This is a genomic window from Rickettsia endosymbiont of Hedychridium roseum (assembly GCF_964028255.1).
Classification (GTDB): domain Bacteria; phylum Pseudomonadota; class Alphaproteobacteria; order Rickettsiales; family Rickettsiaceae; genus Rickettsia; species Rickettsia asembonensis.
The window spans coordinates 863,997-921,667 of the sequence record NZ_OZ034753.1 but is presented as its reverse complement, the minus strand read 5'-3'; the positions used below and the strand labels follow the sequence as shown (position 1 = coordinate 921,667).

Genomic DNA, 57,671 nt, shown 5'->3' with positions numbered 1-57,671 from the left:
ACGGTAAATCTCGTGCTTTTATTCAGGTACAAAACGGTTGTGATCATTTTTGTACTTTCTGTATTATCCCTTACGGTAGAGGTAAAAGTAGATCAGTACCGATAGGAGCTATAGCAGAGCAGGTAAAGCATTTAGTACTAAACGGCTTTAAAGAAGTAGTTTTTACCGGTGTTGACGTTACGGCTTACGGTTCAGATTTACCCGGAAGTCCAACATTTGCACAAATGATTAAACGAGTTTTAAATTTAGTGCCTGAACTAAAAAGGCTTCGTTTATCTTCAATAGATGTTGCAGAAATAGATGATGAACTTTTTGAGCTTATAGCTTATAGTGAGAGAATAATGCCGCATTTTCATATTAGCTTGCAAGCAGGCGATGATATGATATTAAAACGTATGAAAAGACGGCATAATAGGGTAAACGTAATAGAGTTTTGTCGAAAGTTGCGGGCTATAAGACCGGAAGTATCGTTTGGAGCTGATATTATAGCAGGTTTCCCGACTGAAACTCCTGAAATGTTTGAAAATACAAGAAAATTAATTTCAGAAGCGGAATTACAATATTTACATGTTTTTCCTTATTCGGAAAGAGAAGGAACGCCTGCAGCACGTATGCCGCAAGTACCGAAAGCTATAAGGAAAGAAAGAGCCGAAATTCTAAGACAAGAGGGGCAGAATCAGCTATCTGAGTTCTTTAAGAAGCATATAGGTCAGAAAGTAGAGTTATTGGTAGAGAATAATAATATTGCCCATACCGAGAATTTTATTCCGGTGAAGTTAGATAAACCTTTAGAAATAGGGCAGATATTTAAAGCGAAGTTGGTGGGGATAGAGGAAGGGCATATGAGGTGTGAGTTGTATACTCGATGAACTTCAAAAATTGGCTACGTCGTCCTACAAGTACTGCGGTGCTCACGTATTAAGTATACGCTCCGCTCCTCGTCTTGTGGACTTCTTGCTCTTTTTGAAGTTGATCTTCGTATACCTGTATAAAATTCAAGAAGTAATAAACAAAAAATAATCATGGAAAATATAGAAACAATATTAAGACTTGCTGAGGAAAAAATCTTATTAGTACAAAACTTAAAAGATCTGCAAGAATATAAAGTAGAATTTTTAGGCAAAAACGGTATAGTGACCGGTGAGCTTAAAAAACTAGGTAGTTTAAATGAACAGGAACGTAAAGAATTCGGCTTAAAAATCAATAAATTAAAAGATAAAATACAGAATATAATAAAAGCAAAAGAAGAAATTTTAGAGGAGCAGGAACTAAATTTAAAACTTGCTGCCGATAAAATTGATTTAACAATCCCTGCAAGAAGATATAAGCAAGGCTCTATTCATCCAATAACGCAATGCATGGAGGAGTTAATACAAGTATTTTCGCAGTTTGGTTTTACTATAGAAAACGGACCGAATATAGAGAATGATTTTCATAATTTTACTGCTCTCAATTTTGAAGATGACCATCCCGCAAGGCAAATGCATGATACTTTTTATTTAAAAGGTCAGGAAAATAATAAACCGCTGTTATTACGTACTCATACCTCAACAGTGCAGATTAGAGCTATGAAAAACGACAAAACGCCTTTTAGGTTTATAGCACCGGGTAGGACTTATAGATCAGATTCGGATATGACACATACGCCGATGTTTCACCAAATAGAAGGACTTGTTATTGATAAAAATATCAATATGGGGCATTTAAAATATGTTATCACGGAATTTATAAAAAGCTTTTTTGAAAATTCTAATATTGAATTACGTTTTAGACCCAGCTTTTTCCCATTTACCGAACCTTCTGCCGAAGTTGATATTCGGATGAATAAAAACGATAAATGGCTTGAGGTACTCGGTTGCGGGATGGTCCATCCAAACGTGCTTAAAAATGTCGGTATCGATAGCAGCGAGTATCAAGGTTTTGCTTTTGGGCTTGGGGTAGAGCGTTTTGCAATGCTAAAATATAATATCAAAGATTTAAGACAATTTTTTGAAGGAGATATGCGTTGGCTTAAACATTATAATTTTGGGAGCTTTGATATGCCAAATTTAGCAGGAGGGCTTACGAAATGAAATTTACGTTATCATGGTTAAAACAATTTTTAGAGACATCGGCTTCAGTTACTGAAATTGCCGAAGTCCTAACAGCTATTGGTCTTGAAGTAGAAGAGGTGATAGATAAAGCGGCAGAGCTACAAAAGTTTGAAGTAGCATATATAGCAAGTACTAAACCTCACCCGTCAGCCGATAAGTTAAAACTTTGTGATGTTGAGACTAAAAGCGGTATGCGACAAATAGTTTGTGGTGCGAGTAATGCAAGAGCAGGTATAAAAGTAGTACTTGCAAATATCGGAATAGAAATACCAAACGGTAAGTTTAAAATTAAGGAATCTATTATTAGAGGTGAAAAAAGCTGCGGTATGCTTTGCTCTGAAGAGGAATTACTGCTAGCTTCAGAGTCTGAAGGGATTATAGAGCTATCTGAAGATGCCGTAGTTGGAGAGAATTTTACTAAATATTACGGTTTAGATGATCCTATATTTATTATTAACGTTACTCCTAATCGTGGTGATGCACTTGGAGTTTACGGTATCGCAAGAGATTTAGCAGCTAAAGGAATAGGAATACTTAAAGAGCTAGAAATCCCGGAAATAAAAAGTACATTTACTTCTAAAATGAAGCTTAACGTGCAAGACAAAGAAGCCTGCCCTTTATTTACTTTTAGAGAAATAAGAAATTTAAAAAATAAACCAAGCCCTGATTGGTTACGGAAATTATTAAAAAATGTCGGGGTAAAAACTATTTCAAGCTTAGTGGATGTAACAAATTATATTTCTTATAGCTTTGGGCAGCCGATGCATGCTTATGATGCGGATAGGATAAAAGAGGGGATTAGTGTAGCACGTCATTGCGAGGAAGGGCAATTGTCATCCCGCGGCTTGACCGCGGGATCCAATGAAATTACTAATGCGGTAAGTTGTTTTATGGATCCCGTGGTCAAGCCGCAGGATGACACTAGACCAGGGGATGACAAGGATGACGCAGTTACTTTCCACGCTCTAAACGGCAAAGAATATTTACTTACTGAAAATGATTTAGCTATAAAAGATGAAAGCGGTATTCAAGGTCTTGCCGGTGTCATTGGCGGGGCTAAGAGTAGTTGTACTGATAGTACGACTAATATAATACTGGAAGCTGCATGTTTTAATGCTAAAATGGTTGCAGCTAGCGGGCGAAGATTTCAAATTGATACGGATGCTAGATATCGTAATGAGCGTAATATCGATAGAAATTTTACGGAAAAAGCTTTAGACATAGCGACTAATCTTATTTTGTCAATATGCGGAAACGGTGAAGTATCGGAAGTAGTGAAATTCGGTGAGAAAGAGCCGCAAAAAAAACCTTTAGATTTTTCAGCATATTATTTAGAAAAAATTACGGGAATTAAATTAAATATCAAAGAGATAGAAGCTATATTAAATGAACTAGGATTTATTACTGATGTTAAAGGTGAGATTATAAAGGTAATAGCTCCTTCTTGGCGTCATGATATAACTATTTTAGAAGATATAGCTGAAGAAATCGCTCGTATTTACGGCTATGATAAAATAGAGAGTATAAAATTACCCGAACTAGACCAAGATAATAATAAGCTAAGAGAGCATAAAAGAATATCTAGTTTTAAAAGGATATTAGCAAGCAAAGGCTATGATGAGGTAGTAACTAACTCTTTTATGAGTAGTGAAGATGCAAAGTTGTTTGCTGAATTAAAAGAAGAGTTATTTTTGCTTAATCCTATTAGTATAGGAGACAATTATATGCGTCCTACTATACTGCCGAATTTGTTAAGTATAGTAAGTAAAAATCTAGCACGCTCTATAAAAGATATAGCTTTTTTTGAAGTTGGACCGAGTTTTATAGATTTAAATACGGAAGCAACTTATTTAACGGCAATTGTAAGCGGTTCATATAATAATAAAAATCCTCATTCGCTTGGACGAGGCTATGATGTTTTTGATCTTAAAGGTGATTTAGAGCTGGTAGTGGATTATGCAGGACTATCTATAGATAAATGTATAGCAACAAATGGGACAGCATTGCCACAATATTATCATCCAACTAGAGCAGTAAATATAGGGCTTGGTAAAAATTTATTAGGTCATTTTGGACAGATACACCCTAAAATCTTGAAATATTACGATATTAATCAAGAAATATTTGCATTCGAGCTAAATATTACAAATTTGCCGTTGATAAAAGCTAAATTCGGTAAAAGAGACGAATTTGCAGTATCGGATTTCCAAGCTAATTTTAGAGATTACGCATTCATTGTTGATCAAGATCATAGAGTCGGTGAAATAATATCATATATAAATAATTTTAATAAAAAGCTTGTCAAATCAGTTATATTATTTGATATTTATAGCGGTGATAAATTACCTGAAGGTAAAAAATCTATAGCGGTTAAAATAGAGCTACAAGCAGATGATCGTACATTATCTGATACTGATTTAAATTCGTTCAGTAAAGATTTAGTTACTGCCATCTCGCAAAAATTTCAAGGAACATTAAGAGAATAACAATATGTTAAAATTAATAGTTGAAACAAAAACGTTAGTTCAGTCCCTAGGGTTTGCAAGTTCCGTTGTTGAAAAACGTAATGTAATACCTGAATATGCAAACATTAAATTATCGGCAAAAGACGGCAATCTAGAGCTTAGTTCTACTAATATGGATTTGTACTTAAGTCAAAAAATAGCAGTACAGGTAGTAACTGAAGGTGAACTTACCGTTTCTACGAAAACTCTAAATGATATAGTCCGAAAACTTCCGGATTCCGAGCTTACATTAACAGATCTCGGTACAACGGGACTTGAAATCAAAGGAAAAAATTGTAAATTTAATTTATTCACTTTGCCGGTTAGTTCTTTTCCTCCAATGGATAGTATTAATCCTGAAGCAAGTTTTAAAATTTCCTGCACGGATTTTGCTAAAATAATCGAATCGACAAAATTTTCGATTTCTTTAGATGAAACTCGTTATAATTTAAATGGTGTTTATTTACATATAAAAGACAAAGAGTTTTGTTCGGCAAGTACCGATGGGCATAGGCTTTCAATTTCATGGGTAACATTAGAAAAACAAATAAAGAATTTTGGAGTTATATTACCACAAAAAAGTGCAGAGGAAATTTTAAAAATAGTTAAAGATCCTAAAAATATAAATGAAGATATAGAAATTTTATTAAGTAGCAATAAGATTAAATTTATATGTAACGAAAATACTATTATGCTATCAAAGCTTATAGACGGTACTTTCCCTGATTATAGTGCTTTTATTCCGGAAAGCAGCAGTTCAAAATTAGTAATTAATCGAAAAATATTTGCAGATAGTATAGAAAGGATAGCGATAATAACCGTTGAAAAATTTAGAGCGGTAAAATTATCGTTATCTCGTGAAACCTTAGAGATTAGTGCCATCGGTGAAGCAAGAGGTAACGCAAAAGAGGTTATTAATTCTTCACAAGATAAGGAAAGTTTTTATGAATATAATAGTGATGAGTCTTTAGCTATAGGCTTTAATCCGCAATATTTGGAAGATGTCTTAAAAGCCGTGAAGTCGGATTTAGTAGAACTATATTTTTCAGATGTTTCAGCACCGGTACTTATTAAATTTCCTGAGAACCCTAAAGATATTTTTGTCGTCATGCCAGTTAAGGTGTAGAGTAGCTGTATGTCATTCATGCAAGGCATTGTTGCGTGGATCAAAAAGCACACTCGGTGTCATCCTGTGGCTTGACCACGGGATCCAAAAAAACACTTAAAGTATTAATAATTTTAGTATTTTTAGCTGGATACCGCGATCAAGTCGCGGTATGACAACGAAAGATTCCCGCTTCCGCGGTAATGACATAGAGGGGTATAGGAATGACATAAAAGGAGGTGGGAATGACATATAATTAGTTCAAATAATTTTTGACTAATAGCCAAAGCTTCTCTATTATTTCCCTCAAGCACCCTAATTAAATATTGGTTATGAAAAAAATTATCGGATTATTTTTTGTAATTATACTTAGTGCAATAAGTACTAGTATCTTAGCGGATGATTATCCAAAAACAGAACGAGAACAGAAATGGGACGAAGTAGGTTCTATAGCAGGTGAAGAAGGATTAGTTTTTAGACCAGGCAGGGTAAAAAATGAATCTACTAAAGCTGTAGGAGGCTCGGTTAATAAATATCTTTGGCAAGCAGCATTAGAGACTATAAGTTTTGCTCCTCTTGCATCAGCTGACTCAAACGGCGGTGTAATTATTACGGAATGGTATAGCCCGCACTCTAATCCTAATTTTCGATTTAAAATCAATATATTTATCAAAGACGATGTAATAAGCCCTGATTCAATTGAAGTGAAAGTATTTGAAGAAATGCTTAAAAATAAACAATGGGTACTTAATGAAAACACCTCAAATCTTGCTATCACGCTTGAAGATAAAATTTTAAGAAAAGCTAGAGATATATATATTAATAGTGCTAGGTAGTATGTCATTCCTGTAGGCGTATAGTGTGGTTCAGAAAAAGCGTTCGATGTCATTCCCGCGAAAGCGGGAATCCAGTACTTTAAAACTTTAAAAAAGCTCGATTTATCTCGCTTTATGATGGATTCCCGCTTTCGCGGGAATGACATAGGGCTGCAGGAATGACATAGGCAACAGGTAATTTAGCAGCAGAAATTAAAAGAAAATAAAAAAATATGAATCAAATAGAACAAAAATGGCAACAAATTTGGCATGATGAGAAAGCTTTTGAGGTATCAAACGAGAGTAGCAAGCCAAAATATTACGTACTTGAAATGCTGCCTTATCCTTCCGGTAAAATCCATGTAGGTCACGTACGCAACTATTCTATAGGTGATGTTATTGCAAGGTTTATGACTATGCAAGGTTTTAACGTGCTTCATCCGATGGGCTGGGATGCTTTCGGGCTACCTGCCGAAAATGCCGCAATAAAAAATAATTCTCATCCGAAAGATTGGACTTATTCTAATATCGAGAATATGAAAAAGCAGCTAAAATCTATGGGCTTTTCTTATGATTGGTCTAGAGAGATAAATAGTTGTGAGCCGCAGTATTATAAACATGAGCAGAAATTCTTTTTAGAGCTTTATGAGAGAAACCTTGCTTATCAAAAAGAATCGCTTGTTAATTGGGATCCGGTTGATAATACCGTTCTTGCAAATGAGCAAGTTGTAGATGGGCGTGGTTGGCGTTCAGGTGCAATTGTTGAGAAACGTTATTTAAAGCAATGGTTCTTAAAAATCACCGATTATGCCGAAGAGTTATTAAATGAAATTCAGAATTTAAAAGAATGGTCTGAAGCCGTTCGCTCTATGCAAGAGAAATGGATAGGTAAATCGATAGGTGCTAATTTTCATTTCAAAATTAAGGATAATGAAGATAATACTATAGAAGTATTCTCAACCAAACCTGAAACTATTTTCGGAGCTGGTTTTATAGGAATTGCCTTTAATCATCCGATAATAGAGAAATTAATTTCCAAGACACCTGAAATATTGAGTTTTATAACTAAATGTTCGCACATTACAGGAAGTAGCGAACTAGAAAAAGCTGAAAAAGAGGGAGTCTTTACCGGTCTTTATGTCATTCATCCTTTCGATTCAAATATAGTTTTACCGGTTATTATTACGAATTTTGTGTTAATGGATTACAGCACTGGTGCTGTTTTTGGTTGTCCTGCTCATGACGAACGTGACCATGAATTAGCTGTTAAAATGAATTTGCCTATTAAGCAGGTAATTGAAACGGATATTGATGTACAAAAGACCGCTTATACGGAAGATGGAATTTTGGTTAACTCAGATTTTCTAAACGGCTTAACTAGTAATAAAGCAAAACAAAAAGTAATCGATGAATTTGAGAAACTAGGCATAGGTAAACGCAGTGTAAATTATCGTCTAAAAGATTGGGGGATTTCTCGTCAACGTTTTTGGGGATGTCCTATTCCTATGATTCACTGCGAAGCTTGCGGTATAGTTCCCGTACCTTACAAAGACTTACCCGTTACGTTACCTGATGATGTTAGTTTTGACGGTCACGGTAATCCGCTTGATCATCATCCTAGTTGGAAACATGTTAATTGTCCGAAATGCGATAAGTCGGCTATTCGTGAAACCGATACTTTTGATACATTTTTCGAGTCATCTTGGTATTTTACGAGATATTGCAATAGCAATGCTACAGAGATGACCGATAAAAAAGCTTGTGATTATTGGCTACCGGTGGATAAATATATAGGCGGTATAGAACATGCAGTAATGCATCTATTATATGCAAGGTTTTTCACAAAAGTAATGAACGAACAGAATTATGTAAGCGTTCGTGAGCCTTTTAAAGGGCTATTTACTCAAGGGATGGTGCTGCATGCTACTTATAAAGATGAACATAATAATTGGTTATATCCTGAAGAAGTAGTTAAAAAAGGTAATGAATTTTTTCATAAAGAAAGCAATAATAGAGTAGTGCAGGGACGCATTGAAAAGATGAGTAAGTCTAAAAAGAATCTCATCGATCTTGAGACAATGCAAGAGCAATATGGGGCTGATGCTATTAGGCTTTTTGTACTGTCCGATAGTCCGCCTGAGAAAGATCTAGAATGGTCGGCAAGCGGTATTGAAGGCTGCTCACGTTTTATTAATAAGCTTGAGCATATGTTTGAGGCGATAGCTTCTTTAACAGATGATGTGAATAGCGAAATTAACAAGGAACTCAATAGATTATTGCATTTTACCATAAAGCACGTTGCCGATGATATAAAGCATTTTGCCCTAAATAGAGCAATAGCACGTATGCGTGAGCTTTCTAATGCTATATCTGCTGAGCTTAATAAAGAAGCGGTTGATATTAAAACCGTAAGGCATGGCTTTAATGTTTTAATTCAGCTGCTAAACCCTTTTATCCCGCATATTACGGAAGAAATTTGGCAGAAGCGTGGCAATAAAGAGCGGTTATATAATTCAGCTTTTCCTGCATTTGATGAATCAATGTTAGAGTTAGATACATATATTATGGCAGTGCAGGTTAACGGCAAACTCCGTGATACCTATGAGTTTAAAACTGCCGCAAGTGAAGATGAAATAAAGCAAATTACCGTCAATTTGCCAAAGGTACAAAAGTTTTTAGAAGGGAAAGAGCCGAAGAAGATCATCCTTGTTCCTCGTAAAATTGTGAATATACTCGTTTAATTTGAAAAATTGGCTACGTCGTCTTTGTAATTCCTCGGATGCTCACGTATTAAATATACGCTTCGCTCCTCGGCTTACAGCCTCCTTGCTCTTTTCCAAATTAAACTTCGTCTATCTACTTTTTATTTATCAGAAGTATATTATTTTTTGAATCTGTCATCCTGCGACTTGATTGCGAGATCTAGTTTAAAATACTAAATTTAGTACTTTAAATTGTTTCTAGATATTGTAGTCAAGCCGCAGTATGACAGCTAGTATACTTTTATTGTATTACCACCATACTAACCCAAAAAAAGTAGTAGTATTACCTAAAACTACCTCCTCATGTTTATCGAATGAAGAGTCATAATGCATATCATTTATAAAGTTACTGCAATTATTATGGTAAGTACCTTTTGAAGTGCCCTTAGGACTCTGATAAGATGAAGTTTCATAATGCCCTAGATCTTCTCTAAGGTAATAGAGAACATTGTCTGTTATTGGCATTAATACTTTATCTATTATATAATTGGCTGCCCACCAAAATGCAGCAAAAACACCGCCATCAATACTTAACGTGTCGTCGTCTGTTTCACAAGTTATAACCCTAGGATAACAGAGGTTTGCTATAGTATCTAGACTTAGATTTAAATCTGAATTTGAATCTAGCACGTCTATTTCTTTTTTATTAGTCATAAAGATCCCCTTTTTAGTTACTAATTAATTAAATTTTTTATATAACTTGCTTCTAAGGATAAATTTGTATGTCAATCCGGTACTCGCATCTTCACGTACTGTTATGTACGCTGCGGTGGCAAGTGCTTCCGTGTTTCCTTCAAATTCTTCCTTATTAGCTACATTATGCAATAAGTCTATTGTAGGCTAAGTAATTTAAAAAAATCAATTAGCTACTAAGAGGCTATCTGTAATAAATTTTAACCGGTAATTTAATTCTTTTTTGCTGTAAATTATAAGATTTTTTTGAAATAGGAACTACAATTTCTGCAAAAATCTTATTAATTTTCGCTAAAAAAGCTCTTCAATTACTAATTAAAATTTATTACAGATAGCCTTAAATAGTGTGCAGGATTTTATACTTGAAGTCAATTTATTAAGTTAATAATTTAATCTTTTTATTAACTTATATTAATTTAAATTAATGCATGAAAATGTCGATTTCATTCCAACCTATAAGGTCTAAATTAGCTCTTGTCGGTAAAAAGCGGAAAATATCTTGGGCAAGTTCAAGCCTATTTTCTCTAAGTAGCATTTTTTGTAAAATATCTTTTAACTGATGCAAATAAAGCACATCTTTTGCTGCGTATTCTTGTTGTTCCAAAGATAAATTTTTAGCTCCCCAGTAAGAAGATTGTTGTTGTTTGGAAATATTTATGGAAAGTAGCTCCCGACATAAATCCTTAAGACCATGGCTATCAGTATAGGTTCTAACGAGCTTTGAAGATATTTTAGTACAAAAGATATTTTCTAAATCTATACTCAAATATTTTTTTATAGCTGCTAAATCAAATCTAGCAAAATGAAATATCTTGCATTTAGTTTTATCTAACAATAATGCTTTTAAATTAGGAGCAGTATAATCTTGATTTACAAAATGAACAAGATGGGCTTCACCGTTGCCGTTACTAAATTGTAGCAAACAGAGTTTATCTCTATGTAGATTTAACCCCATTGTCTCGGTATCTATAGCAATATCCCCTTCAAGTTCAAAATTATTAGGTAGGTCGTCTTGATAAATTTTAATGTTCATAAATTATGTTCAATTCCTTTTAATCAATAATGTTGTTTTGGATGTTATTCCTGCGAAAGCAGGAATCCATCATAAAGCGAGATAACCTAAGCTTTTAATTTCAAAAATTTGCTGTATGTATACTTTTTTTGGATTCCTGCTTTCGCAGGAATGACATAAAAGTCATGAAACAAGACCTACAGCTCCTCGCAATGACGATGTTTACCTTTGACTAGGTGTGTCTTTTATTGTAAACACCTGTTCTTTAGGATCTGCTACTCCTAAAACTTTCTTTGCTTGTTCTTCTAACATATCCTTATTTAGCGATTCCGTTCGGAGTAATTTGACGTTATGTTCAAGTTCTACTCTTTCTGCTCGTAAGCCTTTTAGTTCATCATAAGCTTTTTCAAGCTGCCTATTTACTTTTAAATATGCAATAATTCCTTTGTTACCATATATGCAATGAAAAATAAAATATCCAAGCAGTAAAGCTAAAAAGATATTTAAAATTATTTTTTTAGAATGATTATTTAAATGTATTATCATAAATATATATTCATAAGAAATAATACCGGAGCAGTTAAAATAATACTATCAAATCTGTCCAAAACTCCTCCATGACCGGGTATTATATGACCGCTATCTTTAATATTAAATTTTCGCTTAAAATATGAAATAAATAGATCACTTGATTGAGCTATTAATGCTAATATATAACTAATTATAAACAAATAAATTTTATTTGAAAAATAGTAATTTTTAATATGAAAGTTTGGTATAAAACTAACTAATACCGCAATCAAACCTGCTGATAATGTTCCCGTAATCAGACCGCTCCAAGTTTTTTTAGGACTGATTTTTGGAGCAAGTTTTGCTCCTTTAAAAGTTTTGCCGCCAATCATTGCAAAACTATCTACCGACCAAATTATGCAAAAATAAAGCATAATAAGCCATCTATTGGTATCTTCCATACTTAAAAATATTAATAGGCTTATAGGAATCGGAATAATAATTAGCCCGATTAATAGATAAGGAATAGAAGAATAGGTCATATTATACCATTCACTTAACATTCCCATACCCACTAATATCATTAGAATATAGAATAAAGGCTTAAACCATAATATAGCTATAACAAATAACGGCACTAAAACTATACCGGACAGGATTCTTAAATATATATTTTGTTTATCTTTTGCCAAATGTTCTTTTCCTTTTTGAGTAATCATTTATAGCTTCTATTATATCATCTTTATTAAAATCGGGCCAATATTTGGGTGAGAAATATAATTCAGCATAAGCTGCTTGCCAAAGCAAGAAATTACTGATGCGGTAAACCCCGCCCGGTCTTATTAATAAATCTACATCCGGCATTTCAGGATCATATAAAGCGTGTCCTATATCGCTTTCACTTATTTCTTTTTTATCGCTTGCAATAATTTTTGTGCAGGCATCAACTATTTCTTGACGACTTCCATAACTAAAAGCTATACAAAGCGTTATTTTATTATTATTTTTTGTTAATTCCATAGCATTATTTATTTGTTTTTGCAATGAGCTACTTAATAAATTAAGCCTACCTATTACTTTTATTTTAACGCCGTTTTTATGTAAACTGTTTAATTCATTTTTTAAATAAATACTTAATAATTTTATTAAGAAATCTACCTCCGTGCTTGAACGTTGCCAATTTTCGGAAGAGAAAGTATATAAAGTTATATAAGGTATATTAAGATTAATAAACTCAGGCAGTAATTCACGAATTTTATCGGCTCCTGCTTTATGCCCTTCAGATTTTGTTAAGTTATGCCGATCTGCCCAACGAGCATTACCGTCCATTATTATTGCTAAATGTTTTATGTTAGTCATTATTTTATATTTTAGATGTTGCTGCATGGGTCGATTTATGTCATTCCTGCGTGGCATTGTTGCGTGGAACAATTCCACTGTTGTCATCCCGCGACTTGATCGCGGGATCCAGTTAAAAATACTACATATATTCGTATTTTTAGTTGTTTTTGGATACCGTGGTCAAGCCACGGTATGACATCGAGTGCGTTTTTCGGTCCACGCATAAATGACATCGGCGTCATATTCTAGGCATTTCGATTCTTACCGATAACCCGCCTAAATCCTTGCTATCTTCTAAATAAATAGAGCTTTTATGATCGTTTATTATTTCTTTAGTAATAGCAAGCCCAAGTCCTACGTTACTTGCATTATCAAGCTGTCTTGCTTTATCTGATCTATAAAACGGTTTAAATACAAGATGTTTTTCCGTATCATCTATACCGGGACCGTTATCCTCAATAATTATAGCTACCGTAGATGAATTATCTGTCAAAGATATTTTAATTTTATTTCCATATTTTATAGCGTTACCGATTAAATTAGACAAGGCTCTTTCAAAAGAATTCGGTTTAGTTCGTACTTTTGAATTATCTATATTATTAAGTTTTATAAATTCAATATCTACATGTGACCATTTGTTTAAAAAATGTTCTATCCAAGGTAATAATAAAATTTCTTCAAATTCTTCTGTACTTTCACCTTTAGCAAAATCTAAATAAGAATTTATCATTTGCTGCATAGTTAATATATCTTGTTTTAATCCTTTAATTTCTTCACTTCCTTCCATCAATTCAAGTTGTAGCTTCATTCTTGTTAAAGGAGTTCTAAGGTCATGCGAAATCATAGCAAGCATAGTGGTTCTTTTAGTAATTTGTTTTTCAATACGGGCTTTCATTTTTAAAAAAGCAAGCCCTGCTTTTCTTATTTCTAAGGCTCCTGAAGGTTTGAAATTTTTGCCTTTTAAAACACCTCGACCAAATTTATCCATGTTATCCGCAAGAGTGAGTATTGATTTAATTTGATTTTTGGAGAAAATAATAGAAACAGAAAGTAATATAACAGTTAAAGATATAATCCATAAAACAAATATATATACTGTAGGATTAAGTAGTAATTTTGCAGGAAAAGTAATATATAATATTCCATCTTTTAATTCTAAAAATACTTCGATTTTATTTTCTTTATTTAGTTTAACTATATTTTTTTCATGGATTTTTGTAGCTAAAATATTTTTAAATATAGTTAGAGGCTCACTTAATTTAGGTTGTTTTATAGATAACTTTTTATTAAGCTGAAATTGATAAGATAAATTAAGATAATTTTCCGATAAATGGGTTATCTCTCTTGAATTATTTCTATGTTCTTTAATCAGTGATTCTATTTCATTAATAATAATAGTACTAGTATAATATGAAACATTATACCAATGACGATCGTAAAACAAAAATATAGCAACGATTTGTCCTATTAAAATCGGAATGATTATAATAAACATAAACCGTATAAATAATGTTCTCGGTAATAATTTAGATATAAAGTGCATAGCCCTCATTACGCACGGTTTTTAAATATTTCGGCTCTTTTGGATTATCTTCTAGTTTACTTCTTATTCTTGTAATTTGTACGTCGATAGAACGCATACTAAGCCCGCCCATAATTTTTGAAAGCTCAAAACGACTAGTAGATTTACCGGAATTTTTTATTAATATCTCAAGTAATTTTTGTTCGGTAGAGCTAAGAGATATGATTTGATCGTTCTTAGTGAATTCCTTTGTATCAAAATTATAGAAATTATTGCCGAATTTAATTATATTCGTTTCTTTTTTAAAGTTATTATAATTATTAATTAAATTATTTATCCGAAGTAATAATTCTCGCGGTTCAAAAGGTTTAGTTATATAATCAGAGGCACCGGCTTCAAGTCCTTTAACACGGTCATCGGCTTCCGATAAAGCAGTAAGCATAACTATAGGAATATTATTACCGGCATCCCTTATAGTAGTAGCAAAATCAAGCCCTGTTATTTCAGGTAACATAACATCTAAAATAATTAAATCATAATTAGAAGTTTTTAATAGATTTTTAGCTTCTATGACTGAGCTTGCCGTTGATACTAAAAACTCGTTTTTATTTAAAAACTGCTTTAAAAGTGCTAATATTCTGCTATCATCATCAACGATTAAAATATGTGCTTTGTATGTATACATGTATACTCTTTTAATTTGAAAAATTGGTGTCGTTGCTTGTTTATGTCCTTCCCGCCTGGCCTTGTTGCGTGGATCGGTAAAACCTACTATGTCACCTAGTTCGCTTGACCACGGGGGCCATAAAAACAATAAAAAATACTAATATTTTAGTATTTTTAACTGGATACCGTGGTCAAGCCACGGTATGATATTTTTGCTTTTTACTGGATTCCCGCCTACGCGGGAATGACATAAAACAATTCACGTAACCACGCTACTCGCAATGACAATTGACAATACTTTAATATAAATATAGGTTAATGACAATGATAAAACTAGAGCAAATTTTTTGGCATGTTTGGATTAATGGTGATTTAGTTCCTTATCAATTCGCAAGGATTCATGTTTTAACTCATAGCCTGCATTATTCAGGATCGGTATTTGAGGGTGAAAGAGCTTATAACGGCAAAGTTTTTAAGTTAAAAGAACATACGGAAAGATTGATAAAGTCAGCAGAAGCATTAGGTCTGAAAGTACCTTATAGTGTGGACGAGATAATAAAAGCTCATGAACTTGTAATAAAACAAAATAATATTAAGGATGCATATATAAGACCGCTTATTTGGTGCGGAGACGAATCGCTAAATATTACTAATCCTGATTTGTCTACTAATTTTTTGATTGCCGGTATTCCATCAATGCCAAGGTCTTTTGAGAAAGGTATAAATTTGCATGTAAGCCGCTGGCGTAAAGCAATACCTGATAGCACCCCGGTACAATCTAAATCCGCCGCTCAATATAATATGGCAATAACAAGTAAAAAAGAAGCTAAAGCTCTTGGCTATGATGATGCCTTATTACTTGATTATGAAGGATATATTGCTGAATGCACTACAACAAATATTTTCTTTGTTAAAGATAAAACATTATATACTCCAATTGCCGATAGATTTTTAAACGGTATAACAAGACATACTATTATTGAAATTGCAAAAGATTTAGGTCTAGAAGTAAAAGAAGAGCGTTTGAAATTAGAGCAAATAGAGAATTTTACCGGATGTTTTGTTACAGGCACGGCAATCGAGGTACAAAATATTGATTCTATAGATTTAGGCAATAAAAATATTACTTTCGATGATCATCAAATTGCAGATCGTTTGAAAAAAGAGTATGGGCGTATTGTTAGGGAGTAGGAAAAGCGTCATTGCGTGGCAGATTATGTCATTCCTACGCGGGAATGACATACAAATAGTAATAATATTTAAAATTCTATCAAAAAAACAATGAACAATATATTTAAAGGTTTAATTACCGCAGCTATAACACCTTTTAAAGATAATAAGTTAGACTTATATGCTTTAGAGAGAATTTTAAAACATCAAATAAAGCATGAAGTCGATGCAGTATTAATCGCAGGCTCAACCGGAGAAGGTAGTAGCTTAAGCTTTGAAGAATATAAGTTATTACTGCAAACTAGCGTAGAAATCGTTAATAAGCGTATTCCTATAATAAGCGGATGTTCATCAAATAATACTGCTTATGCAAGAGAGCTTGCAGCGGAATCTACAAAAATCAAGGTTGATGGTTTTATGGCTAGTCCGCCATCTTATGTAAAACCTACTCAAGAAGGGATTTATAAGCATTTTGAAGCATTACATGAAGCGTGTAATCTACCTATTATGTTATATTCAGCTCCAACTAGAAGCGGAGTAGATTTTTCTGATGAGACGATATTGAGGCTTAGCGAGCTACCGTGTATCTTAGCATTAAAAGATTGCGGCGTAGATTTAGAACGTCCATTGCGGATTAGAGCAATAGTTAAAAAGGATTTCAACATTTTAACCGGTAACGATGAAGTAGTCTTAGCTTTTAACGCACAAGGCGGGGTAGGGTGGACTTCCGTAGCTTCTAATATTGCTCCTGATATGTGTAAAGAGTTATTGGAGAAATGGAATAAGAATGACACTAAAGGAGCATTAGAAATCCATCAGAAATTACTGCCTTTATATAAAGCATTATTTGTAGAGTCTAATCCGATTCCGATAAAATATGCTGCATATTATTTAGGTTTATGTGAAAATGAAATTAGACTACCATTAACTGAAGCAAGCGATAGTGCTAAAAAACAAATTGAAAACATTATAACATCACTATCCATAAAATTATGACCGAGTATAAGAAAGTTATTGCACAAAATAAGAAAGCCCTTTTTAATTATGTTATTGAAGAAAGATTAGAAGCAGGTATTGTATTAAAGGGCAGTGAAGTACAGTCTCTGCGTCAAGGCAAAGCTTCTATAGAGGAAAGCCATGCGGCAGATACCGGGCATGAGGTATTTTTGTATAACTGCCATATTGCGGAATATGAGAAAGCGAATAGATTTAATCATTCTACTCGTAGACCTCGTAAATTATTGTTGCATACTAAAGAGATAAAGAAAATTATCGGTAGAATTAGAATAAAAGGCTATACGCTAGTAGCTCTTTCTATGTATTTTAATAAAAAAAATAAAGTTAAAGTTGAACTTGGTATTGCTAAAGGTAAGAAATTACATGATAAAAGAGAATCAATTAAAGAAAAAGATTGGAAAAGAGATCAGAGCAGATTAATAAGACAGAAATAAGCGTCATTGCGAGAAGGCGTTATTGCGTGGTTCAATTTCATCTCTGTCATCCCGTGGCTTGACCACGGGATCCGGTTAAAAATACTAAAATTATTAGTATTTTTTATTATTTTTGCTGGATTGCCACGTCGCTTCGCTCCTCGCAAGGCTTTGTTGCGTGGATATCGATGTCATTCCTGCTTTCGCAGGAATGACATAAAGAGCATTTACCGGTCCACGCAATAATGCCTCCTTGCAATGACGATTTCAAGCAAAAACAATCTAAAATTTTTAAAAAAGGTATTTATGCAGCATATTATAGGTAAAATATTGGTTATATTTGTAGTTGTTATAGGAGTTTTATTTGTTTTCAAAACAATGAAAACTTATTCTACAAATCCGGTTTCCGTTGAGGTTAAACAAAGCGAGGATGCAAGGAAATGTGAAGAGGAAAGAGTCCAAGAAATAATCAAAGATTATTTGCTTAAAACTCCGGAAATAATAATAGAATCAATAGAAGGCTTGCAAAAACGTAAGGTACAGGAAAATGAGACTAAAGTTAATAACTATCTAAAAGATAATAAGTTAGGTATTGAAGATAGCACAAGCTTTCCTATTGTAGGAAATAAAGACGGTGATATAACAATAATTGCTTTTTATGATTACAATTGTTCTTATTGTAAAAAAGGCGATGTTTCTATAAATGAATTATTGCAAAACGATCCAAAAGTTAAAGTTATATTACGACCGCTACCTATCCTTGGAGATGCTTCCGAATATCTGGCAAGAATAGTTTTAGCCGTTTATAAGGTTAATCCAAGTAAATTTAAAGCTGTTCATGATGAACTAATAAAAATAAGAGATGTTTCTAAGGAATCTATAAAAGAATTATTAACCGAGAATGGCTTAAATGCTATGGAAATTGAAGAAACTGCCGATAGCAATGAGATTAAAGATTTAATTACTCAAAATATGAAAATAGCTAGAAGCCTTAGAATCCAAGGAGTACCTGCGTATATAATTGATTCAAAATTAATACCCGGGTTAATAGATTTCCCACAGTTACTAAATATAGTTAAAGAAATTAGGGATACTCGGTGAATTTCAAAAATTGGCGGTGTCGTCTAGCAAGATCTGCGGTGCTCACGTATTAAGTATACGCTCCGCTCCTCGCCTTGCAGACTCCTTGCTCTTTTTGAAATTGACCGTTGTGTCCGTGAGCGTTCTCAGTTTTTCAGCTTTTTAATATTATTAATATGCGTGGCTCAAAAAACGCATTTGGTGTCATACCGTGGCTTGACCTATAGTACTGGACATTTTTCGTTCCATGTCATTCCCGCGTAGGTGGGAATCCAGTAAAGTAAAGCTTTTTTAATATGGATCCCCGCTTTTGCGGGTATGACATCGAGATTTTTTTAAAAAATGTCCGGTAGTACTATAACCTTAACCACGGGGTCCATAAAAACAATAAAAAATACTAATAATTTTAGTATTTTAACTGGATCCCGTGGCTTGACCACGGGATGACAGAGGTAAAACTGATCCACGAAACAACACTCGTAGGCGGGAAGAAAGTAAAAACCTACAAAAATTTGTTTTTTTAGGTTTATTTTGTCAATATTAAGACTATTTTTCTAGATTCCTGCTTTCGCAGGAATGACATTGTACGGGTTTTTTGAGCCATGCAACAACACTGGACAAGCCACGGTATGACACCGAGCAATTATTTAGCCTTTATTCAGTAAATCTAACATAGTTTTACCGATATCGGCAGGGGATCTAGTGATAGTTATGCCGGCACTTTGTAGAGCTTCAAGCTTATCTTCGGCACTTCCTTTTCCTCCGGCAATAATAGCACCGGCATGCCCCATTCTTTTACCGGGAGGTGCTGTAATACCTGCAATAAAGCTAACAATAGGCTTCTTGATTTTTGATTGCTTGATAAACTCGGCTGCATCTTCTTCTGCATTACCGCCAATTTCACCAATAATAATAATTGCTTTTGTTTCATCATCTTTCAAAAACATATCAATACAATCAACAAAATTAGTGCCGTTAACAGGATCGCCGCCTATACCAACACATGTAGATTGGCCAAGCCCTACGGCTGTTGTCTGTGCTACTGCTTCATAAGTTAGAGTACCTGATCTTGAAACAATACCTATAGTTCCTCTTTTATGAATATGCCCAGGCATAATACCGATTTTACATTCACCCGGTGTGATAACTCCAGGGCAGTTAGGACCGATTAATCTAGTTTTAGAGCCGACTAAAGCACGTTTTACTTTCACCATATCAAGTACCGGAATTCCTTCCGTTATACATACTACTACTTCGATTTCGGCATCGATTGCTTCTAATATCGAATCAGCGGCAAAGCCGGGCGGAACATATATAACGCTTGCATTTGCACCGGTTTTTGCTTTTGCTTCATGTACGGTATTATATACAGGTAAATCAAGGTGAGTATGACCGCCTTTGCCTGGTGTAACACCGCCAACCATGTTAGTGCCGTAAGCTATCGCTTGTTCAGAGTGAAAAGTTCCTTGTGAACCAGTAAAGCCCTGACAGATAACTTTTGTTTTTTTATTTATTAATATTGCCATGTTAAATAATTTGTTTTATATGTATTATGTTTTTATTTTGTATAATCGTCATTGCGAGCAGGTATTATTATGTCATTCCCGCGAAAGCGGGAATCCAGCATAAAGCGAGATAAATCGAGCTTTATATATTTGTATTTTTTATTACTGGATCCCGTGGACAAGCCACGGGATGACACCTAATTTATAGCCTCGACTATCTTGCTTGCAGCATCTGCTAAATCATGGGCCGGTATTATTTCTAAACCGGAATTTGATAAAATTTCTTTCCCTTTTTCAACGTTTGTACCGGCTAAACGAACCACTAACGGTACTTTTATACCTATGTCTTTTGCTGCTGCAATAATCCCTTCCGCTATAATATCACAACGCATGATACCGCCGAAAATATTAACTAGAATCCCTTGTACTTCTTTATCGGATAAAATTATTTTTAAAGCTTCTTTTACACGCTCACGATCAGCCCCGCCGCCGACATCCAAGAAATTAGCAGGCGAAGCACCGTAAAGTTTAATAATATCCATAGTAGCCATGGCAAGACCGGCACCGTTAACCATACAGCCGATATTACCGTCCATTTTTACATAGCTAAGTCCTGCATTTGCGGCTCTAGTTTCTAAAGGATCTTCCTCATCGTGATCACGCATTGCCGTAATATTCGGATGCTTAAATAAGCCATTATTGTCAAAAGTAATTTTTGCATCTAAAGCTAATAAGTTTCCGTCGCTATTTACAATTAACGGGTTGATTTCAATTTGTGCTGCATCGGTTTCAATAAAAGCATTATAGACTGATTTTATTATTTCTTTCATCTGTTTTGCTTGGTTATCCTTAAAGCCTAACTCATAAGCTATGCCTCGCATATGAAAATCTTGTAAACCGGTTGCAGGATCAACGGAAAATTTAACAATTTTTTCCGGAGTTTTTTCTGCTACTTCTTCAATATCAACTCCTCCTTCGGTAGAAGCTATGAAAGTAATACAGCTAGCTGATCTATCAAATACGATACTGAAATAATATTCTTTTAAAATATCACAACCTGATTCAATATAAAGACGGTTTACTTTTTGTCCTTGAGGTCCTGTTTGATGCGTTACTAAATTAATCCCAAACATGTCATGGGCCACTTTCTTAGCTTCTTCTTTACTCTTTACAACTTTAACACCGCCTGCTTTACCTCTACCACCGGCATGTATTTGTGCTTTAACCACATATACTTCCGTATTTAACTTATCTATGGTTTCATTAATCTTTTCGGTTTTCGTAACAACTAGTCCAGTGGAAGTAGGTACGCCGTGTTTTCTTAAAATCTCTTTTGCTTGATATTCATGAATATTCATTTTAAATAATTTATTTAAATAATTAAAGCACAGTATAATAATTAATCTTTAAACTGTAAAGTAGAGAGTTTTTTATCTAAGCGGTATTACAGAATAAAGGTTGATGTCACCGTCATTGCGAGGAAAAACTGTAAGTTTTGACGAAGCAATCCAGTAAAAATGCTAATTTACAGCATCTTTTATTATTTTTGCTGGATTGCCACGTCGCTTCGCTCCTCGCAATGACGATCAAGCTCTTCCGGAATGCTATCTAAACTAAGATTTTCTTCTATCACTGCTATAGCAATAGCTTCATCTACATCAATCGGTCCATTTTCGTTTTTATGTTTACCTTTTCCAAAAAAATCTAAAATATTTTTACTCATTCCACATTCTCTTAAGTACGTTATCTTTCCTAATAAAGTGGTGATATAACGCAGCTAGTATATGCAAAATAATTAAAGCAGTAAATAACAAAGCAGCCTTTTTATGGATTTTTTTAAAGATTTTAGCAAATTGTAAATCTTGAGCAAAAGAATTTATAGTAAACAAACCATAAAAATCAATATGGTGGTTTGATAAAATAGTCATTAGAAAGCCGCTTATCGGCATTAATAACATTAAAAGATATAGCAAATTTATATTAATATTAGCGGCTTTTTTCTGCCAATTTGGTAAATCAGTTGGTAATAAAACATTAGCATTATAGAACTTCCATAAAAGCCTTATTATTACTAAAGATAAAACAACTATACCGGTTGCTTCATGTATCCCGTATAATTGCCATTTTAGAGGCGGTTCTATATAATTATCCATTAAGAAACCAACAACGAGCATTACTATAACTATAATGCTCATGATCCAGTGGAAAAATTTTGCAATTAAGCCGTAAGAATTTTCAGTATTTGTAAGTAGCATGATAGTACTCCAATAAATTATTCTGAACCTAATATCATTCCCGCTCTTTTATGTCATTCCCGCATACGCGGGAATGACATAAAAGAGCCATGTAGGCAACGCTTATGACTGCTTGCAATGACGCAAGGATTCTAATTCCCAACTGCCTTATCTATAATCTTTTCTGCTTCTGTACCGCTAATTTTTTCTTTATCATTCAGAATGAGATTAGCATTCTTTAAGTCATCTCCTATTGCTTCCGCTCTTCCTTTTAAAATCTTAGCTAAAAACTGCTCAGCAAGAGCATAATATGAGATTCTGTTACTTGGTTTTGCAAAGCCATGTCCTTCATCTTTGTAAAGTGCATAAACTACCGGTATGTGCTTTGCTTTCATGCTATTTACAATCTGTTCTGATTCTGCCTGTACGACCCTCACATCGTGAGCACCTTGTGCTATAAATAAAGGCTTTTTGATATTATCAACAAAATTAATCGGTGATTTTTGTCTTAAAAACTCTTTTTCTTCTTCAGTATCCCAAGGCCCTATACGTGTTTTATATATACTTAACAATGGTGTCATATAAGGAGCTTTAGATTGCACATGAGTTAATAAATTAGACATACCGACAACGTCAACACCGCAAGCAAATATGTCAGGGGTCATGGTAAGACCGACAAGTGTAGCATAACCGCCATAACTTCCGCCCATAATACAAACTTTGTCAGAATCAACTATATTATTCTTAATAGCCCAGTTAACACCGTCAATTAAATCGGTGTGCATTTTACCAGCATATTCTAAATTACCGGCGTTTAAGAAATCTTTCCCAAAACCGGTAGAACCACGGTAATTTATACTTAAAACTGCGTAACCACGATTTGCAAGCCATTGATGCTCAGGATTGTATCCCCAGCTATCACGAACCCACGGTCCGCCGTGGACATTTAAAATTAGCGGTACTTTTTTATCAGGAATATTATTTTCATCAAGCTTTACATCATTTGGAAAAGTGATATAGCTAACTAAATCAAGCCCGTCACGTGACTTGATAATTACCGGTATCATCTTAGCAAGATTATATTGCTCAAGTTCTTTGCGATTAGTAAATAAAAACTCAGCTTTTTTATTTGCCCTATCATATTTATAATATTTCACCGGTGCATTATCAGCCATATAAGCAACGATCCAAATTTTATCGTCTAGCGTCCTACTATTAATAATTAAATCACCGCGATCGAGAGCTTGTAAATATTTAATATCATCTTCAATATCTTTATCTAATATCTTGTATGAAACTCTATCATAATCTATAGATACTGCTTGCGGAGTTTGCTTTGTGGGATGAACTGTAAATAAGCCGATATCGGCTTTTGAATCTTCATCTAATATTTCTTCGCTGCCTGTAGCGAGTGTTATCGCCTTAAGGGCTGAAGTATTGCGGTTACGCCCCTCAAGCATATAAAGAATTTCGCCGCTAGCATCAAAACCGAGTATAGAAGTATTGAAAGAATCTTCCATTGAGATTTTAGTATATAATTTAGGTTCGCCGTCTCTTAATTCATAATATTCAACAGCTCCGTCTTTATCTAGTAAACTACCGAATCTTAAATTTAAATTTTCATCGGTTACATAATCAGTAAATCTATCATTTTTATAAATTAATTCTTTTTCTAGAGTATCTAGATTTAACTTATAAATATCGAAATATTCAGGATTACGCTCATTTAGATATATTAATATCTCATTTGGCTTTTTATAACTCACTCCGGCTATACCAGCTTTAACACCTCTTTCAGGAGTAAGTAATTTTGTCTCTTTTGTCGCTATGTTATAGCTATAAATTCGGTCATTTTCATCACCGTTAAAATCTTGGGTATATAAAATATTTTTATTATTATAAGCTTTAGCATAAGACCAAATACCACGTCCTTTGTCATGGGTTATGGCTTCTGCTTTACTAATATCATCTGAGGGAGCTAGCCAGATATTTAATACACCGTCTTTCGGTGCAATATATAGAATATATTTGCCGTCGTGGGTTAGAGAAACCCTTGCTTTATCAGGGTTACCGAATAAAACTTTTCTTGGGATTATTTGATTGTTATCCGTTATCGTTTGCTTTTGAAACATAAAAATACCGACACTTATTATTAATATAGTGCCTATAATATAGAAAATTTTACTCATTACTAATGGTTTGTTATAAATTGTCATTCCGCGACTTGAACGCGGAATCTATAAATATTTACTGCTGAAAATTACTTTTATGGATCCCGTGGAGGGGCCACGGGATGACAAAAACTATACTCTCTCAATATTGCTTAAAAACCAATCAACTTCTTTGGTATTAGCATTACGTTTAAATGTCCATTCTTCTTTTAAATCTTCAATTTTGTCAACTACATTTTTACCTTGAAATAGTAATTTAATAAATATGTTATTACCGAACATGTAAATTTCTGAATATTTTGCACTTAAAGCCGATGAGTCAAAAAAATCACCATAGGACGGTGTTATTTTTTCAAATTCTTCCAAGTATCTTTTATCTATCAGTTCAGATAATTCTTTAGCATCTTTTTTATAAGCAGCTTCTATAATCATTTGAAAAGCAGTTTTAGCATTATTTATAAATTTAACCGGGTCAAAGGAATAAAGGCGTTTATGTACTTGTTCCATTCCATCTACGACCGCAGTTATATTATGTTCCACTATTATATCTTTAAAAGCTTTAATATCTTGGGCTGTTGGAATATTTTTTTCTTCTTTATTAGATTTGACTGTACTGTAAGTTACGTCCTTAATAACCGGTTCGCCAAAATAAGATTTTTGCTTTGTCTGTTCCTCTTCTGAAGTAGAACCGAGAGTCGTAATTAATTTGTTAATAATGTAAAAGGCAATAACGGCAAAAATTAATAACTCTATTATTTGAGGAGACATTTTCTATTTATTTTTATTAAAAGATTATTCTTATATCTTAATATAAAAAAATAATCTTTTAAAGTTATTTAATAAAAATAATGATTTATTTTTATTTGAGTTATACTTAAAGTTTAAAAAAATATTAAAAGATAACTAAAATATCTTGATTATTCAATTATTATGATATTATTATTTTGTAAATGATGTTTAAACTCCATCATTGCAAAACATTTATAGCCTTTAGTCCATTTATGCTAGGGGGCTGTTGTACTAAAGCTTAATTTTTAAGCGTTTTTAGTATAACGGATAATTATTGTTTTCAATGATTGAGTTTATCCCCTAGCACCTATATATTTTTTAGCAACTCTTCCACTTTTATAGCATTATCAAATCCGTGATCGTAATGAAATCTTATATCAGGCGAGAATTTCATATTTATTTTATTAGTAATAAAATTTCTGATAGCATTTTTAGAATTATTTAAGGCATCCATAATTTCATCTATTGTTAGTTTAGTATTAAAAGGCAAGAAATAACAATTAGCTATTTTTAGGTCGGCAGTAACTATAACTTTCGTAATAGTGAGAGGACAATCAAAAAGTCTGCTATCCAGCATTTTACCACGTCTTAGAATTTCGATTAATGCTTCATTTATAATGCTTGCTAATTTTTGTTGTCTATGAGAATTAGTTTTGGTTAATTTTTTCATGAGTTAAAATATATACAATTCTAGAGCATAATAGCATGCTTTTGCCAAACAACCAATACCTAAAAATTTTAGAAATTTTGTTTTAAAAAAACCGGAAAATAAGGAAATAAAGCATCCCCAAAAAGGAAAGGCCATTAAGAAAATTATAAATATCTCATATTTATAATATAATTTTGTTAAATTTTTATGTCTTAAGATACTTTGTTCGCTTTTGGAAGCATAAAAGATATTTAAAACTATTCTTCCAAAAATATAATTGACTGCATTACCGCTAAGAGAAGCACAAATAGCCACTAGCAGTATTATTAAACTATTATAACCCCCAAACATTTTCATAGAATGAAATATTAATTCATTCTGAAAACCGATAACAAGATTTGAGACAAAACTATCAACGAATAATAAACTATATGCTTCAAATTGATTCATAAATGTAATATATTGAATTTTGATTATGTATGTTGTATTGCTCGATCCTTTTGTCACCCCGTGGCTTGACCACGGGGTCCAGAAAAAAATAAAAAAGACTGGATACCGTGGTCAAGCCACGGTATGACAAAATAGAACCATACCACAACCCCTACCATCTAACACCAAAATAAAGTAACCGGCAATGAAAAAGCAAATTATTTATCCTGATTTTATAGCACGAATTTTTTCTACGGCACTTGATTTATCATTATTTGCCTTTATAGCAATCCCAATATCACAATTTTGTTCTTTTAATTTATTATGGTTGTTCTTTAATGATTATTTCCTTAGTAATAACATTAATCTTCATAATTCCAATGAAATGTTTAACTCTGTTATGAGTCAGGAATTTTATGAATATCTTAAAGCAGGGAATTTTAATAAATATATTTTGTTTAATATTTCAATTTTTGCTACTAATATATTAGTAATAGGCTCATATTTCGTAACGCTTTGGTATTATAAAGGTGCAACGCTTAGTAAAATGTTCCTACGTATGAAAGTCGTAGATGCCGTAACATTAAATCGTCCGACTTTAAAGCAGTTAATTAAAAGATTTTTAGGGTATATGACTTTTCCTATCGGTATTTTTTTCATACTTTTTTCTTCTAAAAAACAAGCATTACATGATAAAATAGCCGGAACCGTCGTAATCAAATCTTAATATATGAACAACAACACAAATGATATAGATCAGCTAATTTATCTTTTTTCAAAATTACCTGGGCTTGGTAGTAGGTCGGCAAGACGTATAGTGCTTTATCTACTACAAGACAAAGATGTTAGGTTAAAAAGCCTGATTAATAACCTTGTAGAGATATATAAGAAAATAGTAAAATGCGAGATTTGCGGTAATATGGATACGGAAAATATTTGCAGTATTTGTTCTTCTGAATATAGAGATAAATCGGTTATTGCTGTTGTTGAAACCGTAGCTGAACTATGGGCAATGGAGCGTAGCGGTAATTTTAAAGGTTTATATCACGTACTAGGTCATAATTTATCGGCAGCTAGTAGGCAAAATCCTAGCATACTTCGGTTACCTGAACTACTTAAAAGATGTTTTGCAGAAAATATTAAAGAAGTTATTATTGCTACTAATTCTACTTTAGAAGGTCAAACTACTGCGTATTTTATTACTGAATATTTAAAAGAACATCCTGCCAAAATTTCTCGCCTAGCTAGCGGTATACCTATCGGAGGTGAACTTGATTATTTAGATGAGGGTACCTTATCTGCTGCTATTAACCTACGCCAACCTTTTGAGTAAAATATTATTGCTTTTACCTATCTAATTACTTAATAAAAATTAATTATTTCTTGACCTAGTTATTAATTAATACTAATAATTAACAGTGCCATAGTTCAATGGTTGAACTTTTTATTAAAAAAATATGAGGTAAATATTATGCCAAATGATAATAATAACGGTATCAGTAACACAAATAGCCCAAACGGTAAATATGGCTCCAAGACCGGAAGGAGTAAAACCTAACTGTGTAGTTATTACTTATTCTGTAAGTGATAATATTAATTCCACTCTTGAAGCCTTACAAGCACGAGGTGCAAGTGTTCATTACATAACTGATAAGGATGGAACGCAATATCAATATCATAACGATTTAATAGATCAAGCTTTTTATGCGGGCAAGAGTAGTTGGAAAGGAGAAGTAGGTGTTAATAAGTTTGGTATTGGGAATATGCTTATTAATGATGCAAAAAACGATTTTTCTAAAGAGCAAATAGGGAAATTAAAAAGCTTTCTTGCAGATATAGCAACAAGATATCCGAATTTAGATTTAAAGCATGATTTAGTCGGTCTTGGTGAAGTAACTGTAAACCGTGAAGAAAATGCTCATATAGCTCCTGGATCAAAATTTCCTTGGAAAGAATTAGCTGAAGCTGGTTTTGGTAGATATTTTGAGACTACGCAAGATCAAAAGAGTAAAGTATTATTAAGTCCTGATAGTACTGGAGAACAAGTTGATACTTTACAAACAAAGTTAAAAGCATATGGTTATGGAGTAGAATCTACAAGTACTTTTGATCAAATTACTCAACAAGCCGTCAGAGTATTTAATGATCGTTACGATACTGGTTTACCGAATGAAGAGCCGCCTGTAACTTGGACTGAAGCAAGTGAATATGAATTATCAAAATTATTAGGGGAAGAACTAGTTGGGGATATAATATAATTAAATATTATATCTTAATAATCATTCGCCAAATTGCTCTTTAATATTGAATTATTAAAGAGCAATTAAAGTTATAACAAATCTTGGTGAAATTCTAGATGATGTTCACCGGCGAATTTTATCACATCATTATGATTCCCTTGATGATCAAAATTTATCAGTAATTCACCTTGTTCGTTTGAATGTAATATATTTGTAAATAAACGCTGGTCACCGTCAATTTTAATTTCAACTGCTTTTTTACCGATAAATTTAACGCCGTTCTTACCTTGTGGGTTATGTATTATACCTTTCGTTAAGGCATCTATAAATTTATTATATTGATTCTTATCTAATTTTTCTTGTAATTTTTCACTAATTCTTCCATAACATTCAAGTCCTTGATATTTGCCTAAAGGAGTAGTGTTATTACTTGTAATTTTTCCTTCTTTATTAACTTTCCAACTGCTATAACTAGGAATAACCTGCCCGATAGTATAAAGTAAATGTGCATTTTTTATTGATTGATAATATTCATGAATTTCTATAGGATTTTGATTTTCATACTGCTCTAGCTCTTCTTTAAGTGATAATAAGCCAATATATTCCTGTATCTTTTCTTGAGCATTAGCTAGCCTTGCAGCTGTGAGTCCATTTTCAATGGCTTCCTGATTTTTATTATCATATTGTAAAATTTCCTCAACTTTATTTAAAGCTAAGTCGTATTTCTTAATTGCGATTAAACAAGTGATAATCTTATTAATTTTTTCTATAGCTTGTGCTTGTGAAAAATTAAGGTTGCTAACAAGAGCTTCTATATGAATTTGGTTAATATATTCTTCAGGATTTAATAAAAATTCTATTTCCTGAAAGATATTACTGAGATATGGAGTTATTTTATTTTTAGGTATTTTTTGTATAAATTGTTTAGCTAATTCATATTGTTTGGTATATAAGGCTGTTGTAGATAGTAATATAGAACTACCAATAGAGTCGCTAATTTCGATTAACTCATCCTTTAGGTTTTCTTCATTCAAAATTTTCTCAGAGGCAGAATATTTATTGTATTTGGCAATATATTGAAAACATCGAAACTGTTCTTTACTATCTTTAGATAAATTGTCTTGGTTAATTAGATTTAATTTAGTTTCAGCAATTTCAGCTAAATTAAAACTCATTTCTGTCAAAATTTTTATATCTTTGGGAGCATTTGTTATTAAATTTTTTGCTTCTGTTCCTCTTCCGTTAAGTAAATAAATATTAAATAAGCTATAAATTGAATCGCTATCGTTTGGTCGATCCTTTAAAATGCGTAATAATTGCTCTTCGGCTAATGACAATTTTCCTGTATTATTATAGGCTGCCGATAGATTATAACGGCAAAAATAGATGACTTTACTTTCCTTTTGTTGCTCATTGTTTACTAGCTTTGCTAGTCGTGGTTCAAGTAATGTTATTATTTCATCATATTTTTTGGTAGTAAGCAATATTTCAGAAAAAGGGCTTAAAATAGCAAAATCTTCTATATTTGCTAATTGTTTAATAATATCAGGTTGAAATTCAGGTTTTACAATTTAGATATTTTTGATACCATTCTCCTATAGTTTTAAGTAAATTTAAAACTATAGGTGCTGATTTAAGTGTATCTGTAGCTACTTCTTCCATTAATGAAATATTCTTTTCTATTACGGCTAAACGAAAAATATTTTCCTTAGCGATAAATTTATTGATAATTTTAGCAATAGGGTTAGAAGAATTAGAGCTAGGTTTGTATTCAAAAAATATTTCTACTTTAGAATTTTTATTAATTAAAGAATTATATTCACTAATCTCATAATCTTTAAATAACTCATGATTTTTAAGTTCTTCGTAACTGTAATTTTTTAATACACATTCCAATAGCTTTTTTTGGGTTTTTATTTCTTTTATCCTCTTAATTGCTAAATTAGCAAATTCTGAAGCTAATTTTGAGTTTTTTATTTCTTCAATAGTTTTTAAATAATCTTTTTTTATGTCAAAACTTCTAACTATTGTTGAGTATAATTCTATAGCTGTATTTAAGGTAATATTGCGAGTTTCAAGCGGTAACCATAAAATATGGTTATTTTCAGAAAAGTTAATAGAAGACTTTTTTGATTTCATATATAATGCCTAGTTATTTTTAACAAGGCATCATACATTAATTTAATTCTTAGTCAAAAAATTATTAATATTTTTTAATAATTATCCACCGAATTGCTCTTTAATAATTCTATCTTCCAGCGTATGGTTTTTATTAAAAAGCAGTTTGATAGGTTTATCCTTAGTAGATTTAACGGTAACATTCGTGATATTATTAAACTCCTGAAAGTCGGCAGTAGCATTTACCGGTCGTTTATTTGTATTAAGTATTTCAAATTTAATTGTAGCAGATGAAAGTAGTAAAGCACCGTGCCATCTACGAGGTCTAAAAGAGCAGATAGGGGTTAGGCATAGCATATTTGATTCAAGCGGTAAAATAGGACCGCCGGCAGATAAATTGTAAGCACTACTTCCGGCAGGCGTTGCAACTAAAGCTCCGTCTGCTACTAATTCGCTCATCCTCTCTATTCCGTTTACGTCTATTCTAAATTTAGCAGCTTGATTAGTTTTACGAAATATCGATACTTCGTTAATAGCAAGTGCGGTATATATTTGACCGCTTATATCTTCAGCTTGCATAAGAAGAGGATTTAGAATAGAAACTGTACTTTCATGTATATTTTGTAATAAATTCTTGATATCTAAAGGATTCATTAAAAAGCCGAGACTTCCTAAATTAACCCCATAAAAAGGGATATTAAGATTCATATAGCGGTGAATATTATGTAGTAATTCTCCATCGCCGCCTATTACGATAATTGCTTCTGCTTCCTCTATTTTACAATAATTATAGAGTTTTTTTATTTCCTCTATAATAGCTAGATGTTTGGAATTTTGGTTATAAATCAATGCTATTTTATTTATATTCATTATATGAATTTCTTTTTTAATGTATAGACGCTTAACTAATAATAAGTTATAAGAATAAAGTAATAAAATAAATATTAAGTTAAATTATGTCATCATTCAACATCAAAAATCATAAAAATGATCTGCTATTTGTACCGCTAGGAGGATCTAATGAAATAGGTATGAATCTTAATCTTTACCATTATAAAGGTAAATGGTTAATGATTGATTGCGGTAGCGGTTTTGCCGATGACTACTTACCTGGTGTTGATATGATAATTGCCGATAGTAGCTTTATAGAGAAATATAAAAAAGATATAGTAGGTCTGATTTTAACTCATGCTCACGAGGATCATTTAGGCGGTGTCCAATATTTATGGAATAGCCTTAAATGTCCTATTTATACTACTACTTTCACAGCAAATTTTTTAAAAATTCGTTTAAATGAATATGATTTTGCTAAAAATATAAAAATTCATGAAGTAAAACCGGGTAGTAAAATAAATCTAGAGCCTTTTTCTTTAGAAATGGTGCCGCTCACTCACTCGGCTCCTGAAATGCAAGCAATTATGATCCGTACGGATGCAGGTAATATTTTACATACGGGAGATTGGAAATTTGATAATGATCCGGTACTTGGGAAAAAAGCCGATGAGGAGCTTCTAAAGTCTTATGGAGATGAAGGGGTTCTTGCACTTGTTTGTGATTCAACTAACGTATTTAATAAAGGAAGCTCAGGTTCTGAGGGAGATGTTAGAAAAAGTTTAGTAGATATCATAGCCGGCTGCCCTCAAATGGTAGTAGTTTCAACCTTTGCATCTAATTTAGCACGGCTTGATACAATAATTCATGCTGCAGGGCTGGCCGGTAGAAAAGTAGTTTTAACCGGTAGAAGTTTGCATCGTATGATGCTTGCTGCTCAAGAAAGCGGCTATTTCAAAGATATTGCTCCTCTAATTAGTGAACGTGACGTTAGTAGATTTAGAAGAGAAGAATTATTAGTAATTGCTACCGGTTGTCAAGGCGAACCTATGGCAGCAACCGCAAAATTGGCTAGTAATTCTCACCAATCTATAAAGCTTGCTCCTAAGGATACAATGATTTTTTCTTCAAAAATTATTCCGGGTAATGAAAAGAAAATATTCAGGCTATTTAATATATTTGTTAAAGCTGGTGTAGAAGTTATTACTGAACGTGATCATTTTGTACATGTTTCAGGACATCCATCGATTGACGAGCTGCAAAAAATGTATTCTCTAATTAGACCGAATATTTGTATACCTGTTCACGGTGAGCCTGTACATATTCATGAACATGCTAAGCTTGCTAAGAAAAACGGCATAAAACAGGCAGTAGAGGTTGAAAACGGTAGTGTAGTGGTGCTTGAACCTAATAATGCGAAAGTAATTTCAAAGGTAGAAAACGGCTATTTAGCTGTAGACGGTAATTATTTACTCCCTGTAGAATCTCCGATTTTCAAAGCTAGAAGACGTATGCGTGAGTCGGGTATCGTGGTAGCGTCAGTAGTAATTAATAAAAAAGGGCTGCTTGCTGCAAACCCAATTCTGTCTATGCCGGGGCTGCTTGATCCGAAAGAGGATATGGCATTAGTTAACCTCATTAAAAATGATATTAAAGAACTTGTTACCATTCAAAATAAACAGGCTAAAAAAGCATTGTCGGATGAACAAGTAATCGAAGCAATAAAAGGAGCAATCCGCAAAACTTTAAAACAGGAAATAAATAAATCCCCTGTAATAATAGTAAATCTTGAGAAAGCTGTGGATTAGAGGAGTTGTTATTGTGAGTATGGATTGTTTTGTGGCTTGAGAAGCCCACACGATGTCATTCCCGCGGAAGCGGAAATCCAGAAAAAAAAGTATAAATACAGAAAATTTTTGAAATTAAAAGCTCGATTTATCTCGCTTTACGCTGAATTCCCGCTTCCGCGGGAATGACATAAACAAGTCATGCAATAATACCTACAAGCCTGCAAGTGACAAAGAAAAAATAAAATGAATAAATTTAAAAATATTGCGGTTTATGGAGGAGGGAGTTTTGATACTAGTCTTGCTTCTTTAGCAGCACAAAACTGTAATAACGTTACTTTATTTTTACGTGACGAGGAAATAGCAAAAGAAATTTTACATAAAAAAACTAACATAAAATATTTAGGGGATATTAAATTACCTGCTCATTTACGGGCTACTACAAACTTAGATATAATTAAGGATTTTGAACTAATTATTATTGCAGTGCCGTCTTACGCTTTTGATGACTCAATAAAATTATTAAAAACTCATGGCATTTCTAAAGACAATACTCTTCTAATCGCAACAAAAGGCTTTGCTCGTACCCCTACCGAATTATTTTCAGATAGGTTAAAAACTCTATTACCGCATAGCACTACAGCGTTTTTTGCAGGTCCGAATCTAGCGAAAGAACTAGCTAAAAATTTACCGGCTTCAGCAAGTATTGCAAGTTTAGATATAGCAAATAAGATAGCCTATAATCTAGGTTCAAAAAATTTTACTACTAATGTGACAAGCGATATTGTGACCTTACAAGTAGCAGGAGCGTTGAAAAATATTTTTGCTATTAAAAGCGGGATTGATTTAGCAAGAGAGCAGGGCGAAAATGCAAGAGCAACGCTTATAGTAGCTGCCTTAAAAGAAATTGCTATTTTATCGAAAGCTTTAGGTGGTATGCAAGAGAGAGCAGATATATTAGACTTATTGGATAACGCAGCTATTAAGGACGAATTTGTAGGAGACACTTCACCTCGCACCGCAGCGTACACTTTAGTACGTGGGGATGCGAGTCTAGGCTCGACGCACAAATTACCCTTAGAAGCAAGTTATGCAACAAGTCTATTATTAGAGGCGGGAGTAATAGGCGATTTAGTCCTTACTTGCTATTCTTTAGGCTCACGCAATACAAAATTCGGTTATGAGCTTGGAATTAGTAGCGATAAAAAAATTTTTTTACGGGAATATAAAGAGTTAGTAGAGGGAAGAGAAGCATTAAAATTAGTTTTGGATTTGATGAAAAAATATAATTTCCGAAGTGGCTAACTATGTCATTCCTGCGTAGGTGTGGCGTTGTTGCATGAAACGAAAAACCTACTCTATGTCATTCCCGCGTAGGCGGGAATCCAGAAAAATAACTTCAAATATTTAAAAAATAAACCTAAAAAAACAAGTTTTTTATAGGTTTTACTGGATTCCCGCCTACGCGGGAATGACATAAAATGACCCATGCAATAATGTTTCCTTGCAATGACGGAAAACCGGTCCATGCAACAATGACAGTACTACAGCACTCTCTTCATCTGTTCCTGCTCTAATTTGTCTTCTTTATCTAGTTTATTTAAAAATTCTTTATAAAAACCGTTTGTTATATATACAAGTTCCATTTCGGTATTTAATTCAGAAGATTCAAGTATGATTAAACATTCAACATCCTTGAAAGTAACTACTTTATCATTTTCTTCTTCTAAACTATATTTATCTTTTAAAATGTTATAAAACTCTTCAAACTTATTTTTATCTATAGTTAAGATAACGGCTTCTATTATATTAAAATCATTACATATTACTAAAGCTTTAGATATAGCTTTTTCATTTGGTTCTATATAATAATTATATCCTTGCCAATAATTAAGGTTCTTTATTGATGATTTTGTATTTTTTTGTTAAATCTATATTGGTAGTTTTATTTAATTCAAGACCAAGCGGCATAGGATTAGAATAGGTATTTAAACAAAAAATATAATTAATAAGGGTAATAGATTTTGCATAAATATATAATATTAAACAACAAATCTTAAATACCATAATATTTATTATATTTCAATTAAAAGTTAATAAAATAAAAATCTTTACAAAATTTAGTGAAAAAAAATAAAACCTCATATATTATAAGTAATTATATCTTTAGCTCATTACATGATAATCTTTAGTATAGTTTTTTTTAAAACCGTTTCGGTATTATTAAGTGTAGTAATAGGATTCTTAGCAGGTAAATATTCAAATGTTGAAAGAGATAGTATCTCTTCTTTACTATTCTATTTTATATCACCTATAGTATTTTTTACGATACCTGCTAGTACAACCTTAACACTTTCGGCATTAAGCGTTACGGTCGTAACATTTGTAATTGCAACACTCTTATCGCTTTTTTCTTATTATTTTTTTGGTAAATTTTGGCAAGATCATACACGTAATATTATAGCTTTGTCTGCAGGTACGGCAAATGGCGGATATTTTATGTTGCCTATAGCTGCAGCACTTTTCGATGATTATACATTAAGTATTTACATGATGGCTGTTATAGGAGTTAATATTTATGAATGTTCCGTTGGCTTTTATATTTGTATGCGAAGTTTTGCAAATACCACCGATAGTATATTAAAAGTAGTAAAATTACCGATTTTAAATGCTTTTTTCTTGGGATGTTTATTTAGTTTTTGTGGTTTTACTTTACCGGATTTTTTAGATGATTTTATATATAATATGAAAGGTTCTTTTTCGATACTCGGTATGGTGATGGTGGGTCTTGCTCTCTCATCTCTACAAAAATTTGAAGTCGATATAAAATTTACTCTTGCTACGTTTGCTGCTAAATTTTTATTCTATCCTTTGGGAGTAGGGTTATTTATCATGTTTGATCATTTTGTAACAAAATGGTATAACAATGATTACTATAATGCTCTAAAACTACTTTCTACGTCACCACTCGCAGCAAATACTATAGTTATAGCGAATTTACAGAAATTTTATCCTGAGAAAGTTGCAGCTACCGTGTTTTTATCTTTGCTTTTTGTAGTTATATATATGCCGACAATGGTCAGTATATTTTTAAGTGACTTAAATTAATAACATGATGACAATGATTTTTTTAAAATTTATTCTAAATTGGTATTAATAGGTTCATATGAAAATTAATTCAATAAAAATTGGTCCCTATATTAATTTATTACCTCTTCAATATATACCGAAACATAAAATTTCTTATGTGGAATTCGGTGATCCTAAAAATAAAAATATAATAGTATGTGCTCACGGATTAACTAGAAATGCTCATGATTTTGATAAAATAGCTAAAGAGTTGAGTAAAAATTATAGAGTAATTTCAATAAATTATCCCGGTCGTAGTGATAGCAAAAATTTTAAAAAAGCTAATCATTATAATTATACTACCTATATTAAAGATACGTTATTCTTTTTTAAAAGACTAAATATTGAAAAACCTATTTGGCTCGGTACTTCAATGGGCGGTATTATAGGTATGGTACTTGCCAGTAAATATAAAAATATTTTTAAAGCCTTAATATTAAATGATATAGGGGCATTTATTGATGCTGCTCCTTTAATTAAAATTGGAGGTTATGCTAAAAAAACGGTACTTTTAGATGATTTGGCTAGTGTAAAAGAACATTTAAAACTTATTTATGCCCAAATAGGTATTAAAGATGAAGAAGATTGGGATTATTTAACAAAATATATCGTAATTTCTACATTTGGCGGAAAATATAAAATGAATTATGATCCTGCTATAACAAAAGGAATGAAAAATGCTAGTAACCAAGAAGATGTTAAACTATGGTCCGTATGGAATAAAATAAAATGTAGAATATTAGTAATTCATGGGATGAAATCTCAAATTTTAACAAAATCTACTGTTAAAAAGATGAAAGAAACAAAAACTTTTGATCTTTATGAAATAAAATATGCCGGTCATGCTCCTTCCCTAATGAATCCTGAAGAAATTAACTATATCAAATCTTGGTTAGAGAAGAAGTCTTGATGTCATTTCTGCGTGGATTAATTTCACCTCTGTCATCTCGTGGCTTGACCACGGGATGACAGCAAAAAATTTGGATTCCTGCTTTCGCAGGAATGACACAGGAATTATTTAAATTAATTAACAAATAATAATTATGAAAATTACTACTAAAGTACTAATAATAGGTTCAGGTCCTGCGGGTCTAAGTGCCGCTATTTATACGGCTAGAGCCGCTCTAAAACCAATATTAATTAATGGTATGCAGCCAGGCGGGCAGCTTACAATTACCACCGATGTTGAGAATTATCCCGGATTTGCGGAAACGGTGCAAGGACCTTGGCTTATGGAACAAATGTCTATGCAGGCTAAAAATGTCGGTACAGAAATTATTAGTGATTACGTGGAAAAAGTAGATTTATCAAAAAGACCTTTTAAAGTATTTACCGGAGCTGGGAATGAGTATGAAGCAGAAAGTATAATCATCTGTACTGGTGCGGAAGCAAAATGGCTTGGTATAGCTTCAGAGCAGGAATTTCGTGGTTTTGGTGTTTCGGCATGTGCTACTTGCGATGGTTTCTTTTTTAAGAATCAAGAAATAGTTGTAGTAGGGGGAGGAAATAGTGCAGTAGAAGAAGCTTTATACTTAACCAATCATGCTAGCAAAGTTACTATAATACATAGAAGAGATAGTTTTAGAGCTGAGAAAATATTACAGGAGCGATTATTTAAAAACCCTAAAATATCGGTAATTTGGGATCATGTAGTAGATGAGATTGTAGGTAACGATAAACCAAAATCCGTTACCGGAGTTAAAATTAAAAATATCCACACCAAAGAGGTTAATTTAGTGAATTGTAGCGGTGTATTTATAGCTATCGGGCATGCACCGAATACGGGGCTATTTACCGGACAAATTGCAATGGATGACGATAATTATATAATTACGAAGTCAGGTACAACTAAAACTAGCGTAGAAGGGGTTTTTGCTGCCGGTGACGTTCAGGATAAAATTTATAGACAAGCAGTAACTGCTGCAGGTAGTGGCTGTATGGCTGCTCTTGAGGTAGAGAAATTTTTGAATAAATAATAAAATTCCTAAAAAAAAGACATAATCATATAAAAATTCATTAATTTTTTTTTAATAAATTCTTGTATTAAAAATTATAGCAATATAATCTTTCTTTCTAATTTTATAAAATAGAGAGGAATTATGCCTACACAGCACTTAACTTCAGAGAAAAAATGGGAAATTTTTTTAAAAGCTATAGGAGCAGAAATAGGAGTTACAAAGGTAACTGATAATAAAGTTATTTTTAAAACAACTTCTAATGACTTAGAACATTTTCGTACATTATTAGCATCCCCTGATGAATTAAAGAAGAATGTGATACATGCTTTATTTAAGGATAATATAGTAGAATCTGAACTATATAATAATGCAGATACTTCAGATATAGAAATAGGAGAGTTATTTTATAAGCTAGTAGATGGTGATCTTATAACAGAGTATGGTTTGTCTAAAATTTTAGAAACAATAAGATTAGAAGCTGAATTTAATAAAGAATTATTAACTGCCGAGATTCAACTCTCTTGTGGAAATCCAATAAAACATAAAATGGATGAATCCAAACTTGAGACACTACAAGCCGTTATAAGTGATGAAAATAAATTATCAAAAATTTTAACAGGTGAAGCAACACCGGCTACAGATTATACCTATCCACCTACTGAATTTTCTAAACTGAATTTTCTAAATTAATATCCCAAATTATTTCTCATAAAGAAAATAATAGCTTAACTTTTACTCTAAATAACGGTGCAGCAATGCAAGCCGTTTAAGCTTATAAAATTGACGGTAAACCACCTATTATCGCTTCTAATTTGGAAGGCGGATTTATCCTTGATAAGCAGTATTTATTAAAATATTTATTTCCGATATTTAACGGTTTTGTCTGGCAGGAAGACGGTAAATTTCCTATTATGTTTTCTTCTAAAGACCCGGAATATCTAAATACTAATAATAATCATGAAATTACTTTATTAATAGATATTAGCGGTAGTATGAAATATACTTTTAGTGATTATAAAAATAATATACAAAAGATACTAGCTAAATTAGTTGAGATCCCTAATTGGAAAATTAATATAGTTTCATTTAATGATCAATCTAACATGGAATCTTTTTGTGATAAGGAAAATTCTATTGAAGATATTAAGAAATATGTAGAAAATTTAAATGCCGATGGATATACAAGATTATATGGTACCGTCAAAGATGCTTTAGAATTATTGAAAGAAAAAATAGATATACATTCTACTATTATAGTATTTACTGATGGAAAAAACGAAGGAACTGACTGTAATACAACACAACAAGAGGTTATAGATTCTGCAATCACTGTAATACAAAACCCTCAGTTTAATATGTATGCGGTAGGATTTGGTGAGAACTACAATAAAGAATTTTTTGAAGAAATTGCAATGCGTGGAGGATTTACTCATATTAGTTTAAGAGATCCAAGCGGCATGAAACAGCTTGAACAATATATTGACAATATTGAGCAAAAGATGGTTATTTGGAAAATATTAGGAGAACAATTAAATTTAATAACACGAGTACAAGAAGGTGATGTTTTTATTGGAGATAAAGTAGATACCGATAAAGAAATTACGTTCTCTAAAGACGGTCAACAATTCACGATTGGAGTAGAAGAGTTTGATACAAATATTGCCGGCGTAGTAAGAAGTTGTTACGATGAAGTAGCTTAATTATTATATTTCTCTTGCTAGTATTAGCGGATAATTTTAAGATAAGTTTGTAACAGTTTTTTCGTCATTGCGAGCGACTAAAAGGATTGTTGCATGGCTCAAAAAACCTGCTGGGTGTCAATCCCGCGACTTGATCGCGGGATCCAGCTTAAAATACTAAAATTAGCAGTACTCTAAGTTATATTTTTGGATCCCACTATCAAGTCGCGGGATGACAAGGGCGAAGCCGAGCCACGCAACAACGCCAACGCCTCCTTGCAATGACGATTTTAGTATCCGCACAATAATACCAGTAGGAAATTTATGAACTTACTTAAAAATATTACGGGAAAGAATTATATAAACGGTGAATTTATAGAGTTCGGGAAGCAAATATCCGTTATTAATCCTTCGACCTTAAAAGAAATTGCTACAGTTCCGAATTTAGGATTATCTGAGATTAATTCAGCAATTAATAATACGGTGCAAACTTTTTCTTCATGGTCACAAAGTTCGTTTGAAGAAAGAATAGCGATTCTTAGAAAATGGTATAATTTAGTAATCGAAAATATTGATGAGCTAAGTCATATATTAACTCTAGAGCAGGGTAAGGTACTCTCTGAATCCAAAAAAGAAATTCTATACGGAGCATCTTTTATTGATTGGTATACATATGTTATACATAATATTCACGGGACCATTAAACCGGGCAGTAGTAAAGCTCATAAAATTGTTACGCAATATGAGCCGGTTGGACCGTCTGCGGCTATAACTCCTTGGAATTTTCCAAATGCAATGATTACTCGTAAGGTAGTGCCTGCAATAGCTGCAGGCTGCAGCGTTATATTAAAACCGTCAAGCCTTACGCCTCTATCAGCTTTAATACTTGCGAAATTTGCAAGCGATGCCGGTTTGCCCGCCGGAGTATTTAACGTGATTACCGGTGATTCGGATGTTATAGGTAAGTCTTTTTGTGAAGATTTTAGGCTTCGGAAATTATCATTTACCGGTTCTACAAATGTCGGTAAAATTCTATATCAAAATGCCGCAAATACTCTAAAACGTTTATCTTTGGAACTTGGCGGCAATGCTCCTTTCATTATAACGGCAGATAATAATTTAGAGAAAGTAGCAAGTGATTTAGTAATCGCTAAAACTAGAAATAGCGGGCAGTCTTGTACTTCACCCAATAGGATATTTATAGAAGAATCTATATATGAAAAATTTATAGAAATTCTAAAGGCTAAATTTACTAAGCTTAAATCTGGTGACGGATTTGATAAAGCATCAGATATAGGTCCGTTAATTAACTCTGCTGCCATAGAAAAAATACAAAAGCTACTCGCTGATGCACAAAATAAAGGAGCTAAATTAATTTGCGGCGGTAAAGCTGTTGATAATTTTATTGAGCCTACTATTATTATTGACTGTTTGGATAATATGGATATCTTTAGAACAGAAATATTCGGTCCGGTGGTTGCGTGCTATAAATTTAAAGATTTGGATGAAGTAATAGAATGTGCAAATAATACCGAATACGGCTTGCAAGGATATGTATATTCAAATAATATATCTGTGGCACAAATGATAGCAACTAGGCTTGATTTTGGTATGGTTTCAATTAATAACCCATTCATTGCCCGGAAATGCAAAAGCACCTTTTGCAGGGCGTAAAGCTTCAGGCTTTGGAGTTGAAGGCTCATTTGAAGGGATATTTGAATATCTAAATACGAAATATATAAACTTACAGAATTAAGAATGCCCGCATGGTTTCTTTTATGTAATTCCATTGGTCACACATGGGTATAAACTTAAGAGGCGTCTCACTCGATGTCATCCCTGCGAAAGCAGGGATCCATAAAAGAAAACTAAAAACAAAAAATGTATTGGGTATATATATTATGTTCTAATAAGCATGGCACTTTATATATTGGTATTACTAATAATATAATACGTCGTATTTATGAACATAAACAAAAAATAATAAAGGTTTTACCTCAAAATATGACATTACAAAGCTTGTTTATACAGAAGAATTTACCGATATTAAAGAAGCACTTACTAGAGAGAAAAATTTAAAAAAGTGGAAACGTAGCTGGAAAATTGAACTGATAGAAAAAACTAACCCTGAATGGAAAGATTTAATTGAATAGTTTTATGGATTCCTGCTTTTGCAGGAATGACATCTTGAACGTTCGTATACTAGAATATCAAGCCACGGTATGACAATGAAATAATAATTATGAATAAAAATTATTCCTGTTCCTATAAATGATATTGAAAGAAAAATTGAAGAAATTAACCTTATACTTGATAATTATGAACCGCTTTGTTTAATAATAGGTAAAGAAAAAGTTAATCACCACTTACACATAACATCTAATAATCTTGCTGAATTGTTAGATAAAGAGATACCGCTTTCAATTGAATATTTTGATCCTATAGTACGACTAATTGAACAATTTAATAAGATTGAAATTATAATACCTCAAGAGCTTAATAATGCTTTATGTAATACATTATTAAACTTTGAGCATAATTATTATTCCGACGAATTACAAGAAACCGTAATTCAATATATAGAAAAACTTGATATTCTAGGGGGGATGCGTACTAACACTCTAAAAATCTCAATAGTTTTACCGGTTTATAATAGGGAGAAGCTATTACCTTTTGCTATTGAGAGCTGCCTTAATCAAAGCTTTAAAGACTTTGAGCTTATTATTATTGATGATTGCTCAAAAGATAGTAGCGTTATAGTAGCTAGGAAATATGCAGAGCAGGATTCACGTATTAAGGTAATAGTAAACGAGACCAATAAAAAATTACCGGCAAGTTTGAATGTTGCTTTTAAAGAGGCCAAGGGGGAGTATTTTACTTGGACTTCAGATGATAATCTTTTCCATGAAAATGCTTTAGAAAAAATGGTTAAGACACTTGATAATTCACCTGAGATAGGGCTTGTATATACTGATTATACTTTAATCGATGAGCAAGGTAGTATAGGTGCAAGACTTTATCAAGAACCGCCTGAGTTTTTACCGATTAGAGATTGTGTCGGTGCATGTTTCTTATATAGAGCCGATTTAGCAAGACAAATAGGGGGATATAATGAAAATATGCAGTTGGTGGATGATTATGAATATTGGCTTCGTTTTGGACTTGTTACGAAATTTGCTCATATACCGGAATCTTTATATTTCTACCGAGTACATGATCAAAGCTTAACAATAGAGCGTAAAATAGAAGCAAAACAGGCCAAAAGAGCTTTAAAAGAATTATTCAAAGATAAATATATTATTCCTGCTGAGATTAAACCTATAAATGATTTATATAATTGGTTTATTGAAGATAGAAATTTAAGCTCTTATTTTAGGTTATTTAAAATAATTATTTGTAGTCCGATAATTACTATTTCTTATATTATTAAAAATCTGAAAAGAATTAGATGATATTTAAATGCTTCAATATTATTCCCGCGTAGGCGGGAATCCAGAAAAAATAACTTTAATATTTATATAAAATTACATATTATGGATAAAATAGACATATAAAAACAAGTTTTTATATGTCTTACTGGATTCCCGCCCACGCGGGAATGACATCATAAGTCATAGCACAACACCTTTAAAAACAAATGCAAAATCAAGATTTCATACATACATTAAATCCACAACAGCAAAAAGCAGTTCTTCATACTGAAGGACCGCTTTTATTGCTTGCAGGTGCAGGGACAGGTAAAACAAAAGTACTTACCTCAAGAATAGCTAATATTGTTCACCAAAATTTAGCCTCACCTCAAAATATTCTAGCCGTTACTTTTACTAATAAAGCTGCTAAAGAAATGGTTGAAAGAGTTAACAGTCTAATTAATTGCTACGGTCTTAATATAGGCACTTTCCACTCAATGGCAGCTAGGATATTACGTGACCAAATTGAGCATTTAAATCTTGGTTTAAATAATAGATTTACTATTATTAGTCATGATGATCAATTAAAACTAGTTAAGGATATAGTAAAACTAAAAGATATCGATACTAAAAAATATGCTCCTAAATTAATACATATCATAATTTCGAGATGGAAAGATCAAGGATTATTACCAAGTAAACTATCAGCATCAGATACTAATTTACCGTTGCAGAGGGTGGCAAAACTTGTATACGAAGAATATCAGAAAAATTTACTTATTTCTAATGTTTTAGATTTTGGAGATTTGCTACTTTATAATAATGAGCTTTTTATTAAAAATCCTGAAATACTAAGATATTACCAGGAAAAATATCGATATATTTTAATCGATGAATATCAAGACACTAACGTTGTCCAGTATTTATGGGCAAGAATGCTCGCAAGTTTATATAAAAATATTTGCTGTGTAGGGGATGATGATCAATCTATCTATGGTTGGCGAGGAGCGGAAGTCGGTAATATATTACGCTTTGAAAAAGATTTTGCAGGTGCAACGATTATTAAATTAGAGCAGAATTATAGATCAACTTTGCCTATACTTGCTGCTGCTTCCAATGTTATTAATAATAATAAAAACCGTCACGGTAAAACGTTATGGACGGATAGGGAAAGCGGTGAAAAGATAAAAATTATCTCTTGTTGGAGTGATAAAGAAGAAGCAAGATATATAGCCGGCGAAATAGATAAATTAGTGAGAGAAGACCGATATAATGCCGGCAATATTGCAATATTAGTACGAGCTGGATTTCAAACAAGAAGTTTTGAGGAAGCGTTTATAAATAGTGCTATGCCTTATAAAATTATAGGAGGTTTGCGGTTCTATGAACGTATGGAAATAAGAGACGTGCTTGCTTATATCCGTATATCTTTAAATCAAAATGACAATCTAGCACTTGAGCGTATTATAAATGTGCCGAAAAGGGCAATAGGTGCAGCTAGCTTAAATAAAATTAGAGTCTATGCACTTGAGCGAAATATTTCTAATTTCGCAGCCATTAAAGAAATGTTGGAAATGGGCGAGATTAAAGCAAAACCATATGAAACTCTAAAAGATTTGGTTACTAAAATCGATAATTGGCACGAAAGATTTAGTATAGATGCTCCAATAAACGTAGTTAAAGCAATACTTGATGATTCCGGTTATCTTGAAATGCTTCAAGAAGAAAAGACCGAAGAAGCATTCGGTAGAATCGAAAATATTAACGAAATGCTTAGAGCTATTGCCGAATTTAACGATGTTCATGATTTTATCGAACATTCAAGTTTAGTTATGGAAAACGAAGTGCTTGAAACTAATTACGGTGGTTCTGTTACTATAATGACCCTGCACGCAGCTAAAGGGCTTGAGTTTGACGTGGTGTTTTTACCGGGCTGGGAAGAGGGAGTATTTCCGTCTCAAAGGTCTCTAGACGAAGACGGTGAAAAAGGCTTAGAAGAAGAACGCCGCATTGCTTATGTCGGCATTACGAGGGCCAAAAAAGACCTCTACATTACCCATGCGGAAAGCCGAAAAATATTTTATGAAATAGTCCGTTCTTACCCTTCAAGGTTCATAACCGAAATCCCTGATGAAATTACGATCAGGACCTCTTCTATGAAAAGATACAATTCTTTTTATAAGTTTTAATTAATTTTCATTCATAAATTTTAAAATGGTTTGCATACTTTAACTAATTATTATCTAATTTAATTGATAGACTTCTTGCATTAACTTGCTTCTAAGGGTAATTTGTACGTCGAGCCTAGACTCGAATCCTCACGTACTAAATGTACGCTGCGGTTCGAGGTGAAGGGTCTCCTTCAAATTCCTCCTTATTAGCTACGTTAGACAAGAAATCTAAATAATGGTTAATAGAGGAAATGATATGCCAAATGCCAACGAAATAATGTCTGGTCTTACTTCAGTAATTAGTGCAGTAGATACATATAGTAGCAGAATCACTGAAAGCAATCCTATAAATAAAATTTTAACAAGTTATGATGCATATCTTGGAGCGGTAGCCCAAGGAAAAGAGGGAATTAGAGGTTATTTATCTTCTGAAGGTATTGATTCATTAACTGATCAAATTAATAAGCAATTAGAAACTTGTATAAAATTAGAAGTATCACCGACAAAACAAGCTAAAATGAGATTTGCAGCCGCAAATTTAGAAGCTTCTTTAAAAGGTTTTGAACTACCTTTAGAAAAGAATACGGCATTTGATAATTTGTCTTATACCGGTTTGGAAGAACAAGAAATTTTAGGCAAAGCCATACCGGCAGTAAAAGAAGCAATAGTTAAATTAAACGGTGAACATGTTTCTAGAGAACAATATGCTCAAAGCATTATCAAGGAAGCTTTAGAAAGTTTGCAAAAAGACTCTGAGGTTTCTGTCGAATCACTTAAAAAATATGAGAATTTTATTACCCAAGGTGATAAAAGTAAGAAGCTTGTTAATGGGGAATTTCAGCCGGCAGTAATTCCGGAAAAAACAGATCAACTTGCAGAAGAAGCTATTAAAGCTGCTAATAAAGCTAAAGAAGCAATGAATAAAAATATGCTGGAAGCAGAACAAGTAACCATAGAGAATCCATATTCAGCTATAGATAATAAATTAAATCCTAATAATGGTAAGCTTGCAAATGATAATTTAAAAATTAAAATCGAAAAGTATTTTACCCCATTGCTTGAGAGCAGCAACCCCGCACTTGTTAACGGTACTAGAAAAATATTATCAGAGCTAAATCCTGGATATTTAACTGAACACGGATGGGGAGAAAGTATAGCATTAGAATTACAAAGAGTAGCTAAACCTAAGCTATGGCAAAGAATAGTAGCAGTTTTTACCGGTACGGATTATGCTCAAAAAAATATAGATAAAGCAATTGCTAACTTTGAAAAAAGTAATAGTTCATATATAGATATGAAAAATTTATCGGAAGAACTACAACGAGAAAAACAAGCACCAAATAAAGAAATCAATATCGTAACAACAGCAAAAAAAGAGCAAGGTAAAGAGCAAAATAAAACAATATCCCAAAGCTATAAGTCTTCTATATCAACCCCTATCTCCCATGTTGATAAGCTTAATAAAAGTAAAGAGAGTGGACAACAGTCAGGGCATAGTAAATAATGATTTATATGATAATATAGTTGCGAATTTTTAAGAAGTTTGATAACTTGGTTACATTATATCAAATAACTTAATAATGAGTATTATATGGCAGAGATTATAACTAATATAAATGATACTATTGAAAAAATTAAAAAAAACGATGAAGTAACTAAGATATCGGCTGCAGTAAAAGGTAAAATAGTTGATATAAAAGACGTAGATAGTAGATTAGATACTTTGAATAAAAATATTGTTACTCCCGATCCTATTCAACAATATTTACAATCTGAAGAATATATCACTAGTACGCTTGAAGTACTTGCCAGTAAAATTATTAGTGAAGTTGTAGAAAATAAAGATATACAAAAATTAGTAGATAATTTGCATATCAATTTAGGACAAGATACAAAACTAGCATTTGATAAAACCATATTTTAAGATTTAATAAAACTAAGAAGTTCTAATATAAAACCTCCGCAAACTACTCCTGGTACTTCTACTAAAAATCAAGAAGCAGTAAGAAGTAAGGGTTAAATTTTAATATAATTTGGAAAGTCTATATTATTGTGAGGAAGTTGTGTTCCGTGGCTTGAGCAAAGCATCATATGTCATTCCCGCGAAAGCGGGAATCCAGAAAAAAAGTATAAATACAGCAAATTTTTGAAATTAAAAGCTCGATTTATCTCGCTTTATGCTGGATTCTCGCCTTCGCGGGAATGACATAAAACGGTCCACGCAACAATGCCTTGCGAGCAGCCGTAGGCTGCGTGGCAATCTCGTCAAATATCCTGAGATTGCTTCGTCGAAACTTACAGTTTCTTCTCACAATGACGATATTTATTTTTAGTGAGTAATGCTTGGTGGAACGGTTAAATACTCCTCTTTCCATAATTCATTATAGAGAATAGGGTCGATATTACCGCCTGAGATTAGTACTAGTAATTTTTGAGGTTTGGATTGTGTTTTTAACCAATTTACCACTGAAACCATATTTATACTACTTGACGGCTCGCATATAACTTTAAGTAAATGAGTAAGCCACGCCGTCCAATAATATATTTTATATTCTTCTGCTAAATAAAAATGATCAAGTTTTTTCAGATATTCAAATGTACGAGCTGATACACTCAAGGTTTTAAGACCGTCTGCGATGGTAGTCGGTGCATTATCAAATCTATATATTGAGCCGTTTTTAACCGATAAATAAGCATCATTTGCCTTAAGCGGTTCTGAACCTATTAACAAGCTTGTCGGTGATATTAATTCCTTGGCAAGATATGAGCCGGAAATTAAACCGCCGCCACCGCAAGAGGCAAAAATAGCATCAGGACTAAAGCCTAGCTGCTGTAATGCTTCATAGCATAACGTGCCTGCTCCTGCTATTGTAGAATCACTATCGGAAGGATGTATATAGTAAAATCCTTGCTTTTCATTTTCTTTTACTCTTTCTTCCGCTTCTTGTCGAGTATCTGTATATATAACTTCACCGCCGTAATAGAGAGCTGCTTGTTGCTTTACTTTTGAAGTATTTAACGGTAAATAAATCCTTGTTTTAATACCGAATAATTTACTTGCATAAGCAAGACCAATCCCATGGTTACCCGTACTATAACCGACTATTTTATTAGGTAATTTTCCTTGCTCTTTTAATTCCAATAAATGATTTAATACTCCTCTAACTTTGAATGCACCGGTTTTTTGTAATGATTCAACCTTAAAAAAAATCTCATGACCGAGCATCTCATTTAAGCTTTCAGAGTGAACTATTGGAGTTAAATGTAGATATTGTTTTATTCTATTATGTGCAGTAGCTACATTTTGAGAAGATTGTAGTAATAAATTCATAAATATAATTAATAAAGATGGCTTGAAATCGCATTTATACTATATTATATAGTTAATAATTAGAAATTTTAAAAGGTTTTAATTGATGAATAAAAAATCCCTGCCGCTTATGGCATTAAGAGATATGGTAGTATTCCCGGGAGTAATTGCTCCTATTTTCGTGGGTAGACAAAAATCGCTGCAAGCGTTATCTCATACTACCGTTTCTGAGGAAGATAATAGTAAATATATTTTAGTAACTTTACAGAAAAAATTTGATCAAGAAAACCCTAGTAAACATGAAATTTATAACACAGCTATACTTGCCAAGATTATCCAAATAGTGAAGTTGCCTAATAATACGGCAAAAATCTTAATAGAAGCAGTAGCAAGAGTAAAGCTAAGCAATATCAAAGGCGAAGAAGCTTTTGAAGCAAATTATGAAATTATTCCGGATGAAGAAATATTTGACGTTAATAACATGCGTTCATTAGTGGATAATGCAGTACAATTATTTAGTAAATATGCGATTAATGATAAGAAAGTTAATGCGGAAATTATTGAAACTATCAATAAAGAAATAAGTAATAGCACTAATTTTATAAATATTATAAATATATTAGCTTCACATCTGATAACTTCCCTTGAGGCAAAGCAGCATTTATTAGAAGAAACTAGTCCTTTTAAGCGTATCACTACGGTTATTAGTACGCTTACTTCCAATATAGTAAATTCAGAAACCGAGCAGGCATTGCAGCAAAGAGTAAGAAAGCAAATCGAAAAAACGCAGCGTGATTATTATCTGCACGAACAAATGAAAGCTATTCAAAAGGAGCTTGATGAAGATAAATCGGAACTTGCCGATATCGAGAAAAAAATTAAAAGTTTAAAATTATCTAAAGAAGCTAAAGAGAAAGCAGAATCAGAGCTTAAAAAACTCCGTAGTATGAATCAAATGTCGGCAGAGTCGGGAGTGACGCGTAATTATCTTGAAACTTTGCTAAGTTTGCCTTGGGGTAAGTATGATAATAGCAAAATAGATATTAACCAAGCGGAGAAAATTTTAAATCGTGACCATTTTGGACTCGAAAAAGTTAAAGAACGAATTATAGAATATTTAGCGGTATTACAGCGTTCAAGTAAAATTAGAGGACCTATATTATGTTTAATAGGTCCGCCAGGGGTCGGTAAAACTTCACTTGTAAAATCTATTGCCGAAGGAATGGGCAGAAAATACACTAAATTTGCTCTCGGCGGTGTTAGAGATGAAGCAGAAATCAGAGGGCATAGAAAAACTTACCTTGGATCAATGCCAGGTAAAATTTTAGGTCAACTTAAGAAAGTTAAGACTAGTAACCCTGTAATGCTGTTTGATGAAATCGATAAAATGAGTTCTGATTTTAGAGGTGATACGGCATCCGCTTTGCTTGAGGTATTAGACCCTGAGCAGAATAGTCATTTCGTGGATCATTATTTAGAAGTAGAATATGATCTATCAAACGTAATATTTATTGCTACTGCTAATTCTCATGATTTACCAAGAGCTTTAAGCGATAGAATGGAAAAAATATACATTTCCGGTTATGTAGAGGAAGAAAAGCTCCAAATCGCCAAAAATTATTTAGTTCCAAAACAATTTAAAGTACATAAAATTAAGAAAGACGAAATTACTATATCCGAAGCGGCAATTTTGGATTTAATTAGATATTATACTAAAGAATCAGGTGTGAGAGCTTTAGAGCGTGAAATAGGGGCATTAACTAGAAAAGCATTAAAGCAAATTTTAGCAGATAAAACAGTTAAGCATATCGCCATAGATAGTAGTAATCTTGAAGAATTTCTAGGGGCTAAAAAATATGATTTTGGGCTTGCTGAGAAAGAAGACCAAATAGGGAGTACTACAGGACTTGCTTATACTGAAGTAGGAGGAGAGCTTTTAACTATAGAGGCTTTAGCATTTCCAGGGAAAGGTGAAATAAAGACCACCGGAAAACTCGGTGATGTTATGAAAGAATCGGCAATGGCTGCATATAGTTGTTTTAGAAGCAGAGCAACAAATTTTGGATTAAAATACGATAATTATAAAGATTTTGATATTCACATTCACGTACCGGCGGGAGCTATTCCAAAGGATGGACCGTCTGCCGGCTGTGCTTTGTTTACGACTATTGTTTCGTTAATGACTAAAATACCCGTACACCGTACTGTAGCAATGACAGGCGAAATTACTTTAAGAGGAAATGTTTTACCTATCGGCGGTCTTAAAGAGAAGTTGCTTGCTGCGAGTAGGGGAGGGATTAAAACCGTATTAATTCCTGAGGAGAATGTTAAAGACTTAAAAGATATACCGTCGAATATAAAAGAAAGCCTAGAAATTATATCTGTGTCAAATATCGACCAAGTACTTAAGCATGCTTTGGTAGAAACCCCGTTAAATAAATAGAGATCGGTCATATACTCGTTTAATTTGAAAAATTGGCGTCGTTGTTTCATATTTTTTGATCTGCGTGATCGTTTATGTACGCTGCGGTCAAAAAATATAAAACGTCTTGCTCTTTTCCAAATTAAACTTCGTCTATCTGCTTTTCATTTACTAGAAGTATATAGTACCGGATAATTTCTATTCTATGTCATTCCCGCAAAAGCGGGAATCCAAAAAAAATATTTATACTTGTCATTGCGAGGAGCGAAGCGACGTGGCAATCCAGAAAAAATAATAAAAAAATTCTGTAAATCGAGTCAATCATAAATTTTGTGTAAGTATCTAAAATTCATTTTCTAATAATTCATATTTAAAATCTCCGCAAAGTATCTCAAATTGATTTAAAGCAAGGGACCATTCTCTAATGGGCATGGTCCATTTTTTTTGCAGCATTTTTTAGAGCCAGAAAGACGATTTTTGTAATAGATTTATCATCTGGAAAAACTCCCTTATTTTTGATAATTTTACGGATTTGACGATTTACCGATTCAATCGTATTAGTAGTATAGATGACCCTTCTAATTTCTTCTGGAAAGGCAAAAAAAGGCACTATTCCAGTTCAATTACGTTTCCATATATCAGAAATAACCGGATATTTGCTATCCCATTTTTTAGCAAACTCTTCTAATGCTAAATTTGCCATGCTCTCATTATTTGCTGTATAGATTTGTTTTAAGTCAGCCGTTACTTCTTTAAGATCTTTATAAGAAACATATTTTACAGAATTACGAACCATATGCACGATACAAAGTTGTACTATAGTATTTGGAAAGATACTGTTTATAGCATCTCTAAAGCCTTTAAGCCCATCAATACATGCTACATAAATTTGTTCTATACCTCGATTTTTTAGCTCGGTTACAACTTGCATCCAAAATTTTGCACCTTCATTTTTGCTAATCCAAATACCAAGCAACTCTTTCTTACCTTCTGTATTAACTGCAATAGCAAGGTAAACAGCTTTATTTATAACCATATTATTATCTCTTGCTTTTACCATTATACAGTCTAAATAAACAATCGGATATATCCTATCTAAAGCTCTGTTCTGCCATCTTATTACATCTTCCATTACTCCATCGGTAATGGTAGAGATAAGTTCCTTGGAAACTTCTGTATGGTAGATTTCTTCTAAATGTGATTGTATCTCGCTCATAGTCATACCTCGAGCGTAGAGGGAAATAACCGTATCATCAAATCCGGAAAATCTTCTAACTCCTTTAGGGATTAGTTGCGGTTCAAACTCACTATCTCTATCACGTGGTACATCAATTACTATTTTTTGACCGCTCTCGTCTATTATTGTTTTTTCTGTTGTACCATTCCTACGATTGCTATCTATCTTCGCTACTTTGCTATGCCTAGAATATCCTAATTCATGATTTAGTTCACTTTCCAATATTCTTTCTACTAGACGCTTCTTTAGTTGCTGAAACAGTCCATCTTTACCAAATAGCTCAGAAGGATTAGCTTGCGATAATAGCTCTTCTACTAGTTCATTATTTATATTTGTTTTTGCTGTCTCTTGTTCTAATTTTTTAGCCATATTTTCCTTTGGTTAAGTCGTTATTTCTTACAGTAATTCTTTATCTGCTTTTTTTTTAACTTACACAAATTATATGACTGACTCTGTAAATCAGAATTTTTAACTGGATTGCTTCGTCAATTACTTCGTAATTTCCTCGCAATGACGGGAAAACCGGTCCACGCAACAAAGCCAATTCGTTAGCGGCGTTTTAAGAATTTAAAGGGTAGAGGCAAGCTGCTCCTGTATTTTTTATTAACCGGCAGCAGGTACAAAATTATTATCATCACCTAACATGCTAACATCATTGTTTGTACTTTGATTATAAATTATTTCGTGAAGCTGATTTTCTATAGTTATAATTTCTAATTTTGTAGATTTATTAACTATAATCTTTTGCATACTAGCAGTTATTTTATCTATATAGGTTATATTATTAAAGGCTTTAGTGGTATTTACTATATTTGTTATAGTATCTTTTACTATAGCTTTATCTATAGTATTTATTGCAGTGTTAATAGCTACTTTGTCGTTTATTTCATAAGCAAAATTTTGAAAAACATATATTTTATGTAATAAGTCATATATATATTTTACGCCTTTATTCTTAGCTATACTTAAAGTTGTTTTACCATTATTAGTAATCTGATTAATAACCTCATTGGACATTCTAGGTATAAGTGCTTCGGAAACTTTTTCATAGCCATTAGCAGCAGCCCAAGTTAAAGCGGTATAGCCGTCTTTATCAATATAATTAATAGCTTTCTCTGACATTTTAGATATAAGTAATTCACAAACTCTGGATAAGCCTTTATTAATAGCTAAAGTTAAAACTGTATTTCCGTCTTTATCGACTTCTCTTAATTCGGTTGTATCTATTTGAGCAATGAAGTTTCGTGCTTCTGCCATATCTTTTGTTGTTATTGTATGTATTAATCTTTCATATGGAGTTTGAAACCATCTCAACATAATTATAACCTTATTAAATTCTATAAATTTTAATATTTTATTAAAAATGAGCTATAGATAGAATCATAGTAAGGAGTTTTAAGAATGCAATAGATATTTAATTAAAAATTAATTTAAAAACAAAGACCGTTCTATTTGCTGACGCTTAACCCTGCCTTTAGTGTGTACCCACTGCAGTAACTCATTGGCGGCAGCTCTGTACTCACCTCTATTAAGCTTTTGCTGCAATGTTGATGCTTGGAATTTCCTGCCGCTGCAGTAGAAAATAAACGAGATTAAGGCGGCTTGTTGATTTCGGTTAATGGGCTACTACAATATCTATGCAGAGCCGCTCTTATTCAAGCAGTTCTTCGCCTTGCTATTATAGTTCGACTCTATCACATGCCCATAACCGATGGTAGGACATAACAAAGTCGTTACTTTTCAATAACTTTCAATTTAACAGTTCGTATAGGCAATATAGTAAATTAAATATTTGCTTTCCTTTATTAGACATCTTTCCAAACTTCGTTTCTAGAGGTAATTTATACGTCGATCTGGTACTCGCATCCTCACGTACGCTTGTGTACGCTGCGGTTCGAGGTGAAGTGTACCCTTTAAATTCCTCTCTATAAACTGGTTTGGAAAGATTTCTATTGCCGTATAGTTCGTATATCCTCAAGCATTTTAACCAATCTTTAAAGAGTATATAATCAGAATAGATACTTGTTAATTATATGTAAATATGTATAAATGTTTTATTAAAAATAAAAATCTTTAATATTATTTAAATAAATTAATAAAAATTGTTGTCATGTCAAAAAATTTTTTAAAGAGACTTGAAATAAGCCTTACTACCGTTTCAACCATAGCTCTTATGCTTCATGGAAATAGTACCTTGGCGGCGGCTGATGCTGTAGTTACAAATAATGCTGACTTAACTACCGGTGTTGGATTAAATCCTGCGGCTATATTTGGTGTAGGTACATTACAGTATAATAGTAAAGGAGCTTGGACTGTTGATGCAAACATAGCGGGCGGAGTAATCGGGGCAATTGATACGGATAAGGGTAATAATAACCAAACACCGGGTATTCTTACCGTTAATGAAAATACGTCTATCGGGTCTATAAGAAATACCGGATTATATAATAATCGTTTACCGATTGAAATAGCCGGAAACAAAACTTTAACTTTAACCGGTACGGCTGGAACAGGTATTGCAGCTGATACATATGAGAATTTAGCCTCAATTGATTTCGGAGCAGGGGCAGTATTAACCGGTAATACTGCAAGCGGAAAGTCAATTACATTAAAAAATCCAATAATTAATGGAGTCAACGGTACTTTAAATGCACAAACTCCTATGGTTTTTTTGCATGCAAGTGTTGGAACCCTTAATACGATAAATATCGGAGCAGGCAGTAGTGTAACTATTGATGCACTAGCCGGAAATGTTAATCTAAACGGTAATGCTATTAGATTTGCAGATACGGCTTCGGTCTTGCGGTTAGACAGTTTTGCTAATCGTACTATAACTTTAACTACAAATTTATCAGGTAAAGCGGGAAGTGGAGGTATAGTTAAGTTAATAGGGGGCGATCTCGGCGACGGCTTCTTAACTCTCCAAAGTAAAACAGGTGCAGAAACGCTAGGTATCGGTGTAAATAAATTGGCACAATTAGATGTTGAGAGAAAGGTTGTTATAAGCGGTGCTGCCGGAACAAAGCTTGATGTTAGTAATGCACTAGTTCTTAACGTTTATAAAGGAGCAACTTTCATAGATGAAAGTACTAGTTCTGCTCGTATTCCTAAAATAAATATCGGTGCTGATGCCGGGCAAGGAGTAGGTAGCGCGGTTTATACCGTTGACGTAAGTCGAGCAGTCGGGGATGTTGATTTCCTCGTTGCAGGAGCAGGCAACGGTCTTACTTTTTTACACGAAACATCAGAATTAACAGTGCAAAATACAGCGGCAGCAGATAGAACGGTAATTTTTAATAATAATGTAGTCGGTATTAATAACGGTGGAGGTATAGTTAACTTTTCTAGTACCGGCGGTAATCTTTTAACTATCAAAGGAGCAGATGCAGGAGTAGGTACACCACAGCTCGGCAACGGTAGCAACATAGCATCTTTAAATATTACCGGAAAGGTTACAATTGCAGGTGGTGGAGATTTACTTGATATAAGTAGATCGAATGTTCTGAATATTAAGGCAGCAGCAACATTTACGGATGCAGGTGCTACCTCTGCACGCATTCCTAAAATAAATCTCGGTACTGGGGGAGGAAATGGAGCCGGTACAAGATATGTTCTTGACGTAACTCAAGCGGCCGGGGATGTTAATTTCCTTGTTGCAGGAGCAGGCAATGCTCTTACTGTCTTGGATAATAATTCACAATTAATAGTATTTAATAAAGCTGCAATAGATAAAACGGTAATCTTTAATAATAATGTAGTTGTCACTAATGGTGGAGGTTGTACAGTAGGTTTTGTTAATAGAAATTCGGCTAGTACTTTAATTGTAAAAGGAGCAAATAATTCACAATTAGGTGAGGGACGTAATATAACACGTTTAATTATAGCCGGAAAGGTTACAATTGCAGGAGGTGGAGATTTGCTTGATGTAAGTAGGACAAATACGTTGATTCTTCAGAAGGGAGCAGTATTTACCGACGAAAGTGCTACTTCTGCAGGTATATATGAAATGCGTATCGGTGATGGAGGCGGAAAAGGTATTACAGAGTATATTGTTGATGTAAGTCAAGCAGCCGGAACCGTTGAGCTTTTAAAAGTCGATGGAGGGAGTAACCTTAGATTTCAGGCTCCGAATTCACGATTAACGGTAAAAAATACAAGAGCGGCAGATCGAACGGTGATCTTTAATAATAATATAATAGGTTTCGGTGGCGGTGGTGACGGCGGTCAAGTTCGTCTTACTAATAATAACCCGGCTAGTAATTTAATCTTAAAAGGAGTAAATAATCCGCAATTCGGCAACTTTTTTAACATAGAACTTTTAGGTATTACCGGAAATGTTACAATTAGAGGGGCAGCAAATCTAATTGACGTAAGTAGATCAAATAGGCTTGATGTTAATAACGGAGCAATATTTACCGACGAAAGTGCTACCTCTATCAACATAGCTGAAATAAATATCGGTGCCGATGAAGGTACCGGAGCAGGAGTAGGGCCTGCAACATATGCTATAGATATTAGTCAAGGCGGAAATATAGATGCTTTAACAGTTGCTGATTCTATTAGATTTTTTGATCCAAACTCCATATTTCAAATTCAAAATACAATAGCAAATGCTGATACTAACGTAACTTTTAAAAATATTCTAAAAGGAGGAGTAACGCCTGCAGGCGGCGGTGCCGTTGCGGGTGACGGAGGTATAGTAAAATTGATTAGCAGCAATGGCAATAGTTTAACCGTACAAGGTGAGACCGGAGGAGAAACGCTTGGTACTAATGCAAATAAGTTAGCAATGCTAGCTGCCGGAGGAGCAGTAACTATTTCAGGAGAGGCAGGTCATAAGCTTGATATTCAAAATACCATGATATTTGATATTTATGCAGGAGCAACTTTAACGGATCG

Annotated in this window: 50 protein-coding genes and 11 pseudogenes (2 of these 61 cut by a window edge); 32 read left to right on the top strand and 29 right to left on the bottom strand. The window is 33.0% G+C overall.

Going from position 1 to position 57,671, the window contains the following annotated elements; translation table 11 throughout:
• The 5 genes from mtaB to AC5587_RS05385 form a co-directional block, all read left to right on the top strand.
• A protein-coding gene (gene mtaB, locus AC5587_RS05405; RefSeq protein ID WP_499162062.1) for a tRNA (N(6)-L-threonylcarbamoyladenosine(37)-C(2))-methylthiotransferase MtaB crosses the window boundary here: on the top strand, positions 1-869 show its 3' portion. It extends 403 nt beyond the left edge of the window; 869 of the gene's 1,272 nt are visible here — the last part of the coding sequence; its start codon lies off the left edge, out of view; it ends in the stop codon at positions 867-869.
• Between the two features lie 153 nt (positions 870-1,022).
• A complete protein-coding gene (gene pheS, locus AC5587_RS05400) occupies positions 1,023-2,072 on the top strand; it encodes a phenylalanine--tRNA ligase subunit alpha (protein WP_499162060.1) in 1,050 nt (349 codons plus the stop codon).
• Positions 2,069-4,579, top strand: a complete 2,511-nt coding sequence (pheT, locus tag AC5587_RS05395; RefSeq protein ID WP_499162058.1) for a phenylalanine--tRNA ligase subunit beta — start codon at positions 2,069-2,071, stop codon at positions 4,577-4,579. The genes pheS and pheT overlap by 4 nt, the downstream gene beginning before the upstream one ends.
• Before the next feature lie 4 nt (positions 4,580-4,583).
• Positions 4,584-5,723, top strand: a complete 1,140-nt coding sequence (dnaN, locus tag AC5587_RS05390; RefSeq protein WP_499162057.1) for a DNA polymerase III subunit beta — start codon at positions 4,584-4,586, stop codon at positions 5,721-5,723.
• Positions 5,698-5,823, top strand: coding sequence for a hypothetical protein (locus AC5587_RS05385; protein ID WP_499163037.1), 126 nt, complete (start codon positions 5,698-5,700; stop codon positions 5,821-5,823). The genes dnaN and AC5587_RS05385 overlap by 26 nt, the downstream gene beginning before the upstream one ends.
• Here the strand turns inward: AC5587_RS05385 and AC5587_RS05380 are convergent.
• Entirely contained in the window at positions 5,820-5,954 is a 135-nt protein-coding gene (locus AC5587_RS05380; protein WP_499163036.1) for a hypothetical protein, read from the bottom strand. The genes AC5587_RS05385 and AC5587_RS05380 overlap by 4 nt on opposite strands.
• Positions 5,955-6,034: 80 nt before the next feature.
• Here AC5587_RS05380 and AC5587_RS05375 point away from each other — a divergent pair, with 80 nt between their 5' ends.
• Entirely contained in the window at positions 6,035-6,538 is a 504-nt protein-coding gene (locus AC5587_RS05375; protein ID WP_410526477.1) for a DUF3576 domain-containing protein, read from the top strand.
• A gap of 212 nt (positions 6,539-6,750) precedes the next feature.
• Entirely contained in the window at positions 6,751-9,258 is a 2,508-nt protein-coding gene (gene leuS, locus AC5587_RS05370; RefSeq protein ID WP_499162056.1) for a leucine--tRNA ligase, read from the top strand.
• Here the strand turns inward: leuS and AC5587_RS05365 are convergent.
• The 7 genes and pseudogenes from AC5587_RS05365 to uppS form a co-directional block, all read right to left on the bottom strand.
• Positions 9,255-9,357: pseudogene (locus tag AC5587_RS05365) on the bottom strand (palindromic element RPE5 domain-containing protein). The gene leuS and the pseudogene AC5587_RS05365 overlap by 4 nt on opposite strands.
• A gap of 171 nt (positions 9,358-9,528) precedes the next feature.
• Positions 9,529-9,933 (bottom strand): hypothetical protein, encoded by a 405-nt coding sequence (locus tag AC5587_RS05360; RefSeq protein ID WP_499163035.1) that lies wholly within the window; start codon positions 9,931-9,933, stop codon positions 9,529-9,531.
• A 32-nt stretch (positions 9,934-9,965) separates the two neighbouring features.
• Positions 9,966-10,113, bottom strand: a pseudogene (locus AC5587_RS05355) (palindromic element RPE1 domain-containing protein); the annotation flags it as partial.
• A 280-nt stretch (positions 10,114-10,393) separates the two neighbouring features.
• Positions 10,394-11,005: a ribonuclease D gene (locus AC5587_RS05350; protein WP_499162055.1), complete on the bottom strand. Its 612-nt coding sequence runs from the start codon at positions 11,003-11,005 to the stop codon at positions 10,394-10,396.
• Positions 11,006-11,206: 201 nt separating this feature from the next.
• Positions 11,207-11,530, bottom strand: coding sequence for an FtsB family cell division protein (locus AC5587_RS05345; RefSeq protein ID WP_410526480.1), 324 nt, complete (start codon positions 11,528-11,530; stop codon positions 11,207-11,209).
• Complete coding sequence (locus AC5587_RS05340) at positions 11,527-12,213, bottom strand: phosphatidate cytidylyltransferase (protein ID WP_499162054.1); 687 nt, start codon at positions 12,211-12,213, stop codon at positions 11,527-11,529. The genes AC5587_RS05345 and AC5587_RS05340 overlap by 4 nt, the downstream gene beginning before the upstream one ends.
• Entirely contained in the window at positions 12,173-12,880 is a 708-nt protein-coding gene (uppS, locus tag AC5587_RS05335; RefSeq protein WP_499162053.1) for a polyprenyl diphosphate synthase, read from the bottom strand. Before uppS ends, AC5587_RS05340 begins: the two co-directional genes overlap by 41 nt.
• 10 nt (positions 12,881-12,890) lie before the next feature.
• Here uppS and AC5587_RS05330 point away from each other — a divergent pair, with 10 nt between their 5' ends.
• Entirely contained in the window at positions 12,891-13,031 is a 141-nt protein-coding gene (locus tag AC5587_RS05330) for a hypothetical protein (RefSeq protein ID WP_499162052.1), read from the top strand.
• Between the two features lie 42 nt (positions 13,032-13,073).
• On the opposite strand, the gene AC5587_RS05325 is transcribed toward AC5587_RS05330, so the two are convergent.
• Both AC5587_RS05325 and AC5587_RS05320 read right to left on the bottom strand, forming a co-directional pair.
• On the bottom strand, positions 13,074-14,378 hold the full coding sequence (locus AC5587_RS05325) for a sensor histidine kinase (RefSeq protein WP_499162050.1): 1,305 nt from the start codon (positions 14,376-14,378) through the stop codon (positions 13,074-13,076).
• Positions 14,362-15,042, bottom strand: coding sequence for a response regulator transcription factor (locus AC5587_RS05320; RefSeq protein WP_410526498.1), 681 nt, complete (start codon positions 15,040-15,042; stop codon positions 14,362-14,364). The genes AC5587_RS05325 and AC5587_RS05320 overlap by 17 nt, the downstream gene beginning before the upstream one ends.
• A gap of 299 nt (positions 15,043-15,341) precedes the next feature.
• On the opposite strand from AC5587_RS05320, the gene AC5587_RS05315 reads away from it, so the two are divergent.
• The 5 genes from AC5587_RS05315 to AC5587_RS05295 all read left to right on the top strand — a co-directional run bounded on the left by AC5587_RS05315 (position 15,342) and on the right by AC5587_RS05295 (position 18,724).
• A complete protein-coding gene (locus AC5587_RS05315) occupies positions 15,342-16,214 on the top strand; it encodes a branched-chain amino acid transaminase (RefSeq protein WP_499162048.1) in 873 nt (290 codons plus the stop codon).
• A 90-nt stretch (positions 16,215-16,304) separates the two neighbouring features.
• On the top strand, positions 16,305-17,189 hold the full coding sequence (dapA, locus tag AC5587_RS05310; RefSeq protein WP_499162047.1) for a 4-hydroxy-tetrahydrodipicolinate synthase: 885 nt from the start codon (positions 16,305-16,307) through the stop codon (positions 17,187-17,189).
• A complete protein-coding gene (smpB, locus tag AC5587_RS05305; RefSeq protein ID WP_499162045.1) occupies positions 17,186-17,644 on the top strand; it encodes an SsrA-binding protein SmpB in 459 nt (152 codons plus the stop codon). The genes dapA and smpB overlap by 4 nt, the downstream gene beginning before the upstream one ends.
• Before the next feature lie 6 nt (positions 17,645-17,650).
• Entirely contained in the window at positions 17,651-17,869 is a 219-nt protein-coding gene (locus tag AC5587_RS05300; protein WP_499162044.1) for a hypothetical protein, read from the top strand.
• Positions 17,870-17,929: 60 nt separating this feature from the next.
• Positions 17,930-18,724 (top strand): DsbA family protein, encoded by a 795-nt coding sequence (locus AC5587_RS05295; protein WP_499162042.1) that lies wholly within the window; start codon positions 17,930-17,932, stop codon positions 18,722-18,724.
• Positions 18,725-19,350: 626 nt separating this feature from the next.
• Here AC5587_RS05295 and sucD read toward each other — a convergent pair.
• From sucD to AC5587_RS05255, 8 genes and pseudogenes are all read right to left on the bottom strand, one after another.
• Positions 19,351-20,229: a succinate--CoA ligase subunit alpha gene (gene sucD / locus AC5587_RS05290; protein WP_499162041.1), complete on the bottom strand. Its 879-nt coding sequence runs from the start codon at positions 20,227-20,229 to the stop codon at positions 19,351-19,353.
• Between the two features lie 176 nt (positions 20,230-20,405).
• On the bottom strand, positions 20,406-21,566 hold the full coding sequence (gene sucC, locus AC5587_RS05285; protein ID WP_499162040.1) for an ADP-forming succinate--CoA ligase subunit beta: 1,161 nt from the start codon (positions 21,564-21,566) through the stop codon (positions 20,406-20,408).
• A gap of 260 nt (positions 21,567-21,826) precedes the next feature.
• Positions 21,827-21,919: pseudogene (locus tag AC5587_RS05280) on the bottom strand (AbrB/MazE/SpoVT family DNA-binding domain-containing protein); the annotation flags it as partial.
• A 4-nt stretch (positions 21,920-21,923) separates the two neighbouring features.
• On the bottom strand, positions 21,924-22,463 hold the full coding sequence (locus AC5587_RS05275; protein WP_410526491.1) for a cytochrome b: 540 nt from the start codon (positions 22,461-22,463) through the stop codon (positions 21,924-21,926).
• A 131-nt stretch (positions 22,464-22,594) separates the two neighbouring features.
• A complete protein-coding gene (locus tag AC5587_RS05270) occupies positions 22,595-24,631 on the bottom strand; it encodes a S9 family peptidase (protein WP_499162038.1) in 2,037 nt (678 codons plus the stop codon).
• Positions 24,632-24,745: 114 nt separating this feature from the next.
• Positions 24,746-25,381 carry a Tim44/TimA family putative adaptor protein gene (locus AC5587_RS05265; protein ID WP_499162037.1) on the bottom strand — a complete coding sequence of 212 codons (636 nt, stop codon included), beginning with the start codon at positions 25,379-25,381 and terminating at the stop codon, positions 24,746-24,748.
• A 328-nt stretch (positions 25,382-25,709) separates the two neighbouring features.
• Positions 25,710-26,072, bottom strand: a complete 363-nt coding sequence (rbfA, locus tag AC5587_RS05260) for a 30S ribosome-binding factor RbfA (protein ID WP_032138589.1) — start codon at positions 26,070-26,072, stop codon at positions 25,710-25,712.
• 3 nt (positions 26,073-26,075) lie between these two features.
• Positions 26,076-26,501, bottom strand: a complete 426-nt coding sequence (locus AC5587_RS05255) for a YqaA family protein (protein ID WP_499162035.1) — start codon at positions 26,499-26,501, stop codon at positions 26,076-26,078.
• A 184-nt stretch (positions 26,502-26,685) separates the two neighbouring features.
• Between AC5587_RS05255 and AC5587_RS05250 the strand changes: the two genes are divergently transcribed.
• The 3 genes and pseudogenes from AC5587_RS05250 (at position 26,686) to AC5587_RS05240 (ending at position 28,738) form a co-directional block, all read left to right on the top strand.
• A complete protein-coding gene (locus AC5587_RS05250) occupies positions 26,686-27,207 on the top strand; it encodes an RDD family protein (RefSeq protein ID WP_499162033.1) in 522 nt (173 codons plus the stop codon).
• Between the two features lie 3 nt (positions 27,208-27,210).
• Positions 27,211-27,813: a recombination mediator RecR gene (gene recR, locus AC5587_RS05245; protein WP_499162031.1), complete on the top strand. Its 603-nt coding sequence runs from the start codon at positions 27,211-27,213 to the stop codon at positions 27,811-27,813.
• A gap of 138 nt (positions 27,814-27,951) precedes the next feature.
• Positions 27,952-28,738: pseudogene (locus tag AC5587_RS05240) on the top strand (N-acetylmuramoyl-L-alanine amidase).
• Between the two features lie 71 nt (positions 28,739-28,809).
• On the opposite strand, the gene AC5587_RS05235 reads toward AC5587_RS05240, so the two are convergent.
• The 3 genes from AC5587_RS05235 to AC5587_RS05225 all read right to left on the bottom strand — a co-directional run bounded on the left by AC5587_RS05235 (position 28,810) and on the right by AC5587_RS05225 (position 31,708).
• Positions 28,810-30,204: a tetratricopeptide repeat protein gene (locus AC5587_RS05235; RefSeq protein WP_499162030.1), complete on the bottom strand. Its 1,395-nt coding sequence runs from the start codon at positions 30,202-30,204 to the stop codon at positions 28,810-28,812.
• A gap of 73 nt (positions 30,205-30,277) precedes the next feature.
• Positions 30,278-30,859 (bottom strand): hypothetical protein, encoded by a 582-nt coding sequence (locus AC5587_RS05230; RefSeq protein WP_499162028.1) that lies wholly within the window; start codon positions 30,857-30,859, stop codon positions 30,278-30,280.
• An 81-nt stretch (positions 30,860-30,940) separates the two neighbouring features.
• On the bottom strand, positions 30,941-31,708 hold the full coding sequence (locus tag AC5587_RS05225; protein WP_410527135.1) for an NAD kinase: 768 nt from the start codon (positions 31,706-31,708) through the stop codon (positions 30,941-30,943).
• 86 nt (positions 31,709-31,794) lie between these two features.
• Here AC5587_RS05225 and AC5587_RS05220 point away from each other — a divergent pair, with 86 nt between their 5' ends.
• From AC5587_RS05220 to AC5587_RS05210, 3 genes and pseudogenes are all read left to right on the top strand, one after another.
• A complete protein-coding gene (locus AC5587_RS05220) occupies positions 31,795-33,477 on the top strand; it encodes a ribonuclease J (RefSeq protein ID WP_499162026.1) in 1,683 nt (560 codons plus the stop codon).
• Positions 33,478-33,513: 36 nt separating this feature from the next.
• Positions 33,514-33,645 (top strand): hypothetical protein, encoded by a 132-nt coding sequence (locus tag AC5587_RS05215; RefSeq protein WP_499162024.1) that lies wholly within the window; start codon positions 33,514-33,516, stop codon positions 33,643-33,645.
• 57 nt (positions 33,646-33,702) lie between these two features.
• A pseudogene (locus AC5587_RS05210) lies at positions 33,703-34,746 on the top strand (NAD(P)H-dependent glycerol-3-phosphate dehydrogenase); the annotation flags it as partial.
• 600 nt (positions 34,747-35,346) lie between these two features.
• Here AC5587_RS05210 and AC5587_RS05205 read toward each other — a convergent pair.
• Complete coding sequence (locus tag AC5587_RS05205; RefSeq protein ID WP_499162022.1) at positions 35,347-35,523, bottom strand: hypothetical protein; 177 nt, start codon at positions 35,521-35,523, stop codon at positions 35,347-35,349.
• Between the two features lie 111 nt (positions 35,524-35,634).
• Here AC5587_RS05205 and AC5587_RS05200 point away from each other — a divergent pair, with 111 nt between their 5' ends.
• From AC5587_RS05200 to pcrA, 9 genes and pseudogenes are all read left to right on the top strand, one after another.
• Entirely contained in the window at positions 35,635-36,564 is a 930-nt protein-coding gene (locus AC5587_RS05200) for an AEC family transporter (protein WP_499162021.1), read from the top strand.
• Positions 36,565-36,622: 58 nt separating this feature from the next.
• Entirely contained in the window at positions 36,623-37,495 is an 873-nt protein-coding gene (locus AC5587_RS05195; protein WP_499162020.1) for an alpha/beta fold hydrolase, read from the top strand.
• Positions 37,496-37,628: 133 nt separating this feature from the next.
• The gene (gene trxB, locus AC5587_RS05190) at positions 37,629-38,561 is read left to right on the top strand and encodes a thioredoxin-disulfide reductase (protein ID WP_499162019.1); all 933 of its coding nucleotides are present in this window, start codon (positions 37,629-37,631) and stop codon (positions 38,559-38,561) included.
• A 123-nt stretch (positions 38,562-38,684) separates the two neighbouring features.
• Positions 38,685-39,233 (top strand): hypothetical protein, encoded by a 549-nt coding sequence (locus AC5587_RS05185; RefSeq protein ID WP_499162017.1) that lies wholly within the window; start codon positions 38,685-38,687, stop codon positions 39,231-39,233.
• Positions 39,234-39,355: 122 nt separating this feature from the next.
• Positions 39,356-40,243, top strand: a complete 888-nt coding sequence (locus tag AC5587_RS05180; RefSeq protein WP_499162016.1) for a VWA domain-containing protein — start codon at positions 39,356-39,358, stop codon at positions 40,241-40,243.
• A gap of 303 nt (positions 40,244-40,546) precedes the next feature.
• Positions 40,547-41,978 (top strand): annotated as a pseudogene (locus AC5587_RS05175) (NAD-dependent succinate-semialdehyde dehydrogenase).
• A 125-nt stretch (positions 41,979-42,103) separates the two neighbouring features.
• A pseudogene (locus AC5587_RS05170) lies at positions 42,104-42,375 on the top strand (GIY-YIG nuclease family protein).
• Positions 42,376-42,828: 453 nt separating this feature from the next.
• Entirely contained in the window at positions 42,829-43,674 is an 846-nt protein-coding gene (locus tag AC5587_RS05165; RefSeq protein ID WP_499163003.1) for a glycosyltransferase, read from the top strand.
• A 185-nt stretch (positions 43,675-43,859) separates the two neighbouring features.
• Complete coding sequence (pcrA, locus tag AC5587_RS05160) at positions 43,860-45,821, top strand: DNA helicase PcrA (RefSeq protein WP_499162015.1); 1,962 nt, start codon at positions 43,860-43,862, stop codon at positions 45,819-45,821.
• Between the two features lie 83 nt (positions 45,822-45,904).
• Here pcrA and AC5587_RS05155 read toward each other — a convergent pair.
• Positions 45,905-46,068: pseudogene (locus AC5587_RS05155) on the bottom strand (palindromic element RPE1 domain-containing protein); the annotation flags it as partial.
• Here AC5587_RS05155 and AC5587_RS05150 point away from each other — a divergent pair.
• Together AC5587_RS05150 and AC5587_RS05145 are read left to right on the top strand one after the other, a co-directional pair.
• Positions 46,060-47,307, top strand: coding sequence for a hypothetical protein (locus AC5587_RS05150; RefSeq protein WP_499162014.1), 1,248 nt, complete (start codon positions 46,060-46,062; stop codon positions 47,305-47,307). The pseudogene AC5587_RS05155 and the gene AC5587_RS05150 sit on opposite strands and share 9 nt — an antisense overlap.
• An 87-nt stretch (positions 47,308-47,394) precedes the next feature.
• Positions 47,395-47,703: pseudogene (locus tag AC5587_RS05145) on the top strand (hypothetical protein); the annotation flags it as partial.
• Between the two features lie 265 nt (positions 47,704-47,968).
• Here AC5587_RS05145 and AC5587_RS05140 read toward each other — a convergent pair.
• Positions 47,969-48,115, bottom strand: coding sequence for a hypothetical protein (locus AC5587_RS05140; protein WP_499162013.1), 147 nt, complete (start codon positions 48,113-48,115; stop codon positions 47,969-47,971).
• 17 nt (positions 48,116-48,132) lie between these two features.
• Complete coding sequence (locus AC5587_RS05135) at positions 48,133-49,134, bottom strand: serine/threonine dehydratase (protein ID WP_499162012.1); 1,002 nt, start codon at positions 49,132-49,134, stop codon at positions 48,133-48,135.
• Between the two features lie 85 nt (positions 49,135-49,219).
• Here AC5587_RS05135 and lon point away from each other — a divergent pair, with 85 nt between their 5' ends.
• Positions 49,220-51,556 (top strand): endopeptidase La, encoded by a 2,337-nt coding sequence (lon, locus tag AC5587_RS05130; RefSeq protein WP_499162011.1) that lies wholly within the window; start codon positions 49,220-49,222, stop codon positions 51,554-51,556.
• A 321-nt stretch (positions 51,557-51,877) separates the two neighbouring features.
• Here the strand turns inward: lon and AC5587_RS05125 are convergent.
• The 4 genes and pseudogenes from AC5587_RS05125 to AC5587_RS05110 form a co-directional block, all read right to left on the bottom strand.
• Positions 51,878-53,141 (bottom strand): annotated as a pseudogene (locus AC5587_RS05125) (IS256 family transposase).
• Between the two features lie 234 nt (positions 53,142-53,375).
• The gene (locus tag AC5587_RS05120; RefSeq protein ID WP_499162010.1) at positions 53,376-54,089 is read right to left on the bottom strand and encodes an ankyrin repeat domain-containing protein; all 714 of its coding nucleotides are present in this window, start codon (positions 54,087-54,089) and stop codon (positions 53,376-53,378) included.
• A gap of 108 nt (positions 54,090-54,197) precedes the next feature.
• Complete coding sequence (locus AC5587_RS05115) at positions 54,198-54,356, bottom strand: glycoside hydrolase family protein (RefSeq protein WP_499163002.1); 159 nt, start codon at positions 54,354-54,356, stop codon at positions 54,198-54,200.
• Positions 54,357-54,579: 223 nt separating this feature from the next.
• Positions 54,580-54,744, bottom strand: a pseudogene (locus AC5587_RS05110) (palindromic element RPE1 domain-containing protein); the annotation flags it as partial.
• A 138-nt stretch (positions 54,745-54,882) separates the two neighbouring features.
• On the opposite strand from AC5587_RS05110, the gene AC5587_RS05105 reads away from it, so the two are divergent.
• Positions 54,883-57,671 carry the 5' portion of an autotransporter outer membrane beta-barrel domain-containing protein gene (locus tag AC5587_RS05105; RefSeq protein ID WP_499162009.1) on the top strand. 2,587 nt of this gene lie beyond the right edge of the window, so 2,789 of the gene's 5,376 nt are visible here — the first part of the coding sequence; the start codon lies at positions 54,883-54,885; its stop codon lies beyond the right edge, outside the window.

Excerpts from the sequence above, each read along its gene's own strand:
- rbfA (WP_032138589.1), bottom strand. The coding sequence starts at position 26,072 with ATGAAAAAATTAACCAAAACTAATTCTCATAGACAACAAAAATTAGCA.
- trxB (WP_499162019.1), top strand. The coding sequence starts at position 37,629 with ATGAAAATTACTACTAAAGTACTAATAATAGGTTCAGGTCCTGCGGGT.
- uppS (WP_499162053.1), bottom strand. The coding sequence starts at position 12,880 with ATGCAGCAACATCTAAAATATAAAATAATGACTAACATAAAACATTTA.
- AC5587_RS05360 (WP_499163035.1), bottom strand. The coding sequence starts at position 9,933 with ATGACTAATAAAAAAGAAATAGACGTGCTAGATTCAAATTCAGATTTA.
- recR (WP_499162031.1), top strand. The coding sequence starts at position 27,211 with ATGAACAACAACACAAATGATATAGATCAGCTAATTTATCTTTTTTCA.
- dnaN (WP_499162057.1), top strand. The coding sequence starts at position 4,584 with ATGTTAAAATTAATAGTTGAAACAAAAACGTTAGTTCAGTCCCTAGGG.
- AC5587_RS05185 (WP_499162017.1), top strand. The coding sequence starts at position 38,685 with ATGCCTACACAGCACTTAACTTCAGAGAAAAAATGGGAAATTTTTTTA.
- AC5587_RS05275 (WP_410526491.1), bottom strand. The coding sequence starts at position 22,463 with ATGCTACTTACAAATACTGAAAATTCTTACGGCTTAATTGCAAAATTT.
- AC5587_RS05345 (WP_410526480.1), bottom strand. The coding sequence starts at position 11,530 with ATGATAATACATTTAAATAATCATTCTAAAAAAATAATTTTAAATATC.
- AC5587_RS05205 (WP_499162022.1), bottom strand. The coding sequence starts at position 35,523 with ATGGTATTTAAGATTTGTTGTTTAATATTATATATTTATGCAAAATCT.
- AC5587_RS05200 (WP_499162021.1), top strand. The coding sequence starts at position 35,635 with ATGATAATCTTTAGTATAGTTTTTTTTAAAACCGTTTCGGTATTATTA.
- AC5587_RS05150 (WP_499162014.1), top strand. The coding sequence starts at position 46,060 with ATGCCAAATGCCAACGAAATAATGTCTGGTCTTACTTCAGTAATTAGT.
- AC5587_RS05270 (WP_499162038.1), bottom strand. The coding sequence starts at position 24,631 with ATGAGTAAAATTTTCTATATTATAGGCACTATATTAATAATAAGTGTC.
- AC5587_RS05250 (WP_499162033.1), top strand. The coding sequence starts at position 26,686 with ATGAAAAAGCAAATTATTTATCCTGATTTTATAGCACGAATTTTTTCT.
- AC5587_RS05375 (WP_410526477.1), top strand. The coding sequence starts at position 6,035 with ATGAAAAAAATTATCGGATTATTTTTTGTAATTATACTTAGTGCAATA.
- sucC (WP_499162040.1), bottom strand. The coding sequence starts at position 21,566 with ATGAATATTCATGAATATCAAGCAAAAGAGATTTTAAGAAAACACGGC.
- lon (WP_499162011.1), top strand. The coding sequence starts at position 49,220 with ATGAATAAAAAATCCCTGCCGCTTATGGCATTAAGAGATATGGTAGTA.
- AC5587_RS05350 (WP_499162055.1), bottom strand. The coding sequence starts at position 11,005 with ATGAACATTAAAATTTATCAAGACGACCTACCTAATAATTTTGAACTT.
- AC5587_RS05135 (WP_499162012.1), bottom strand. The coding sequence starts at position 49,134 with ATGAATTTATTACTACAATCTTCTCAAAATGTAGCTACTGCACATAAT.
- AC5587_RS05165 (WP_499163003.1), top strand. The coding sequence starts at position 42,829 with ATGCGTACTAACACTCTAAAAATCTCAATAGTTTTACCGGTTTATAAT.
- AC5587_RS05225 (WP_410527135.1), bottom strand. The coding sequence starts at position 31,708 with ATGAATATAAATAAAATAGCATTGATTTATAACCAAAATTCCAAACAT.
- AC5587_RS05265 (WP_499162037.1), bottom strand. The coding sequence starts at position 25,381 with ATGTCTCCTCAAATAATAGAGTTATTAATTTTTGCCGTTATTGCCTTT.
- AC5587_RS05330 (WP_499162052.1), top strand. The coding sequence starts at position 12,891 with ATGTCATTCCTGCGTGGCATTGTTGCGTGGAACAATTCCACTGTTGTC.
- AC5587_RS05320 (WP_410526498.1), bottom strand. The coding sequence starts at position 15,042 with ATGTATACATACAAAGCACATATTTTAATCGTTGATGATGATAGCAGA.
- AC5587_RS05380 (WP_499163036.1), bottom strand. The coding sequence starts at position 5,954 with ATGTCATTCCCACCTCCTTTTATGTCATTCCTATACCCCTCTATGTCA.
- dapA (WP_499162047.1), top strand. The coding sequence starts at position 16,305 with ATGAACAATATATTTAAAGGTTTAATTACCGCAGCTATAACACCTTTT.
- AC5587_RS05195 (WP_499162020.1), top strand. The coding sequence starts at position 36,623 with ATGAAAATTAATTCAATAAAAATTGGTCCCTATATTAATTTATTACCT.
- AC5587_RS05315 (WP_499162048.1), top strand. The coding sequence starts at position 15,342 with ATGACAATGATAAAACTAGAGCAAATTTTTTGGCATGTTTGGATTAAT.
- AC5587_RS05325 (WP_499162050.1), bottom strand. The coding sequence starts at position 14,378 with ATGCACTTTATATCTAAATTATTACCGAGAACATTATTTATACGGTTT.
- AC5587_RS05220 (WP_499162026.1), top strand. The coding sequence starts at position 31,795 with ATGTCATCATTCAACATCAAAAATCATAAAAATGATCTGCTATTTGTA.
- AC5587_RS05340 (WP_499162054.1), bottom strand. The coding sequence starts at position 12,213 with ATGATTACTCAAAAAGGAAAAGAACATTTGGCAAAAGATAAACAAAAT.
- sucD (WP_499162041.1), bottom strand. The coding sequence starts at position 20,229 with ATGGCAATATTAATAAATAAAAAAACAAAAGTTATCTGTCAGGGCTTT.
- pheS (WP_499162060.1), top strand. The coding sequence starts at position 1,023 with ATGGAAAATATAGAAACAATATTAAGACTTGCTGAGGAAAAAATCTTA.
- AC5587_RS05295 (WP_499162042.1), top strand. The coding sequence starts at position 17,930 with ATGCAGCATATTATAGGTAAAATATTGGTTATATTTGTAGTTGTTATA.
- pheT (WP_499162058.1), top strand. The coding sequence starts at position 2,069 with ATGAAATTTACGTTATCATGGTTAAAACAATTTTTAGAGACATCGGCT.
- AC5587_RS05230 (WP_499162028.1), bottom strand. The coding sequence starts at position 30,859 with ATGAAATCAAAAAAGTCTTCTATTAACTTTTCTGAAAATAACCATATT.
- AC5587_RS05120 (WP_499162010.1), bottom strand. The coding sequence starts at position 54,089 with ATGTTGAGATGGTTTCAAACTCCATATGAAAGATTAATACATACAATA.
- AC5587_RS05255 (WP_499162035.1), bottom strand. The coding sequence starts at position 26,501 with ATGAATCAATTTGAAGCATATAGTTTATTATTCGTTGATAGTTTTGTC.
- pcrA (WP_499162015.1), top strand. The coding sequence starts at position 43,860 with ATGCAAAATCAAGATTTCATACATACATTAAATCCACAACAGCAAAAA.
- smpB (WP_499162045.1), top strand. The coding sequence starts at position 17,186 with ATGACCGAGTATAAGAAAGTTATTGCACAAAATAAGAAAGCCCTTTTT.
- leuS (WP_499162056.1), top strand. The coding sequence starts at position 6,751 with ATGAATCAAATAGAACAAAAATGGCAACAAATTTGGCATGATGAGAAA.